Source organism: Arthrobacter sp. 10L424, from assembly GCF_056395325.1.
In genome coordinates this window covers 735,385-791,250 of record NZ_JBFTJH010000003.1, presented here as the reverse complement: position 1 = coordinate 791,250, position 55,866 = coordinate 735,385, and the positions used below count along the sequence as shown (strand labels likewise).

Sequence of the window (55,866 nt, the reverse complement as noted above, 5' to 3'; positions counted from 1 at the left end):
ATCGGTCACGTCCACCTGCAGGTCGGCGATGTGCAGTCCGCGCACGACTTCTACGTCGGCACGCTCGGCTTCGAAAAAACCGCCGGCTGGCACGGCCAGGCGCTTTTCGTCTCCGCCGGCGGATACCACCACCACATGGCCATGAACGTCTGGAACAGCCGAGGCGCCGGCCCCCGCCGCGACACCCTGGGCCTCGGCGAGGTGCTGATCGAAGTACCGGCCGGCGACGACGTCGGCGCCCTCGCCGACCGCCTCAAGACCGCGGGGGTCCAGTCCCACCACACCGGAGCCGAGCTGCGTTTCGAGGACCCGTGGCGCAACCGGATCCGCGTCGCCGTCCGCTAAGGAACCGCGCTGCCACGGCGTCGCGGCCGGCCCTCCTGGACCTTGCGTCCGCTGAACCCGGGGCCCGGCCTTAGGGACCTGTCCACTTTTCGCTGGCAGGGACCGCGGGCATGTCCACTGGTCACGGCCAAGGGCGGACATAGTCGCCTTATGTCCAGTGGTCACGGTCAGGGGAGGGCATGTCCAGTCCGGGCACCAGCCCCGGCGGAAACAGCTAGGCTGAAGCGACGCCAAAAACAGCGGACCAGCGCCGCCAACAGCTAAGGACGAGTTCCATGGGATTCACCGAAGTCTTTGTCTCCACCCACGACGAAGCCCTCAAGCGTGCCACCGCCCTCGACGGCGGCGCGGCCGCGGCCCCCGGGGCCGTCCGCATTGCCGACATCAGCGACTTCGAAGTCGAGCGCCTGGGCGACCTGGCCGGCACCGCGGTCCACGCCTCAGGCGCCGACTACGAGCTCGCCATGGTCGACGTCGCCAGCGACTCCCTGCTTGGCGTCCCGGCGGCGATGGTCCGTGCCCTGGCCGAGCTGCTCACTTATGAGACCGAGGGCGAGGAAGTCGTCCTGGACGACGTCGCAGAGAGCTGGGCCGCCGAGGAGGACATGCCCTTCGGTGCGGAGCAGGCCGCCCGCTACGTCCGCCAGCTCGCCGAACTGGCCGCCGCCGTCGATCCCGCCAGCAAATCCGGTCTCTACGTCTGGACTTCCTGACGCGTCCGAGGCAACCGTCAGGGCGCTAAATGGGCCGGTTGCGGGTGTCAAGTCGAAATCCCGCCGCTGATCTGGCACAATAAACAGGTACTCGATCTGCGTGGCCCCTCTCTCCGCGTCCGGATCTTGTCCTTTTAGAACCCCCTAGTATGGCCCGCCCCACGGGTGCAGAACGCCGGGCTCGACCCCGTTTCAGAAACAGGAGTGACCACAAAAGTGGCCGTAAAGATTCGCCTTAAGCGCTTCGGCAAGATGCGCGCACCGTACTACCGTATCGTCGTCATGGATGCACGCTCCAAGCGTGATGGCCGTGCCATCGAAGAGATCGGCAAGTACCACCCGACCGAAGAGCCCTCGTACATCGAGGTCGACACGGACCGTGCCCAGTACTGGCTCGGCGTCGGCGCACAGCCGTCCGAGCAGGTCGCCGCGATCCTCAAGATCACCGGTGACTGGCAGAAGTTCAAGGGTCTCCCCGGCCAGGAGGGCACCTTGAAGACCAAGGCCCCCAAGGCTGCCTTCGTTACCCCGGAAAAGGGTTCCGTGATCATCCCGGAAGCCATCACCAAGAAGGCCAAGAAGGACGACGCAGCCGAGGCTCCCGCCGACGCCGAAGCAGAGACCACCGAGGCCGAGTAAATTGCTGGCCGAAGCGCTCGAACACCTCGTCCGCGGGATCGTTGACAGTCCTGAAGATGTCAAGGTCAGTGCGAAGAACAACCGCCGCGGGGACACCCTCGAAGTGCGCGTTCACCAGGACGACCTCGGACGGGTAATCGGCCGCCAGGGCCGCACCGCACGCGCTTTGCGCACTGTGGTGGCAGCACTGGCGGACGGCGAGCCGGTCAGGGTCGACGTCGTCGACACCGACCGCCGCCGGTAACGCTTTCAGCAACACTTGTCTTGAGTCCGGCCCCTTCACCAGATAATGGTGGAGGGGCCGGACTGTTTTTACCGGAAATCCCGGTCTTTACCCCTAGACCCACAGACTCACCAACCCCGAACAGAGGAACAGATGCAGCTTCAGGTGGCACGAATCGGCAAGCCCCACGGCATCCGCGGCGAAGTAACCGTCCAGGTGCTCACCGATGCTCCGGGCGACCGCTTCGTCCCCGGCACCCAGTTCGTCGTGGAGCCGGCCTCGGCCGGCCCGCTGACCGTGGAGAGCGCCCGCTGGAACAAGGACATCCTGCTGCTCGCCTTCGAGGAGATTGAGACCCGCAACGACGCGGAGACCCTCCGGGGCGCCAAGCTGTTCATCGAAACCGAAGAGCTCGACGACGATGACGACGACGAGGGCTGGTACGAGCACGAGCTCGAGGGACTGGAAGTCCGCGTCGGTGGCCAGGCCGTGGGCAAGGTTTCCGGCCTCCACACCCTCCCGGTCCAGGACCTGCTGGTGGTTACCGCGACGGACGGCAAGGAAATCCTGATCCCCTTCGTGGAGCAGATCGTCCCCGAGGTCAACATCGGCGAAGGCTACGTCGTGGTCACCCCGCCGCCGGGACTCTTTGAGGTCAACGCCGAGGACGAGGCCAAGTCGGAGGACGTGCAGGAGCCCGCGGGCGCCTCGGGAGAACGTGCCGATGCCGGAGACAACGCCTAAATGAGGATCGACGTCGTCAGCATCTTCCCCGAATACCTGGCACCACTGGAACTTTCGCTGATCGGCAAGGCACGTCAGGACGGCCTGCTGGAGCTGAGCGTCCACGACCTCCGGGACTTCACCACGGACCGTCACCGGACTGTGGATGACACCCCCTACGGCGGCGGCGCCGGCATGGTCATGAAGCCCGAGCCGTGGGCCCAGGCGCTGGCCGCCGTCGCCGGGGCACAGCCGGACCCGGCCGGGGCGGCAGACGCCGTCGGGCCGGCAACTGCCGGGACTGAAGCGTCAAAACCGGTCCTGATCGTGCCGTCACCGGCAGGGGAGCGGTTCACCCAGGCCACCGCCCACGAACTGGCCGGGGAAGACCGGCTGGTGTTCGCCTGCGGACGCTACGAGGGCATCGACGAGCGCGTGATGGAATGGGCCGCCGAGCATTTCACGGTGCGGCCCATGAGCCTCGGCGACTACGTCCTCAACGGCGGCGAAGTGGCCGTGCTGGCCATGGTGGAGGCCATCGGCCGCCTGCTGCCCGGCGTCGTCGGCAATCCCGAGTCCCTCGTGGAGGAATCGCACTCGGACGGGCTGCTGGAGTACCCCGTGTACACCAAACCCTCCACCTGGCGGGACCGCGGCGTCCCGGCGGTGCTACTCAGCGGCAACCACGGCAAGATCGCCCAGTGGAGGCGGCACGAGCAGTACCGGCGCACCGCCGAACGGCGCCCGGACCTGCTCGAGGAGTTCGACGCCGCCAGGCTGCCCCGCGCGGACCGCGCCGCTTTCGCGGATCTCGGGTACGACGTCGTCGACGGCCGCCTCGAGCGCCGCGCAGACGCCGGCGGGGATTCCGTCTGAGCGGATTGGCTGGAAAGCCCCGGGTGTGGCAAAATTAGTCCTTGTGCCTGCTGGGTGCGAACCTGCCACAGGGGGAGCGTCACCAACAGCGCGGCACCCCGGCCGCCGCCAAGTCCTGGCGGAGCCGGATTCACAATTTTTCGGCGGGAATTTCCGGGCCGCATCCGCGCCCGGGCTTGGCCGCCGTGACCCAACGTGAAGGACCTGTGGCGTTCACCAGGAGTGGATCAATGCATATCCTCGATTCCGTAGACGCAGCCTCGCTGCGCACCGATGTTCCCGTCTTCCGCGCGGGTGACACCCTCAAGGTTCACGTGAACATCATCGAAGGCAAGAACTCCCGCGTCCAGGTGTTCCAGGGCTTCGTCCTGGGCCGCCACGGCGACGGCCTGCGCGAAACCTTCACCGTCCGCAAGGTCTCCTTCGGCGTCGGCGTGGAGCGTACCTTCCCGGTGCACTCCCCGATCATCGACAAGATTGAGCTCGTCTCCAAGGGTGACGTGCGCCGCGCCAAGCTTTACTACATGCGCAACCTGCGTGGTAAGGCCGCGAAGATCAAGGAAAAGCGCGACTTCCAGCCCGCCAAGTAAGACTCTTCCGGCTTCCGCCGGAGTCTTCCACCGCGGGTCCACGGACCGTGTCCGGCCAGCGCCGGAGCATCCGCAACAGCGCTGTTCACTTCAGAAAAGCGTTAGAGGATACGGATCATGGAACACACAAAACGCCAGCCCAGGAAACTCGGCTGGCGTTTTGTGTTGCTGGCCGTCGTGCTGGCCGTACTCATCAGCGGACTGGTCCGCTCACTGTGGCTCGATGTGTACTACATCCCCTCCGCCTCGATGGAGCCACTCTTCCAGGAGGGGGACAGGATCCTCGTCTCGCGGACGGATTTCCAGTCCGAACCGGTGGGCCGTGGCGACATTGTCGTCTTCGACGGCCGAGGCTCCTTCTCCGCGCTGAACAGCGGCAACGGCCCCGTTCTGGACTTTCTTGGCGGCGTCGGGCACTGGATCGGCCTTTCAGGCGGCGACAACACCTATATCAAACGGGTCATCGGGATCCCGGGGGACCATGTGATTTGCTGTGATGCCAGCGGCAAACTCACAGTCAACGGCCAGCAAGTCGCGGAACCCTATATCTACGGGGGCGATGCCCCAAGCCAGCTGAAGTTCAGCGTGATCGTTCCCCCCGGAAGGCTCTGGCTGATGGGGGACCACCGGTCACAGTCGGCCGATTCCCGCAGTCTCCTGGGCGCCCCCGGCGGAGGCATGGTGCCGCTGGACAGGGTGATCGGCAGGCCCGTACAGATCCTTTGGCCGCTTGATAGATTTACAGCAGTAGCACGGCCCCCCGAGGCCGCCACGACGACAGCGAAGAACGGACAGTAAATGCCCGAGACCGGACCCCGGACTCCCGATCCGCGGGGGCAGGACCAGCCCCGGGTAACCTCCTCAGCGATCCCCGCCGAGGAGAACCCGTACGCAGCTGCGAATCCTTCGCCGGCCACCGACCCGCAGGAGTCTTCCGACCCCTCGGGCCAGGCCGCCACGGGTCAGACCGCCCCGGCCAGGGATGTTCCGCCCCTGGATGCTCCGGCGGCGGGCGGGCCATCCCATGCGGGAGGCTCATCGCGGCGTGCGCGCCGGGCCAAAGCCCGGGAGGGCCACAGCCCGATGTTCCTCTGGGCCAAAGAAATTGCGACGGTTGTGCTCGTCGCTATCGTTCTGTCCTTCCTGATCAAGACGTTCCTCTTCCGGGCCTTCTACATCCCGTCTGAATCCATGGTCAACACCCTTGACGTGAACGACAGGATCTTCGTAAACCTCCTGGTTCCGGAACCGTTCGCGCTGGAGCGCGGCGACGTCGTCGTGTTTAGGGACTCCCAGGGCTGGCTGGTTCCTGCCGCGCAGAAGGAATCCGGCCCCTTCACCTGGGTGCAGGATGGGCTGACGTTCATTGGCCTGCTGCCGGACAACTCGGAGCAGCACCTGGTCAAACGCGTGGTCGGACTGCCGGGCGATCATGTGGCCTGCTGCGACGCGGGCGGCCGGCTGATGGTCAACGGCACGCCGCTGGACGAGCCCTATATCAACCCCGCCGAAGTGCCCCAGGTCCGCGAATTCGACGTCGTGGTCCCCGAAGGCAAGGTCTGGGTGATGGGCGACAACCGGAACCACTCTGCCGACTCGCGCGCCCACACGGACAGCAACGGCGGCTTCGTGAACATCTCCGACATCGAAGGCAGGGCCGCAGTCATTGCCTGGCCGCTGAACCGCATCACCGCCCTGGACAACTATCCTGACGTCTTCCGCGACGTGCCGGCCCCGGCCGGAAAGTAGCGGCTGGTCGTTATGTCTGAAGCCCCCACCCTCGACTACGAGCGCCGCTTCCGCGGTTCCGGCGCCCGGTTCCTCGCCGGCATCGACGAGGTGGGCCGCGGCGCCCTCGCCGGACCCGTCAGTGTGGGAATCGCGGTCGTGGACCTGCACGAGCAGAAGCTGCTTGCCGATGTGCGGGACTCCAAGCTCCTAAAGGTGGAGGACCGCGAACGGCTGGTGCCGCTGGTCCGGGGCTGGAGCGTGGCCTCCGCCGTCGGGCATGCCTCGGCGAATGAGATCGACGCCCTCGGCATTGTCGCCGCTCTCCGGCTCGCCGGCACCCGAGCCTGGTTCGCGGTCCTGGCCGCCGGAGTGACCCCGGACGTGGTGCTCCTGGATGGCAGCCACAACTGGCTCTCGCCCGAGACTCAGCCCTCCCTGTTCGACGACGGCCCTGCGGAGCCCGGTTGCGACGCGCCGGTGCACACGTTGGTCAAGGCGGACATGCAGTGCCTGAGCGTCGCCGCGGCGTCCATCCTGGCCAAGGTGGAACGTGATGGCATGATGCGCGGGCTCCACACGGAGTACCCTGCCTACGGCTGGGACGTGAACAAGGGCTACGGCACCGCACTCCACAAGGATGCGCTCCGCGCCGCCGGACCCACGCCGTACCACCGCGTGAGCTGGCGGCTGCTCGCCGACTGAGCGACAGCCGGGCAACGCGGGCGCCGCGGGACGGCCGTGGCGCGCGGGCGGCGCCCAATGGTGCAAGATGGAACCATGAGTGCCGAGGACCTTGAAAACTATGAAACCGACATGGAGCTGCAGCTCTACCGCGAATACCGCGACGTCGTCGGACTGTTCAGCTACGTGGTCGAGACCGAACGGCGTTTCTATCTTGCCAACCATGTTGACCTCCAGGCGCGCAGCGCCGACGGCGAGGTCTACTTCGACCTGACACTGCAGGACGCCTGGGTCTGGGACGTCTACCGTTCCGCACGCTTCGTCAAGAGCGTCCGGGTCATCACGTTCAAGGACGTCAACGTCGAGGAGCTCCCGCGCAGCGAGGAGCTCGCCCTGCCCAAGGTGGAGGATCTGGGGAACTGATCCGTCCCGGCAGCCGGGCAACGGCTGCCCACTGTTCCCCCACATCACCATCCTTGGGCCTGCTTTCCACATAGCGTCCTGACGCGCTGGGCCTTCCTGCTGCCGCGGCGCAGGCTGGTTTCCATGAGAGCTAAGGACGTGCTGGGACGGCGCGGTGAGGAACTCGCCGCCGGTTTCCTCGAAGCCCAGGGGATGCGGATCGTGGACCGCAACTGGCGGTGTTCCGAGGGCGAAATCGACATTGTCGCGCTCGACGGCGACGCGCTGGTCATCGCTGAGGTGAAGACGCGCAAGTCCCTCGCGTACGGGCATCCCTTCGAGGCCGTGGGAGTGGACAAACTTGCCCGGCTGCACCGGCTGGCGTCGGCTTGGTGCCGCGACCATGAACTACGTATGCCGCTGCGCCGCGTAGATGTCATCGCCGTGCTCGACGACGGCATCGGCGAGCCCGCCGTGGAACACCTCAAGGGGGTGGGGTAGGTGTCGCTGGGCCGGACCTACTCGGTGGCCCTCGTGGGGCTGAACGGCTACATCGTGGAGGTCGAGGCGCACATCGGCCAGACGCTTCCGGCGTTCATCATCCTGGGCCTGCCGGATGCCTCGCTCAACGAAGCCAAAGAACGGATCCGTTCGGCCGCCCAGAACTCCGGCATTCCCCTGAGCCGCCGGAAGATCACGGCCAACCTCATTCCCGCGTCGTTGCCCAAGCGCGGCTCCGGCTTTGATCTGGCCATCGCCATGGCTGCCCTGCTGGCCTCCAACGACGTCCGGTCCACTGCCCGGACCGTGTTCATCGCCGAACTGGGACTGGATGGCAGGCTGCGGCCGGTCCGTGGAATCCTTCCGGCAGTTATGGCCGCGGTGCGTGCCGGCTACGCCGACATCGTCGTGGCGCAGGCGAACGCCGCCGAGGCCGAGCTGGTGCCCGGCGCGCGTGTGCGCGGTTATGTCACCCTGGCCCGGCTGGCGTTCGATTTCGGCGCGGACCCGCAGGACCTGGCCCTCGACTTCGAACCCGAGTCTGAAGTAGGTGCACCGGGAGCCGGCGCCGGGGCCCTTTCGGTCGTGCCGCCGGACATGCGCGACGTCTCCGGACAGGGGGAGGCACGGATGGCCCTGGAAGTGGCCGCAGCCGGCGCCCACCACCTGCTGCTGACGGGGCCACCGGGCGCGGGAAAGACGATGCTGGCTGAACGCCTTCCGGGGCTCCTCCCGGATCTGGGCGACGCCGAGGCCATGGAAGTGACGGCCATCCATTCGCTCTGCTCGCTGACCTCGGCCTCCCTTGAACTCGTGCGGAGGCCACCCTATGAGAACCCGCATCACACGGCCACGCCGGCGGCCATCATCGGAGGAGGCTCGGGGCTGCCCAGACCCGGTGCGGCGTCCCGGGCCCACCGCGGTGTGCTGTTCCTCGATGAGGCACCGGAATACGAACGCCGGGTCCTGGATGCGCTCCGGCAGCCGCTGGAGAGCGGGGAGCTGGTGCTTCACCGTTCGGCAGGGACAGCGGCGTACCCTGCCCGCTTCCAGCTGGTTCTAGCGGCCAACCCCTGCCCCTGCGGCAAGGCCGCGGGCAAGGGGGTGGACTGCATCTGCACCCCAACGATGCGCCGGCGCTATCTGGCACGGATGTCCGGGCCGTTGCTGGACAGGGTGGACATCCAGCTGCAGGTCGAGCGGGTGACGCTCGCCGACTTTGGCCAGCCCGCGGATGAGGAGGATACCGCCACCATCGCTGCCCGTGTCCAGGCCGCGCGGGAACGCCAGCTTGAGCGGCTGCTGCCGTTTGGTATGGAGACCAACGCCCAGGTGCCCGGGCGGGTGCTCCGGGGTGCACTGCGGCTCGGCGCCCCCACCACGCGGATACTGGACCACGCCCTGGAGCGCGGAGTGCTGACGGCGCGCGGCTACGACCGCGTGCTGCGTCTGTCGTGGACCCTGGCGGATCTTTCCCGTCGGGACGTGCCGGAGGCCGACGATATCGGCCTCGCACTCAATCTTCGGCAGGCCGCCGTCGCGGCCTGACCCCCATCCACGCCAACCAGGGCATGTCGCCCTGGCGCTGCCGCCAACGCTGCAGCGCCACCACCCATCGCCGGCCCGTGAAAGGACGACACCATGACAGAGAGCGAACGGACTGCCAGGGCGGCGCTGTCCCGGCTGTTCGAGCCGCAGGACGCCGCAGGCCTCGCACTCGTGCGCATCGCCGGAGCAGAGGACGCGCTGAGGATCGCCACCGGCCAGGTGGCCTTCGGCGCGGAACTGGAACAGGAGCTGTTCGGGCTTCTGGACGAGAACGGTTCGGGCGGCGGCTGGACGGGCCTGGGGACTGCCCGGAAGCGCTGGGCGCCGAGAATCCCGGATCTGGCGCCGGGCCGGGACCTCGCGACAATGCAGCGGCTCGGCGGTCGCATGATCATTCCTTCGGACGAACTCTGGCCCCGGCAGCTGGCCGACCTCGGACTGCAGGAACCGATCTGCCTGTGGTGGCGCGGCATCGAGCAGGAGCTGCCTCCGGCCGACACGTCCATTGCGCTGGTTGGTTCCAGGGACAGTACCTCGTATGGCTCGTCAGTGACTGGCGACCTGGCGTACTCGCTGGCGCAGCGCGGGTTCACGATCATCTCGGGCGGCGCCTACGGGATCGATGCGCATGCCCACCGCGCTGCCCTCGCCGCAGGGTCCTCCGGGAGCATGCCCACCATTGCCGTGATGGCAGGCGGAGTGGACCGTTTCTACCCCTCCGGCAACGAAGACCTGCTCCGGGCAGTCGCCAACCAGGGAGCGGTCCTGGCCGAAGTGCCGCCGGGGTCCGCGCCGACGCGGTACCGGTTTCTGCAGCGGAACAGGCTGATCGCCGCGCTTGCCTCGGTCACCGTGGTCGTGGAAGCCCGGTGGAGATCCGGTGCCCTGAACACGGCGCACCATGCGGAAACGCTGGGCCGGGCCGTAGGTGCGGTGCCGGGCTCAGTGCACAGCGCCAACTCCGCGGGTTGCCACCGGCTGCTCCGCGAGGGCGGGGCTGTCTGCGTCACCGATGCGGGGGAGATCGCGGAACTCGCCGCACCCAGCGGTGAGTCACTGCCCGACGCCAGGACCGGCCCGGCGGCGGTCCATGACGGACTGACCCTGGAGGACCTCATCCTGCTCGACGCCCTGCCGTTGCGGACCACCAGCTCCGTCGAAAAGCTCACGTCAGTGGCGGGACTGAGCGCCGACTCGGTCAGGGCGGGGCTCGGCCGGCTCGGGCTGCTGGGCCTGGCCGAGTCTCACGCCGGCGGCTGGAAACGGGCCGGCAAGGCAGGCTGAGCGGCGGAAGGCTTCCAGTGCATGGCACCGGCGCGACGGACGACACCGGCGCCCCAGCTGCACCGGCACCGGCCATACGTGCGGCTCGCCGTCGGGCTCCTTGATCGCCGGGTGAATCCTGCGAGAGTAGGGGAGTGTCCACTCAGCAGATCCCGGCCCCACTGGCCACCGCAGCCCAGGCCTTCGGCCGGTATCTCGAAATGGAACGGGGCCGGTCGGCCCACACCGTGCGCGCCTACCTCTCCGACGTCGGAAGCCTCCTGGAGTTCGCAGCCTCCGAGGGGGTGCAGGATTTCGCCGGGCTCGAACTTGGCACCCTGAGGCGCTGGCTCGGCGCGCAAAGCGAGTCGGGGATGTCCCGCGCCACACTGGCCCGCCGCTCCGCCACCGCCCGGGCCTTCACCGCATGGGCCGTCCGCGAGGAACTGATCGCAGCGGACCCGGCATTGAGGCTCAAGGCACCGAAGCGGGAAAAATCCCTGCCCGGCGTGCTACACCAGCAGCAGGTCCTTCGGCTCGTCGAAGGCACCGAAACCGCGGCCGCCGCGGGCGGCCCCATGCCCCTGCGGAACCGGGCCATGGTCGAGCTGCTGTACGCCACCGGCATCCGGGTCGGCGAGCTGGCCGGCCTCGACGTTGATGATCTCGATCCCGACCGCAGGACCCTGCGGGTGCTTGGCAAGGGCAACAAGGAACGCACCGTGCCGTATGGCCTGCCCGCTGCGCTCGCCGTCGACGACTGGCTGCGCCGGGGCCGGCCCGCCCTCGCCACGGACACCTCGGGGGCGGCATTGTTCCTCGGGGCCCGCGGCAAGCGGGTCGACCAGCGGCAGGTCCGCAGCGTCGTCCACGATCTGCTCGAGGCCTTGGGGGACACCGCAGCCACCGGGCCGCACGCACTCCGGCACACCGCCGCCACGCACCTGCTCGACGGCGGGGCCGACCTCCGCGCGGTGCAGGAGATCCTGGGCCACAGCAGCCTGGCCACCACGCAGATCTACACCCATGTATCGGTCGAGCGGCTCCGGCAGAGCTACCAGCAGGCCCACCCGAGGGCCTGATCCCAACGCCTCGGCCCGATCCGCCGGAGCGGAAAGGCCCCCTTGGAGACGCCCCAAGGGCGCGCCGGGAAAGACGCGCCGAATTGCACTGGCGTAATTAGGTGGGGTACGGCAGAATAAGACTCACGCCCGGCAACTTTCAAGTGTTGCTTGAAGCTCATGAGCATCAAGCCACACCGAGAATCCGGGCAGTAACTTAATAGTCTGGCAAGGACCACCCGCATCACTACGGACCCGCGCAACAGACAGACATCCAGGCAGAGGTCGTTGGGGAAGACGTACCTACAGCTATGGAGGATGGAATGTCTGTTGCACTGACCCGCGGTGTGTTGTTCGTTCACTCGGCCCCAACTGCCCTGTGCCCCCACGTTGAGTGGGCCATAGGTTCCGTTGTGGACAAGCGGACGGACCTTGAGTGGACTGCTCAGCCAGCAGCGCCCGGAATGTTCCGGGCGGAGCTGTCGTGGACCGGAAATCCGGGCACGGGGGCTCAATTGGCGTCTGCTCTCCGGGGCTGGGCGCACCTGCGCTACGAAGTCACCGAGGAACCCAGCCAGGGCGTTGATGGCGGCCGGTGGTCGCACACGCCGGAGCTTGGCATCTTCCATGCCGTCACGGACGTGCACGGCAACATCATGGTCTCCGAGGACCGCATCCGCTATGCCTACGAATCGGGCGCCGGCGACCCGTCCGCGGTCTACCATGAGCTCTCCCTGGCCCTCGGCGAAGCCTGGGATGAAGAACTGGAGCCCTTCCGGCACGCCGCCGAAGGTGCTCCCGTGCGCTGGCTCCACCAGGTGGGCTAAGCAGCCCGGAAGGACCCGCCACATAACACTCCATAGCTGCGCCAAACGACAGATGGCGGCAATGTTCACAAAGAACATTGCCGCCATCCGTCATTTGGCAGGCTTCACAACATCAGTGAGACCGCTTCCACCAGCGTCGAAAAAGCAGTTGGCGGCAATGTTCACGAGGAACATTGCCGCCAACTGGAGACTCGGTGTGCTGCGGGCAGCCGGAACTAGATGCTGCGGACCGCGATCACGGCGTTGTGGCCGCCGAAGCCGAAGGAGTTGCTCAGCGCCGCGATGCTGCCCGACGGCAGGTCGCGGGCGGTCGTGACGACGTCGAGCGGGATCTCCGGATCCTGGTTCTCAAGGTTGATGGTCACCGGCGCCTTGCGGTCGTAAATTGCCATGACGGTCAGCACGGCTTCCACCGCACCGGAGGCGCCCAGCAGGTGCCCCATCTGCGACTTGGTGGCTGACACCGCGACGCTGTCCAGTTGCTTGCCCAGGGCGGCCTTGAGGGCCGCGTACTCGGGCTTGTCGCCGACAGGGGTGGAGGTGGCGTGCGCGTTGACGTGCACCACGTCCTCCGGCTGGATCCGGCCGTCGAACATGGCGGCCTTCAGCGCGCGGGTGGCGCCGAGGCCCTCGGGGTCCGGGGCCGTGATGTGGTACGCGTCGGCGGTGACCGAGGTGCCGGCCAGTTCGGCGTAGATCCGGGCGCCGCGGGCCAGGGCGTGTTCCTCGGCTTCGAGCACCAGGGCCCCGGCGCCTTCGCCCATGACGAAGCCGTCGCGGTCACGGTCGTAGGGGCGGGAGGCGTGCTCGGGATCGTCGTTGCGGCGTGAGAGTGCCTGCATGGAGGCGAACGCGGCGATCGGCATCGGGTGGATGGCGGCTTCGGCGCCGCCGCAGACCACGACGTCGGCCTTGCCGGAACGGATCAGGTCCAGGCCCATGTGAACGGCTTCGGTGCCGGACGCGCAGGCGGAGACGGGGGTGTGGGCGCCGGCGCGGGCGCCGAGGTCGAGGCTTACCGCCGCGGCGGGGCCGTTGGGCATCAGCATGGGCACGGTCATCGGCAGGACACGGCGCGGGCCCTTTTCGCGCAGGGTGTCCCACGCGTCCAGGAGCGTCCAGACGCCGCCGATGCCGGTGGCGAAGGCCACAGCCAGCCGGTCGTGGTCGATTTCGGTGATGCCGGCGTCGGCCCAGGCCTCGCGGGAGGCGACTACGGCGAACTGCGTGGAGGGGTCCATGCGCTTGGCTTCGACCCGGCTCAGGACCTCGGTCGCTGCGGTGGTGGCGCGTGCGGCGAAGTGGACCGGCAGTTCGTACTTGGCCACCCAGTCGTCCTCGAGCGTGTGCGCGCCGGAGACGCCCTTCAGCGCGTTCTTCCACATCGTGGGGACATCGCCGCCGATGGGTGTGGTGGCACCCAGACCGGTAATGACTACTTTGCGTGCCATGGGATCACTCTCTGTCGGTGCGCCTGCCGTGTCCGGGACCTGGGGAAGGCTGCCGGGGCCTGCGTTTGAAAATCTCTGGGGTGGTGCAGTGGAGGGTGCTGCAAATGGCGCGGTCCGGGGGTGCAGTTGCGCCCCCGGACCGGCCGGGGCCGAAATTAGGCCTGTGCGTTCGCGATGAAGCTGACGGCGTCGCCGACGGTCTTGAGGTTCTTGACCTCTTCGTCCGGGATGCGCACGCCGAACTTCTCTTCAGCGTTGACGACGATCGTCATCATCGAGATGGAGTCGATGTCCAGGTCCTCGGTGAAGGACTTGTCCATTTCGACAGCCTCGGTGGCCAGGCCGGTCTCTTCGTTGACGATTTCAGCCAGGCCGGCCAGGATCTCTTCGTTGCTAGCCATTGATGGCTCCTTTTCTTGTTGGTGCCGTGGGCTGCCGGTGTGCCGGCATCTTCGGGCGGTAATGATTCAAACCGAGGCTTCGGCTTGCTGTGTGATTTGAAGACGGGGAAAACGAAAAGCGGGAACGCCTACGGAAGCACGATCACTTGGGCACCGAAGACCAGTCCGGCACCGAAGCCGATCTGCAGTGCAAGCCCGCCGCTGAGCTGCGGGTTTTCCAGCAGCAGGCGGTGGGTGGCCAGGGGGATGGAGGCAGCGGAGGTGTTGCCGGCGTCGGCGATGTCCCGCGCGATGGTGACGTTCTCCGGGAGTTTGAGCTTTTTGGCCATCTCGTCGATGATGCGCATGTTCGCCTGGTGCGGGATGAAGGCCGCGAGGTCGTCGGCGGTGATGCCGGCGGCGTCGAGGGCCTGCTGGGCCACCTTGGCCATCTCCCAGACCGCCCAGCGGAAGACCGTCTGGCCGTCTTGGCGGAGCGTCGGCCAGGAGGCCGCGTCGGTGACGGCGGCTTCCTCGGCGCTCAGCGCGCCGCCCTGCTTGCCGGCCGTGGCGAGCTCGCGGAGGTCCAGCATGGAGTGGGTCATGCCGATCGCGTCCCACTTGCTGCCGTCCGAGCCCCACACCGACGGGCCGATGCCCGGGGTGTCGGAGGGGCCGATCACCACGGCGCCGGCGCCGTCACCCAGCAGGAAGGAGATGGTGCGCTCGGTGTTGTCGATGACGTCGGAGAGCTTTTCCGCCCCGACCACCAGGACGTAGTCGGCCGTGCCGGAGCGGACCAGCGCGTCGGCCTGGGCGATGCCGTAGCAGTAGCCGGCGCACGCGGCGGAGATGTCGAAGGCCGGGGCCGGCGTCGCGCCCAGGCGGTCGGCGAGGCTAGCCGCGGCGGACGGCGTCGCGTACGGGTGGGTCACGGTGGAGACGATCACGGCGCCGAGCTGGGAAGCCTCGATGCCTGCCTTCTGCAGAGCCTCGCGGGCGGCGCCCTCGGCCATGTCGATCACGCTGACGTCGGCGGGGGCGCGGTGCCGGGTGATGATGCCGGTGCGCTGGCGGATCCACTCGTCGGAGGAATCAATCCACTGGCAGACGTCATCGTTGGTGACGATTACGTCGGGCCGGTACGCGCCGACGCCCATGATGCGGGTGTTCTCCTGCAGGGGCGCCTGCTTCAAGGTGGGAACGCTCATGCCTGTCCTTCCAGTTCTGCGAATAGGGCCAGGGCAGCGGACAGATCGTCCGGGGTCTTGACGGTGACGGTCTTTACGCCCGGCATGCCGCGCTTGGCGAGTCCGGCAAGCGTCCCGGCGGGGGCCAGTTCAATCACGCCGGTCACGCCGCGCTTCACGAGGGTTTCCATGCAGAGGTCCCAGCGGACCGGGCGGGACACCTGGGCGATCAGGCTTTCGACGGCGGCGGCACCGTCGGTGACTTCGGCGCCGTCGAAGTTGGAGAGCAGGGGGACCTGCGGGTTCCGCGGGTGCAGCGTGGGCCGGAGGGCCTGCAGCGCGGCGACCGCGGGGGACATGTGCGAGGTGTGGAATGCGCCGGCGACCTTCAGCGGGATGACCCGGGCCTTGGCCGGCGGGTTCTCGGCGAGGGCCTTGAGCTGGTCCAGCGTTCCGGCGGCGACGGTCTGGCCGGCGCCGTTGACGTTGGCGGCCGTGGCGCCGCAGGCCTCGATCGCGGCCAGGACCTCGGCCGGGTCGCCGCCCACCACGGCGCTCATGCCGGTGGGAGTTGCGGCAGCGGCGGCTGCCATGCCGTTGGCGCGTTCGCGGACGAACGTCATGGCTTCGGTTTCAGTCAGCACGCTGGCCAGGGCGGACGCCGTGATTTCGCCGACGGAGTGGCCGGCGAGGATCACCGGCAGGGTGCCGAGTTCGACGTCGAACAGGGACTTCGCGGCCACCAGCCCGGCGGCGACGATCAGGGGCTGCGCAACGGCGGTGTCCTTGATGGTCTCTTCGTCTGAGGTGGTGCCGTGGGCGGTGAGATCGATACCTGCGATTTCGCTGAGGGAGGCCAGTTGGCCTGCGACGGGCGGCAGTTCCAGCCAGGGGGCCAGAAAACCAGGGGTCTGGGAGCCCTGTCCAGGGCAGACGATTGCAAGCACGTATCCAGCTTTCCAAACTACGGCGTGATTATCGGTGCATTCATGCACCAAGCTCATCGGGTCACTTTGTAGGAAGTCTACAACTGATCAGGGGTTGTTACGCGACGGCTGCCGTTCGGTCGCGGGCTTCGGAGGGGCCGCAAGCCGGCCCACGACGAGGGCCGTCTGGAGCACAAAGGCCTCCCGCGGCAGCAGCGGATCCCAGCCCGTGACGTCACAGACGCGTTTGAGCCGGTACCGCACGGTGTTGGCGTGTACGAAGAGTTCACGGGCCGTGGCCTCCAGCGAATGGCCCAGTTCGAGGTAGGTGCCAAGGGTCTCCACCAGGCCGTTGGACGCAGCCAGCAGAGGTCGGTAGATGTTCTTGACCAGGGAGCGCCGGGCGGCGTCGTCCCCGGAGATCACGCGCTCCGGCAGGAGGTCGTCCGCCGCCACGGGGCGCGGCGCGGCGGGCCACGCGCGGGCAGCGGTCAGCCCCGCGAACGCGGACTGGGCCGAGCCGCTGGCCTCCAGCAGGGAACCCGCTTCGGCGCCGTAGACCACCGGCCCCGGCGCGAAGAGTTCGGCGAGCTTCAGGTAGGCGGTCTCGCGGTCGTGGACCCCGCCGAGGATGAGGATGAGCCGGTCGCCCTGGATTCCAACGAGGGCGTCTTCGGCGAAACGCCCGGCGGTGCGGCGCAGTTCGCTGACGTAGCTGGCGCTCGGTTCGGACGGGGAATTGCCCACCATCACGGTGAACCGCTCCTGTGCCTTCCAGCCCAGCGCGGCGATCCGGGACCGCAGGGCATCGGTGTTTTCGCCGCGCAGGATGGCGTCCACGATGAGGGCTTCCAGCCGGGTATCCCACGATCCGCGGGATTCGGCGGCGCGGGCGTAGACATCGGCGGCGGCGAAAGCAACCTCGCGGGAGTACCGCAGCACCGCTTCCCGCAGTGCGCCCTGGTCCGCCTCCGGGGCGATTACGGGCACTTGGTCCTCGACCACTTCCACGACGATCCGGATCAGCTGGAGGGCTTTCTGCAGGCTGATGGAGCGGGTGAGTTCGGTGGGCGCGGTGCCGAAAACGTCGGACAGGATCCACGAGGGGGAGCTGGGGCGCTCGTACCAGGTGACGAAGGCGGCGATTCCGTTCTGGGCCACCATGCCCAGGGCGGAGCGTTCATCGGAGTTCAGCCGGCTGTACCACGGCAGGGATTTTTCCAGCTGGCGCAGTGTCGTTGTGGAGAGCTGGCCGACGCTCGCCCGAAGCTTTTTGAGGGTCTCGACCTTCTCCGGGGGCATCGCCCGTGAGGAGGGCTTGCTTTTTGCGGGAGTGGTGATCGGCTCGGACATGCATCGAGCATACGGTGCCTGCCGTCCAAGCTCCATTTGTGCAAAGGCTACAACGCGCCTTGTGCTGGGTCACAGTGCTGGATCACAGGGCCGGATGCCACCGCAGGATCCGAACGCCGCCGGCCGGACCGGTATGCGTACCGGCGCTGCAGCCGGGACTAAAATGACGACGGCGGCCCCCGCCTTCCGGTGGGGACCGCCGTCGTACGGGCTGGACTGGACTTAGGAGTCGCCGCCCGCGTTGCCGGTGGTGCCGGCGTTGACGTTGTGCAGGCGGTACTTCTCGATTGCCTGGGCCGGAGCCTGGGCATCCACCTCGCCACGGCGGGCGAGCATCTGCAGGGAACGGACAACCACGGAGTGGATGTCGTTCTTGAAGAAGCGGCGCGCAGCGGCACGGGTGTCCGAGAAGCCGAAGCCGTCGGCCCCGAGCGAGGCGAACTCGTTCGGGAGGAACTGCCGGATCTGGTCCGGCACGGCCTTCATGTAGTCGGTGACCGCCACGATCGGACCGGTCGCGCCGGCGAGCTGCTCGGTCACGAACGGCACGCGGGCGGGCTGGCCCGGGTTCAGGAAGGCTTCTTCCTCGGCGGCCATGGCGTCGCGGCGCAGTTCGCTCCAGGACGTCACGGACCAGACATCGGCGGACACTCCCCAGTCCTCGGCGAGCACCCGCTGGGCTTCGAGGGCCCAGGGGACGGACACGCCGGAGGCGAGGATCTGCGTGCGCGGGCCGTCAATCTTGGCCGGCGCCAGCAGGTAGATGCCCTTGATGATGCCCTCGACGTCGATTTCCGCCGGTGCTGCGGGCTGCGAAATCGGCTCGTTGTAGACGGTGATGTAGTACATCACGTTCCGCGACGGGTCGTTGTCCGCCGGGCCCGGACCATACATGCGGTTGAGGCCGTCACGCATGATGACGCCGATCTCGTAGCCGTAGGCGGGGTCGTAGGTGACCACTGCCGGGTTGGTCGCGGCCAGGATCGGGGAGTGGCCGTCGGCGTGCTGCAGGCCCTCACCGGTCAGGGTGGTGCGGCCGGCGGTGGCGCCGATGATGAACCCGCGGGTCATCTGGTCCGCTGCAGCCCAGAAGGAGTCACCCGTGCGCTGGAAACCGAACATCGAGTAGAAGACGTAAATCGGGATCAGCGGTTCGCCGTGCGTGGCGTAGGACGTGCCAGCGGCCGTGAAGGCCGCCACCGAACCGGCCTCGTTGATGCCGGCGTGCACGATCTGGCCGGAGATGGACTCCTTGTACGCCAGGACGAGCTCGCGGTCCACAGACAGGTAGTTCTGGCCGTTCGGGTTGTAGATCTTCGCCGTCGGGAAGAACGCATCCATGCCGAACGTGCGTGCCTCGTCCGGGATGATCGGGACGATCCTGTTGCCGAACTCCTTGTCCCGCATGAGGTCCTTGAGGAGCCGCACGAAGGCCATGGTGGTGGCGGCCAGCTGCTTGCCGGAGCCGCGGTTGGCGACTTCGTAGACCTTGTCCTCCGGGAGGGTGACGTCGGTGTGCTTGGAGCGGCGTTCGGGGACGAAGCCGCCCAGGGCGCGGCGGCGTTCCATGAGGTACTTGATCTCAGGGGCATCCGGGCCGGGGTGGTAGTACGGGGGCCGGTAGAGGTCCGCTTCGAGCTGGTCGTCCGTGATTGGGATGCGCAGGTGGTCGCGGAAGGCCTTCAGGTCCGCGAGCGTGAGCTTCTTCATCTGGTGGGTCGCGTTGCGGCCCTCGAAGTGGGTGCCCAGGCCGTAGCCCTTGACCGTGTGCGCCAGGATGACCGTGGGCTTGCCCTTGAACTCGGTCGCGGCCTTGTACGCGGCGTAGACCTTGTTGTAGTCATGGCCGCCGCGCTTGAGGTTCCAGATCTGGTCGTCGGTGAGGTCCTGGACCATTTCCTTGGTCTGCGGGGTCTGCCCGAAGAAGTGCTCGCGGACGAACGCGCCGGACTCGGCCTTGTACGTCTGGTAGTCGCCGTCGACGGTCTCGTTCATGATCTTCACGAGCGAGCCGTCCTCGTCCTTGGCCAGGAGGTCATCCCACTCCCGGCCCCAGACGACCTTGATGACGTTCCAGCCCGCGCCGCGGAAGAACGCCTCGAGTTCCTGCATGATCTTGCCGTTGCCCCGGACCGGCCCGTCGAGGCGCTGGAGGTTGCAGTTGATCACGAAGTTCAGGTTGTCGAGCTTGTCGTTCGCGGCGAGCTGGAGCAGGCCGCGGGACTCGGGCTCGTCCATTTCGCCGTCGCCCAGGAACGCCCACACCTGCTGGTCTGTGGTGTCCTTGATGCCGCGGTTGGCGAGGTACCGGTTGGACTGGGCCTGGTAGATCGCGTTCATGGGGCCGATGCCCATCGAGACCGTGGGGAACTCCCAGAACTCCGGCATGAGGCGCGGGTGCGGGTAGGAAGAGAGGGCGTGGCCTTCCTTGGACTTTTCCTGCCGGAACCCGTCCATGTCCTCCTCGGTCAGGCGGCCTTCCATGAAGGCGCGGGCGTACATGCCGGGGGAGGCGTGGCCCTGGAAGAAGACCTGGTCTCCGCCGCCGGGGTGGTCCTTGCCGCGGAAGAAGTGGTTGAACCCGACCTCATAGAGGGTCGCCGCTCCGGCGTAGGTGGAGATGTGCCCGCCGACGCCGATGTCCGCCCGCTGCGCCCGGTGCACCATGACGGCGGCGTTCCACCGCAGCCATGCCCGGTACTTACGCTCGATTTCCTCGTCGCCCGGGAACTCCGCTTCCTGGTCCACGGGGATCGTGTTGACGTAGTCCGTGGTGGTGACCATCGGCACACCAACGCTCTGCGCGCCGGCCCGCTGGAGCAGGCTGCGCATTATGTACTGGGCACGCTCGGTGCCCTGTTCCTGAATCAGGGTATCCAGGGACTCCAGCCATTCGGCGGTCTCTTCCGGATCACGATCAGGCAGCTGGTTAGTCAACCCGCTGAGGATATGGGAGGTCTCTTCTCCTGCAGCCACGTCCAACCTCTCTTTGAGCGCATTCATCGGCACCCTCAGCTCCGGCAGGGTAACTGCCTGGCGTGAACGCGACGTGTGCGACATATCGGTTACAACTGCCCGGTCATGTGCGCCGGGCAAGGTCCAATCACAACTATTCCCGCCTGCGTCGGCGGGGCATTCGCCCTCGCGGGCGTAGTCGTCATCAGCCACTCTAGCTCTGACAGCTCGGGGATGCGTAGCTGTCGTGTGGGGGCACCGTCGTATTTGACCGGCATACTGGTTGTGTGACGAAGCACCGCCGGGCGGTGCTTGGATCGCCGTGTGTGACGCAGAATATGGCGGATCGCGGGGTCAACAGCTTGAAGCGCAGGCGCAAAGGGTGTTGGCTTGGAGTAATGGAAATCACTAGAGCTGTTGAAAACACCAAGCATAGGAGCAACACGTGAGCGAGGCCGACGCCGCCACTTCGGTAAATGTGGCGGAAAAACTGGGTTTCAAAACCGGAGACCTGATCCAGGAATTCGGTTATGACGATGACGTCGACTTCGACTTGCGCGACGACATCGAAGATCTCACCGGCTCGGAACTCTTCGATGAGGACGACCACGAAGTCGTTGACGCCGTGATTCTTTGGTGGCGGTCCGACGACGGCGACCTCGTTGACACCCTGGTCGGCTCGCGCACCACCCTGACCGAGGGCGGCGTTGTGTGGGTGCTGACCCCCAAGTCCGGCCGGGTTGGCTACGTTTCGCCGGCTGACATCCAGGACGCTGCGCCTACGGCCGGCCTGCACTACACCACCTCCGCGGGCGTCTCCAAGGACTGGAGCGCCACCCGTCTGGTCACGCGGAAGAACAAGTGACCCAAACGGGCGCCGGCGTCATCGGGGATCCGCTGCTTGAGGCGCCGGCTGTGCCCGCCGTCGGCGAGGCCGCTCCCGACTTCGAATTGGTGAACCAGTTCGGCGAACCCGTGACGCTCTCGGAACTCCGGGGCCGGAACGTCGTACTGGTGTTCTTCCCGTTCGCTTTTTCCGGCATCTGCACGGGGGAGTTGTGCGAAATCCGGGACAACCTGGCGCTGCTCGAGGATGCCGACGCCGCCGTGCTGGGGATCTCGGTGGACAGCAAATTCGCCCAGAGGGCCTACGCGGAGAAGGAAGGCTACTCCTTCGACCTGCTGGCGGACTTCTGGCCGCATGGCGCCGTCGCCCGGCAATACGGCGTGTTCGACGCCGAAAGCGGGATGGCGAAGCGGGGAACGTTCATCATCGACGCCGGCGGAACCGTGCGTTACGTCGTGGTGAATCCCCGCGGCCAGGCCCGGGACTTCACCGAGTACCGCGCCGCCCTGGCGGGACTCGGCGGGAATTGACGCGGTGAGGACGAGGCGGCCCGGGATCGGAATGACGGGGTTCGCCAGCCTGCCCCCGGTCGCCGCCGGCGAGCCCGCCCGTGGCGAACTTGAGGTCCTGCAGGATATCCACGGCATTCTCGCGGGAGAACGCTTTGCGCTGCTGACCGGTGCCGGGCTGAGCACTGATTCCGGCATTCCGGACTACCGCGGACCGGGTGCCGCGCCCCGGGCGCCGATGACCTACCAGGAATTCATCGGCGCCGCGGACAACCGGCGCCGCTACTGGGCCCGCAACCACATCGGCTGGTCCCACCTTCGCCGGGCCGACCCCAATGAGGGCCACGCCGCCGTCGCCCGGCTGGAGAACCGCGGGCTGCTCACCGGCCTCATCACCCAGAACGTGGACCGGCTCCACGAGGACGCCGGGAGCGTCAACGTGGTGGACCTCCACGGCCGGTTCGACCAGGTGGTCTGCCTCTCCTGCCACCGCCGCTACAGCCGGAAGCTGCTGGCGGGCGTGCTGGAGGAACTCAATCCGGGTTTCCTGGAACGTGCCCTCGCCGCCGGGGTGGTTGAAATGGCCCCCGACGCCGACGCCACGGTCGAGGACGCCGCCCTGATTGAGAGTTTTGTCGTGGCCCAGTGCCCGGCCTGCGGCGGAACGCTGAAGCCAGATTTCGTCTACTTCGGAGAAAACGTCCCCAAGGACCGGGTGGAGCGCTCCTACGCCATGGTGGATGAGGCAGGTGCCCTCCTGGTGGCAGGCTCCTCGCTGACGGTCATGAGCGGCCTGCGGTTTGCCCGGCACGCCGCCAAACACGGAAAGCCCGTGGTCATCATCAACCGTGGCCAGACCCGCGGGGACGGGCTTGCCACCGTCAAGCTCGACGCCGGCGTCAGCGAGGCGCTCACGTGGCTCGCCGCCGAACTGCCCCCGCTGTGAACGGGGCGGGGGAGCCTTGGCCCGATTGGCGTTCCGCCGGGTTCATCCGGTACAGTAACTGTTCGTTGGTTGAAGCGCGGAAGCGTGAAAACAGCGGTTTGGGTCTTTAGCTCAGCTGGTAGAGCGCCACGTTTACACCGTGGATGTCATCGGTTCGATCCCGGTAGGACCCACCAAGTTACGCAGCCCCGTTGTTCTGGAAATCCCCGGAACAGCGGGGCTTTTGCGTGGTCTCGGGCGTGTCGGGTTCCGCAGAGTTCGTCCGCACTATTTCGGTGTCATCCGTAAAGTTACAGCCGCCACACATGGCCTGCAGGAACCAAACCGCCCTGAAACCGCCTCGGGCTTTGAAGACCGGAGCATTATTACTAGCCCATGACGGAAATCATTAAGTTCTAAAACCAGGCAGGGACCAGGACGGCTTCAAGGCGTCAGCGGTCGTATCCCGGCTGCGACCGCCGACGCCTCTCAACTATGCCAACTCGGGCAGATCCGCATCTTGTTGGTCGCGCATCATGTCAGAGTCAGTGGCATTGGAAGCGGCCCAGACACTCTGCGGATCGGCGCCGCCATCCAGGGCCTCGGTCATTGCATCGTGTAGGTCCATTCGCGCTTGATCCGCTGCAAAGTCCGCGGACTCACTGTCTGCGGAAGCAACCCAAACACGCGCCAAACTCTCGTCCACATCAGCCTCCAAAGTATTGAATCCACAGCGCCCCCAGCGGGAGGCAGATCGATTATAACCATCGGAGTGGCGCGAAACCGATCGGTGAAGAAAGTCGTTCGCGTGGCAGTGACGTAAGGCACAAACGGCTGTTAATCACGGCGGCGAGCGGCGCCTCTTCTGCCCCCTTCGTTTCAGGCCGGCAGGAACGACGCCATATCTCCAAGGAATAGTAAAGGTCCCGCCCATACCTTTACCTCGGACGTGGCAATGTCATTCGCTGACAGTCCCACACGGTGCATCCCAGCGATGTGCCGATTCCCCGAGGCTGGCTCCTGTGTCCCCCCATGAACTGGAGCCAGCCTGCCGGGAGGTGCCAGCCGCTTACCCTTCGGCCCGTGCCCCCAAAGAGTTTTGCCATGGAACCCCGTCAGTGCATGCCTGAAGGCCGCACGGCGGGGCTATTTGTGCGCGGCGGACTGCGCCGCGGATATTGTCGGTGCCCCGGCCTACCGTGGCTGGCATGGAACACGTCATGGTGAAATCGGGCCCGGATGGCAGGCCCCAGGCGGTGGTCCGCGGCGGCCGCGAATGGATTGTCGGCGCGGAGCCGGTCCGCTGGTTCGAGCGGGTCAGTTGGTGGGAGGCGGAGCGGCGGATGCCCAAGGGGCTGAGCCGCGTCGACGTCGAGGTCTGGCAGGTCCAGGCGAGGCTGGGCCGCAACTCGGGTTCCGCCCTCACCACGATGGAAATCATCCGTGACGGACTGGGTGGCGGCTGGCGGCTCCGGGAGGCCATAGCGGACGCGGCGTAGCAGGGGGACGGCGGGTCTGAAACGCCGGGCATTTACGCAGGCATTGGAAAAGCCTTCCACCGCGACTATTGGGGGATGCCGCGGTGGAAGGCTTGATATGAATATACCGTGAACACTGGGAAATGTGAAACAGGCGGGGCTGATTCCGACGCGCCGAAATGACCATTCGATGGCGTAATTGACGGACATTCGACGGCCCGGCCCGGGCCTGGGGCCGGGGCGGACGGCGCCCGCACCGACACATTCCGTGCCGGTCCGTGGCCGCCACCTAGGATGTTTTCATGAACGACACGAGTGCCCGCCGAATCGCCCGGGTCCGCCCCCTTGCCCCCGTCTCTGACGCCGAGCACTTCTTCGTCGCCAACGATGCCCCGGCCTTCGACAGTGAAGCAGGCCGGGTGTGGACAGTTGTGGACTCGCCGTTCCCCGGTTCCTTGGCGAACGCCGGTAGTTCCCCCCGCACGGGGTGGGAAAACGGCGACACGGCCGACGAAAGCACGTTCACCTTCCTGGCGCCAAGCGCCCCGGCCAATGTCCTGGGCATGGCCCACAACACCGGGCCTGCGGGCCGGGCTTTGCCTCCCCAGGCCTTCCACAAGGCAGCAACCAGTGTGGTGGGGCCGGGAGACGCCATAGAACTGGGTCCAGACGTGGGCCATGTTGACCCGGAGGCTGAACTCACGGTAGTCGTCGGGAGCAGGGCCCGCGGACTGACGCTGGACAACGCACTGACGGCGGTCCTGGGGTTCACGATCGGAAACGACGTCTCGGCCAGGGACCTGCAGAAGACGGACGATCTCTGGATCAGCGCCAAGAGCCAGGACACGTTCACTCCGGCAGGGCCGTGGATCGTTACGGGGCTTGACGGCGCCAACCTGGCCATCGGGATCACCCACAACGGCACGGAGCTCAAGGCGGCGAGCTCGGCCGATCTGGGCTGGGGCGTGGCGGAAATCCTGGTTTACCTGACGTCGTTCATGACGCTTCACCCCGGCGATTTGGTGCTCACGGGCTTCCCTGCCGAGTGTGCACGCATCCACCCCGGCGACACTGTCACCTGCCGCGTCGAAGGAATCGGGGAGCTCACGAACCCCGTTGTGGCCGTCGGCTGACTCCGGGCCGGCAACAACCTGCGCTCGGGGCAGGCCGCTGTGGGAGATTGGCGACTCCAGACATTATGATGGTTACTGTTCAGCTGAATGAACAGCCGTTCGAACGGCGCCTGCGACACACGCGCGATACCTGAAGGAGAATCATGGCCGATTCCCGAGCTCCCCGAACCTCTGATGGACTGGGAAGTGCCTCGCCGGCGCCGGCGGTCACCCGCGCCGCCGCCGTGTTGGAGGCCCTGGCTGCGTCTGCGACCGGACGGCTCACGCTGAGTGACCTTGCGCGGGAGTTGGGAATTCCGAAATCCTCCACATCGAACCTCCTGCTTGCCCTTGAAGAGGCCCGGCTCATCAACCGCCAGGGTGCGGAGTTCACCCTGGGGCGCAAATTGGTCGAGCTCGGCGCGGCCTACCTCAGCCGCCTTGACGAGGTCCAGGAGTTCTATCGTTTCTGTGAGCAGGCTCCGACGCTTTCCGGCGAAACAGTCCGCATCGCCATGCTGGACGGAACCAACGTCATCTACCTGGCCCGCTATGAGGGCCATCCCGCCGTGCGCCTGACGTCCAACATCGGCGACAAGATGCCGGTTTCCCTCTGCGCCGTCGGCAAGGCGCTGCTGGCACGGCTGCATGACCACGATATTGCCGAGATGTTCCCGGACGACGCCGAACTTCCGGTGCTGACCCCCAAGTCGCTGCGGACCGGCGCCGAACTCAAGGCCCAGCTCGAGGTCATTCGGGAACAGGGCTATGCCTTCGAGGACGAGGAGTCCACCACGGGTGTCGTCTGCCTGGCCGTTTCCGTCCCGACCCGCGGTGCGCACGGGCCCAGCCTGGGCCTGTCAGTCACAGCGCTGAAGGCCACATACTCGGACGAACAGGGCGCCCTGATGGTCAAAGAACTCAAGGAACTGGCCCGGTCCCTGGGCAACCCCATGGGCTAACGCCGGCGCCATCCCCGCGCGGTGGCGTCCCTGAAAAATATATCGGATTACACATTGGCTAGGTGATCACCATGTTGTACGCTGTTCAACATGGTGATCATCCCCTTCGAGGGTTGTTCATATCCCACCAGGCCAACGGGGGTCTGGAGTGTTCTTGAGGGAGTGCTTGTGACAACCAGTACCAATACACCGCTTGCTGAAGCCGACGGCGCCGTCGTCGATCCAGATCAGCTGCGACGGGCGACTCTTGCCAGCTCCGTGGGCTCGGCCCTGGAGTACTACGACTTCTACATCTACGGCCTGGCCTCGGCCCTGATCTTCGGGCCGCTCTTCTTCAAGCCGCTGGGCGACGACGGCGCACTGATCGCGTCGTTCGCCACGTATGGCGTCGGTTTCGCGGCCCGGCCCTTTGGCGGAATGATCTTCGGCTACATCGGCGACAGGTTCGGCCGCAAGATGGTCCTCATCCTCACTATCGGCCTGATGGGGACGGCCAGCTTCGCCATTGGCCTGCTGCCGACCTTTGAACAGGCGGGAATGGTGGGGGCCGTGCTCCTGGTCACCCTGCGCATCTTCCAGGGCCTGGGCGCCGGCGCAGAGCAGGCGGGGGCCACCACGCTGATCTCCGAAGTCGCACCCCGCCGCCGTCGGGGCTTCTTCGCTGCGCTCCCGTTCGTCGGCATCCAGCTGGGCACACTGCTCGGCGCCGGTACCTTTGCCCTGATCGCCATGGCGGACAAGGCCACCCTGGAAGGCTGGCTCTGGCGAGTGCCGTTCCTGTCCAGCGTGCTCCTGATTGCGGTAGCCATCTTCATCCGGCTGCGGCTGAAGGAAACACCCGTCTTCCAGGAACTTGAGAAGCACAAGAACGTGGCCAAGAACCCCATCGGACAGCTGTGGAAGCACTCCAAGAAGAACACCCTGATCGGGATCGGCCTGCGGATGGGCGAGAACGGGAACTCCTCCATCTACTCCGCCCTGCTTATCGCCTTCCTGGCGTCCAAAGACGGAATCTTCCCCGGCGACAAGTTCATCGGACCCGTCGGCCTGCTCATTGCCGCCGGCTTCGCCGCCGTGATGGTCGTGACCTTCGGTGCGCTGTCGGATAGGTTCGGCCGGGTTCCGGTCTACCGCTACGGCGCGCTGTTCCAGGCCATCATCGCGCTGCCGGCGTTCTACCTGGTGACCCTGGGCAACGTCACGCTCGTGTGGATCGTTATGGTGGTGGGCATTGCCCTGGGTGTCCAGTCCATGCTCGGCCCGCAGTGCCCGCTCCTGCCCGAACTCTTCGGTTCGCGGTACCGGTTCACCGGCGTGGCCATGAGTCGCGAACTCTCTGCCGTGATGGCCGGCGGGCTGGTGCCATTGGTTGGCGCGGCCCTCCTGGCTGTCACCGATCACTCCTGGCTGGTGCTGGCCATCTACTCCCTGGTACTTGCCCTCATCTCGTTCGTCACCACCTTCTTCACCCCCGAGACCGTGGGGCGCGACCTCCTCCTCACGGAGGACGCCAGCTAAGCCCTCGCGTTTGCTGCCCGGTCAGCCGGGCCGGCCGCGCCCCCTTCCGCTCAGGAAGGGGGCGCGGCTTCGCGTTTTGCGTCGCAGGGCTCGACACAGCGCGCATCGACCCAACACGAACCGACACAAAAGGGGCGGCCCTCCGTTGTTGGGAGGGCCGCCCCTGGGCGTGCAACCAGGACCGCAGAAACCCGGCCGAGGTCTGGATCTAGTAAAAGTGAACCGTGTCCACCACGTGGGGGAGTTCGCCGCCGTCGAGGTAGGTCCGCAGATTGCTGCAGAACCGTTCGGCGATCAGCCGGTTCTCGGCGGCGCTGAGGGCCGAGGTGTGCGGGGACACCATCACCTGGGGGTGGTTCCACAGCGGGCTGTCCTGCGGAAGCGGCTCCACGGCAAACACGTCCAGGCACGCGTAGGACACCTGGCCGTTCCCAAGCGCCTCCAGCAGCGCCTCCTCGTCCACAACGGTGCCGCGCCCCACGTTCACGAAGACCGTGCCGGGCTTCATGGCCGCAAAGACTTCGCGGCTGAAGAGCTTTTCGGTGGACGGCGTGCCGGGAAGGGTGTTGACTACGGCGTCCGCGGCGCCCAGCAGGCCGGCGAGGCCGTCGTTGTCCGTGACGTCCTGGATGCCTTCGAGGGGCTCGACCGTCCGCTTGGTGCCGCTGACGGTCATGCCGAGTGCGCGGGCGATCCGGGCAGTCTCCAGGCCGATCTCCCCGAGCCCGGTGACCACGAGGTGGGAGCCGTTGACCAGCCGCGTGGGGGTGCGCAGCTCGGGCCAGTTCCTTGCCGCCTGGTCCAGAGCCAGTTCCGCGCTGCGCTTGAAGCCGTTGAGGATGCCGAGGGCGGCGAACTCGGCAAGCGGCAGGGCGTGCACGCCGGCGGAGGTGGTCACCTTGAACTTCTGCAGCGTCCCGGCGTCGAGCCCCGATGCCTTCACGGCACCGCCGGCTCCTGCCGCCATGGCGTGGATCCACTCCAGGTGGGCATTGCTGCCGGCGATCCTTGCGAGACCCGCGGGGCTCTCGTTGGGGAAGCCGTACAGCACCTGGGCCTGGTTGAGCATGTCCCAGTAGCGCTCCTCCTGCTCAGGTGTCCGGCGGAAGTCCGGATCGCCCGAGTGGTCTGCGGGAAAGCGCTCCGGAGGCAACAGTTCCGGTTCGTAGAGGACGGTAACGGAGGGATCTACTGCGCGGATGCGCTCCACCAGCTCAGCTTCGAGCGGGACGGCGATCGCGACGGTGGTTTTAGTCGTCATGGTGTTCATCATACTGAATGGAGGCTAGGATATTGAACAGATTTCAGAGAGTGGCCACTACAGACTAACCACGACGAAGTGAGGCAGCATGGATAGGGACCGGAAGGAAGCCGGCTTTGTGGGTCTGGGCCTGATGGGGGCGCCGATGGCGGCAAACCTCCTCAAAGCGGGTTGGGCTGTCAGCGCCTGGAACCGTTCGCCGGCGGCGCTGGAAGGGATCGAAACCCTCGGCGGCGCCCGCGTGGCAGAGGTGGAAGAGCTCCGCGACGCCCCGGTCATCATCTTTATGCTCCCGGATCTGCCCTACATCGAAGACGCCGCCGCGGGGCTCCTGGCCAGCTGGTCCGTAAACCCGCCCGCAGCCGGAACCGCCGTGGTGGTCATGAGCAGTGTCTCGCCGGCCGCGGTGAAGGAATTCGGCGCGCGGGTGGCCCGGGCAAGCGGCGGAAACGCCGTCGTCGTCGACGCTCCCGTCAGCGGTGGCACCCAAGGGGCACTGGAGGGGACCCTGGCCATCATGGCGGGCGCCAGCGAAAGCAACTTCCAGCGGCTCCTGCCGCTCTTCAGCGCCATGGGCAGCACCGTGCGGCGGCTAGGGCCGCTCGGGTCCGGATCGCTTGCCAAGGCGTGCAACCAGCTCATCGTGGGGACCACGACGGCGGCGCTCGCCGAGGCAGCGGAACTCGCCGAACGCTCGGGCATGGACGTCACTGCCCTCTACGACGTGCTCGCGGGCGGCCTGGCCGGCAGCAGGGTCCTGGACATCGTGGGCCCCCGGCTCGCCGCGAAGGACTACGAGCCCACCGGACCGGCAAAATTCATGCACAAGGACCTGTCCTTCGTGATCGAGAGCGCCGGTGCCGCCGGTGCCGCCGTGCCGATGGCGGAGGCCGGCGTCGAACTCTACGCGGAACTGAAACGCCAGGGGCTGGGGGACCGGGACCTTGCCGTCGTCCGGCAGGCCGTCGCGAATCTCAGCGACGCCGCCAGAAGCGGCACGACAGTCACCACAACCGTCAACACCAAGTGAGGATCAGCGAACCATGAGCGGACTTTTTGACCTGACAGGCCGGACCGCACTGGTCACCGGCTCCAGCCGGGGGATCGGCAACGCGCTGGCCCGGGCGCTGGCCGACGCCGGCGCCACGGTGGTGCTCAACGGGATCAACCCCGAACGGCTGAAAGCCGCGGAAACCGCCATGGCCGCGGACTACCCGCCGGGGCGGATCTCCAGCTGCGCCTTCGACGTCACCAGCGACACCGAGGCTGCCCGGGGCGTCGCGTGGGTGGAAGAGAACGTCGGACCGCTCGAAATCCTGGTCAACAACGCAGGCATCCAGCACCGGGTCCCCATGCTGGAGCTGGATGTCGCCGACTGGGAGCGGGTGATCTCCACCGACCTGACCAGCGCCTTCCTCGTTGGCCGGGAGGCGGCGCGGCACATGATTCCGCGCGGCCGGGGAAAAATCATCAACATCTGCTCCGTCCAGACGGACCTCGCCCGGCCCACCATCGCCCCCTACATCGCGGCCAAGGGCGGACTGCGCAACCTGACCCGGGCCATGACGGCCGAGTGGGCGGGGTCCGGCCTGCAGATCAACGGCATCGCACCCGGCTACATCCACACCGAAATGACCCAGAACCTCGTGGACGACGAGCAGTTCAATACCTGGATCCTGGGCCGCACTCCGGCGCATCGCTGGGGGACCGTGCAGGACCTCGCCGGCCCGGCGGTCTGGCTCGCGTCCGACGGCTCGAATTTCGTCAACGGCCAGACCATCTTCATCGACGGCGGAATGACAGTGGTGGTCTGATGGGCGGCGTAGCGGAACTTCCGGCCATGGCGGCCGCAGTGGTGGCCCACGCGGCGGGTGATCTCCGGATTGAGGACGTTCCCGTCCCCGCGCCGGCGCCCGATGAGGCAGTCGTCGAAGTCGCCTTCGGCGGTATCTGCGGCTCGGACCTGCACTACTGGCTGCACGGAGCCGCGGGGGAATCGGTCCTCAAGTCGCCGATGATCCTGGGCCACGAGATCGTGGGAACGGTCCTCGTGGCAGCCGGAGACGGCTCGGGGCCCGCGGCCGGCACGCGTGTCGCCGTGCATCCCGCCACACCGGGTCCGGGGTCCGCCCCGTATCCGCAAGACCGTCCGAACCTTTCACCGGGCTGCACCTACCTCGGCAGTGCGGCGCGGTTCCCGCATACCGACGGCGCCTTCAGCCGGTACACTGCCCTGCCCGCCCGGATGCTCCGCCCCCTGCCGTCAGGGCTGGACCTGAGGACAGCCGCGCTGGCGGAGCCTGCGGCCGTGGCCTGGCACGCTGTCTCCCGTGCGGGAGACGTGGCGGGAAAGACGGCCCTCGTGATCGGCAGCGGGCCCATCGGCGCGCTGGCCGTGGCTGTCCTCAAGCGTGCCGGGGCGCGGCGGATCGTGGCCGTGGACATGCACGAACGCCCGCTGGAAATTGCCCGCGCCGTGGGCGCGGACGAGGTCCTCAAGGGCGACGATGCGGAGGCTATCGCGGCCGTCGGGGCCGACGTTGTCATTGAATCCTCGGGCAGCCATCACGGCCTGGCCTCCGCGATCAAGGGTGCCGTCCGCGGCGGCAAAGTGGTGATGGTGGGGCTCCTGCCCTCAGGGCCGCAGCCCGTCCTGATCTCGCTGGCCATCACCCGCGAGCTGGAGCTGCTGGGGTCCTTCCGCTTCAACGACGAAATTGACGACGTCATCATTGCGCTCGCCGACGGATCGCTGCTGGTGGATCCGGTGGTCACCCACACCTTCCCGCTCGGCAGCGGACTGGAAGCCTTCGAGGTGGCCAGGAACGCGGCGGCATCGGGAAAGGTGCTGCTGGACTTCAGCCCGGATGCAGGGGAGTGAGCATGGCAGGGGCGCCACGGCGGCGGGGCAGGACAGCTAGGGCCGCGGGACCGGGACGAACACCCTCGGCTGGTCCTTCCACTCAGGTTCCATGTCCGAGATGGTCTCCCGCATGATCCGCTCCGAGGCCTCGCGGGCGGCCGCCGGGTTCCCGGCGGCAATCGCTTCCGCCACGTCCACGTGCCACTGCAGCGCCGTGTCGCGCGGGTGGTCCGGCATCAGGCCGTGCACGGTTCGCCCGGTCAGTGTCTCGGCCACCTGGCCCACCAGGTTGGCGAACATTTCGTTCCCGGAGCCGGTCAGCAGCAGGGAGTGGAAGTGGATGTCCAGCTCCAGGAACTTCGGCACATCCCCGGCGCGGCCGGCGTCGCGCATCGCGTGCGAGACGTCCACCAGCTCGCGGCGGATCTCCTCCGGGGCGTTGGCGGCGGCCAGCTCGGCGGCCACAGGCTCGACGGCGGTGCGCAGCTCGGCGAGAGAGCGCAGCTGCGCGCCGCGGCCCTCGCCGGCGAGGCGCCACCGGATGACCTGGGGATCGAAGGGATTCCACCGGCTGGCCGGCAACACCCGGATGCCCACACGCTTGGTCGTTTCGACCAGGCCGAGCGACTGCAGGACACGCACCGCCTCCCGGACCACCGAACGGGAAACCTGGAGTTCGGCTTCGAGGTGCTCGGCCAGCATGATGTGGCCGGCCGGGAGATCGCCCGCCACAATGCGGGTGCCGAGGTGCTCAATCGCACGGTGGTGGAGGCTGGTTGACATAGTGGTAAGCATAGTGGTGCGGGTGCCTATCCGGCCGCCGTTTCGCCACAGACCGGCGCGCAGGGCGCCGGAAATCATAGACTGTTTGTGACGCTCCATATTCCGCCACGTGGGCACTGCTTTCCAGCGGCCCGCGGAAATACATATGGTTTATCGACAGCCACTGATCCCAAGAAGAAAAGTTCCGCCCCACGCGCGGGACGAACTGCACTCGTTGCACAGAATGAATTGGAGTTTTGATGTCAGCACACATCGGTGTCACCGGCCTTGCGGTGATGGGGGCCAACCTCGCCCGCAACCTGGCCCGGAACGGCTTCACCGTTGCCCTGCACAACCGGTCCGTCGAGAAGACCGACGCCCTGCTGGCGAAGCACGGCCAGGACGGCGACTTTGTCCGCGCAGAAACCCTGCAGGAGCTCGTCGACTCGCTGGAAAAGCCGCGCCGCGTACTCATCATGGTCAAGGCCGGCAAGCCGGTCGACTCCGTGATCGAGCAGCTCGAGCCGCTGCTGGAACCGGGCGACATCATCATCGACGCCGGCAACTCCCACTATGAGGACACCCGCCGCCGCGAAGCCGCGCTCGCCAAGAAGGACCTGCACTTCGTCGGCATCGGCGTCTCAGGCGGTGAGGAAGGCGCCCTCAACGGCCCCTCGATCATGCCCGGCGGCTCCAAGGAGTCCTACGACGCCCTCGGACCGCTGCTGGAAAAGATCGCCGCACACGTCGACGGCAAGCCCTGCTGCGCCTGGATCGGCACCGACGGCGCCGGCCACTTCGTCAAGATGGTCCACAACGGCATCGAATACGCCGACATGCAGGTCATCGGTGAAGCCTTCGACCTGCTGCGCTCCGGCGCGGGCATCGAACCGGCGGAACAGGCAAAGATCTTCGAAGAGTGGAACAAGGGCGAGCTCGCCTCCTTCCTCATCGAAATCTCCGCCGAGGTCCTCGGTCACGTGGACGCCAAGACCGGCAAGCCGTTCGTCGACGTCGTCGTGGACGCCGCCGGCCAGAAGGGCACCGGCCGCTGGACGGTCATCTCCGCCCTCGAGCTGGGCTCCCCGACGTCGGGCATCGCCGAATCGGTCTTCGCACGCGCCCTGTCCTCCCAGGCGGAGCAGCGCAAGCAGGCCCAGGACCTGCTGGCCGGCGGCGAGGCCGCCGTCGAGGTCCCCGAGACCTTTGTCGAGGACGTCCGCCAGGCGCTCTACGCCTCCAAGCTGGTCTCCTACGCCCAGGGACTGGACATGCTCACGTCCGCGGCCAAGGAATACGGCTGGGACCTGAAGCTGGACGAGATCGCCTCGCTGTGGCGCGGCGGCTGCATCATCCGCGCCGAGCTGCTCAAGGAAATCACCAAGGCCTACGCCGCGGAGGAGAAGCCGGCCAACCTGCTCTTCGCCCCTGCGTTCACCAAGGCCATCGCGGACGTCCTCCCGGCCTGGCGCCGCGTGGTCTCGACCGCCGTGCAGCTCGGCATCCCGGTGCCGGTGTTCTCCTCGTCCCTGGCCTACTACGACGGCCTGCGCCGCAAGCGCCTCCCCGCCGCCGTGATCCAGGGCCAGCGCGACCTCTTCGGCGCGCACACCTACGGCCGCGTCGACGCCGAAGGAACTTTCCACACCCTCTGGGGCGAGGACAAGTCTGAAATCGAGGCAGTGGACACCCACTAGTCCCTCGACCGACACCGACGGCCGGTGCTCCCGTTACTCTGGGAGCACCGGCCGTTCGCGTTTCCCCAGGAAACCCGTCTACACAGCCGTCCACGTCGCCGACCCAGGAGTGCAGCAGATGACCCAGCCCGTAGCATTTGTCACCGGTGCCTCCACCGGAATCGGCTTTGAGACCGCGTGGAAACTCGCGGGCCGGGGTTTCACCGTCTATGCCGGGGCGCGCCGCGTCGAGAAGATGGAGCCCCTCAAGGCCCACGGGGTGACGGTCCTGGCGCTGGACGTCACGGACGAGGAGTCCATGGCCGCCGCCGTCGGGCAGGTGATTGCCGACCACGGCCGGGTCGACGTCCTGGTGAACAATGCCGGTTACGGTTCCTATGGCTCGCTGGAGGAGGTGGAGCTGGCCGAGGGGCGGCGGCAGTTCGACGTCAACCTCTTCGGGCTGGCGCGCATGACCCAGTTGGTGCTCCCCGGGATGCGGGCGGCGGGGCGGGGGAGGATCATCAACGTGTCCTCGATCGGCGGAAAGATGTATGAGCCGCTGGGTGCCTGGTACCACGCCACGAAGTTCGCGGTCGAGGGACTCAGTGATTCGCTGCGGATCGAACTCAAACCCCACGGCATAGACGTGTGCATCATCGAGCCGTCGGGAACAGAATCGGAGTGGGCGCCATCTCCGGCGACAGCCTGCTGGCCACGTCCGGCCAAGGGCCCTACATGGACCAGGCGAAAGTCGTCGCGGCGGCACTGGCTTCCACCGTGGGATCCTCGATGTCCACGCCCCCGGACGTCATCGCCGATGCGATCGTCCACGCCGCGACGTCGCCGCGGCCCAAGACCCGCTATCCGGTGGGCAAGGGGGCGCGGGCCATCCTGCTGCTGCGGCGGCTGCTGCCGGACCGGGCATTCGACGTCGTCATCTGGCGAATCTACAAGCGTTTTCCCGCGTAGCCACTGCGGCTTCCGACCGGGAAGCTCCGGTCAGATCCGGTATTCGATCAGGTATTCGGCCGGGTCGACGGCGGGCTTGGTTTCGCGCTGTGCGTCCCGGTGCCGCCATGTGGCTGGCACGCCCGTGAGGATCGATTCGGCCGGGGCATCCTTGACCACGACGGCGTTGGCGCCCACGGCGCTGTCCCGGCCGATGGTGATGGGGCCCAGGATCTTGGCTCCGGCGCCGATCACGACGCGGTCCTCAATGGTGGGGTGGCGCTTGACCTTGGCCAGGGAGCGGCCGCCGAGGGTCACTCCGTGGTAGATCATGACGTCCTCGCCGATCTCGGCGGTTTCGCCGATGACGACCCCCATGCCGTGGTCGATGAAGAAGCGGCGGCCGATCGTTGCGCCGGGGTGGATCTCGATCCCGGTCAGGAACCGGGCCAGCTGCGAAATCAGCCGTGCCGGGAAGCGCAGCGCCGGGTTCTGCCACATCCGGTGCGTCACGCGGTGGAACCAGATCGCGTGCAGGCCGGAGTAGGCAAAGAAGTTCTCAAAAGAACCTCGAGCCGCCGGGTCGTGCGACCGGGCGGCGTCGAGGTCTTCCTTCAGTCTTGCGAAGAAGCTCACAAAGACCTTTCTACGAAATCTTGGGACAGGGCCGGGCTCAGCCGCGGATGTCGTCGTACAACACGGTGGAGATGTAACGCTCACCGAAGTCGCAGACCACAGCAACAATAAGCTTACCGGCGTTCTCCGGGCGCTTGGCCAGTTCCAGGGCCGCCCAGACGATCGCGCCGGAGGAGATGCCGCCGAGGATGCCTTCCTTGACGCCGAGTTCCCGGGCCACGCGGACCGAGTCCTCCAGGGTGGCATCGAGGACCTCGTCGTAGACGTTGGTGTCCAGGATTTCCGGAATGAAGTTGGCGCCGATGCCCTGGATCTTGTGCGGGCCCGGGGCGCCGCCATTGAGGATGGCGGAGTCCTTCGGCTCGACGGCGATGATCTGCACGTCGGGCTTGCGCTCCTTCAGCACCTGTCCGACGCCGGTGATGGTGCCGCCGGTGCCGATGCCGGCGACGAAGATGTCCACCTTGCCGTCGGTGTCGGACCAGATTTCCTCGGCTGTGGTCTTCCGGTGGACCTCGGGGTTGGCCTCGTTGGCGAACTGCTGGGCCCAGATGGAGTTCTCCGTGTTGGCGACGATCTCCTGGGCCTTCTCCACGGCGCCACGCATGCCCTCGGAGCCGGGAGTAAGCACAATCTCGGCACCGTAGGCGCGGAGCATGACGCGGCGTTCGGTGGACATGGTTTCCGGCATGGTCAGGATGACCCGGTACCCGCGTGCGGCGCCGACCATGGCCAGGGCAATGCCGGTGTTGCCGGACGTGCCTTCAACGATGGTGCCGCGGGGCTTCAGGGCCCCGGCCTTCTCCGCGGCGTCGACGATGGCGACACCGATCCGGTCTTTGACGCTGTTTGCCGGGTTGTAGAACTCCAGCTTGACGGCAACGGTAGCGTCAAGGCCTTCGGTCAGCCGGTTGAGCCGAACCAGCGGGGTGCCGCCTATCAGCTGGGTAACATCGTCATAGATCCGTGCCATGGGTGTCTGCGCCTGTCTGTGGGAGGGGAATGCTGAGGTCAGCCTAGCGAGGGCCCGCAGGCCCTAGCTAAGCATTAAGCCATGCAGAGTAATATTTCCGAGCCTTGGCCAGCTTCGGATTGATGATCACCTGACAGTAGCCCTGCTCCGGAAACTTGGCGTAGTAGTCCTGGTGGATCTCCTCTGCCCTGTGGAACACGGGAAGCCGGCTGACTTCCGTGACGATCGGATGCGCCCACAGCGACTGGTTCCGGCCGATCGCGTCCTCAAAGAGGATCTTCTCCTCGGTGGTCTCATAGAACATCGAGGAACGGTACTGCGTGCCGACGTCGTAACCCTGGCGGTTCAGCGTGGTGGGGTCATGGAGGGCGAAGAACATGTCCAGGACAACCTCCGCCGGGATGATCTCCTCATCAAACGTGACGGCAACGACTTCGGCGTGGCCGGTGGTCCCGGAGCAGACGGCGTAATAGTCGGGGTTACGGTCGTGGCCTCCGGTGTAGCCCGAAACGACCGCGCTGACACCCTTGGTTTTCTGGTAGACGGCGTCGAGGCACCAGAAGCAGCCTCCGCCGAGGACAAAAGTTCTCATGCACTGTTCAATGGTCGAAGGGCCCCGATGATTCCCGGAGTCTGCGGGGCCGGCCGTTCCATAGGGTAAAAATGTGGGTATGGAACCTGTAAACACCGACGTTTCAGCCAGCCCTTCCGATGGAAGCGACGCTGCCGGCAACGGATCCGCGGAAACGCCCGGGGCCCCCACCCTGGGCATGATCCTGCTGGCCGTCGAGGAACTCTGGCCGGAATCCCTCGCCGAGGACTGGGACGAGGTGGGCCTCGTGGCGGGCCACCCTTCCGCCGGGGTGAGCAGGATCCTCTTCGCCGTCGATCCCACCCTCGAAGTGATCGAGGAAGCCATCGAGTTTGGCGCCGAACTGCTCATCACCCACCATCCCCTGCTGCTGAAGGGCGTCACCTCGGTCGCGGCCACCACCGCCAAGGGCCGGGCCGTGCACCGCCTGATCGAATCAGGGACGGGGCTGCTGACTGTGCACACCAACGGTGATTCCGCCGTCGGCGGCGTCTCGGATGTCCTGGCCGACGCGCTGGGACTGCAGAACGTCGCCCCGCTGAGCCCTGCGGCGAACGGCCTGCCGGAGGAAGGCATCGGGCGGGTCGGGGACCTCGAGGACGTCCTGACCCTGGGCGACTTCGCCGCCCGCGTCTTCGGCATCCTGCCCGCGGTCGCCGGCGGAGTGCGCGTATCCGGGGACCGGGACGGGCTGGTCCGCCGAGTGGCAGTCTGCGGGGGCGCCGGGGATTCGCTCCTCGGCGAGGTCCGGGCCAGCAACGCCGACGTCTTCCTGACCGCGGATCTCCGGCACCACCCGGCGTCGGAAGCCCGTGAGGCGGCGGTCAACGACCGGCCGTACCTGATCGACGTTTCCCACTTCGCCAGCGAGTGGCTGTGGCTGCCGGCTGCGGCCGAGGCGCTGGGCAACGTGCTGAGCGACCAGGGCCACGACGTCGAGATCCGGGTCAGCACCACCAACAGCGATCCGTGGGACTTCATTCTGACTCCGGGCTAACACTGGCGTGCGAGGTCCGTCGCCGGGCCCACACCGGCGAGGGACCCACACCGAGCGCAGCGAGGTTTGGGAGCCGGTGGGGACGTAGCGAGGCCGGGGAGCACGCTAGGCGCTAGAGTCTAGGGAGCGCCGACTAGGTGCCCGGCTCCGGCCGGCAGGGAACAAGCGGAGGTAAATAGTGGCCAAGGCAGCACCGGCGGAACAGTTGAAGTTGCTCGAATTGCAGGGACTTGATGCGAAGCTCAAATCCCTGTTCAACCGCCGCCGAAGCCTTGAAAGCGACTCCCGGATCACCGATCTGGAAGCTGCCCTCAGCGTGGCCAACGGCGAACTCGGTGCCGCGAAAGTGGCCGTCCACGACGCCGAACTCGAGCTCAAGCGTTCCGAGGCGGACGTGGAGCAGGTGGCCTCCCGGATTGAACGGGACGAGGCGAAGCTCAACAGCGGCACCGGCCTGTCCAAGGACCTCGTGGCCCTGCAGCGCGACCTTGTGTCCCTGAACAAGCGCCGCTCCGACCTCGAAGATGTTGAGCTCGAAGTCCTTGAGCGTCTGGATTCCCTGCGCCTGCGCCAGGCCACGCAGCAGCAGATCGTGGACGACATCCAGGGCTCCTTCGGCTCTATCCGTGCCGAGCTGGACGAGAAGCTCGCGGAGATCGGCGCCGAAGCCACAGTGGTGCGCGGCCAGCGTGCCGAATTCGCCGACGGCCTGGATGCCGGGCTGCTGGCGGTCTACGAGAAGACCCTGGCCAAGCGCGGTGTCGGCGCGGCCCGCCTCTTCCACGGAACATCCGAGGGCTCGGGCATGCAGCTCAGCCCCGGCGACCTCGCCGAAATCAAGGCCGCTGCCGAGGACGACATCGTGTTCTGCCCCGACTCCGGCTGCATCCTGGTCCGCTCCGCCGAGTGGAGTGGACCCAACCTCCCGACTGACTAGCAGTCAAGGCCGTTTAGGGGCTCAAAACGGCCCCTGCTGCGAGCTAGTTGGGCAGGATGATGTTCAGGGTGTGCGGCTTCCGGGCCGTGCCCTCCACCAGTTCGACGGTCCACTTTTCGGCCGCCGCCTTCCGCAGCTGGGCGGGCGTCTGCGGCGCCTTGCCCCGGCGGGTCAGCAGGTGCCGTGCGAGTTCGCCCCGGGTGTGCTTGGCGAAGTGGCTGACCACCTTCCGCACGCCGCCGACCTCAGTGAACACGTTCACCGCAACGGTCTGCGGCGGCGGGGGAGCCCACGCGGCGGCGTAAGTGCTGGAGCGGCAGTCCACCAGGAGTTCGCCTGCCGTGGCGGCCGCGAGGGCCTCCGTGAGCTGCGGCTTCCAGAACGACGCCAGCCGCCCGGCGCCGGGCAGCGCGGTGGCCATTGACAGCCGGTAGGCAGGAACGCTGTCGCCAAAGCGGATGGCACCCCAGAGCGCGGAAATGACCAGCACGGATTCATCGGCCTTGCGCTTCTGCGCCGCCGTCAGTGAGTCATAGCCCAGCGCGTCGTACAGCACCCCGGAGTACACCTGGTGGGCGGGCGCAGCCGGCTCGGCGTGCAGCCGCGTGTTGCGTTCGACATCGGCCCGCAGCGATGCGCCGACGCCCAGGAGCGCCAGGGCATCCTCGTGGGCGCTGACCGTTCCGAGCCCCTCCAGCACCTTGGCCCGGTAGGCGTTCAGTCCGGGGAAACTCAGGGACGCCCAGTCGACGGCGTCGCCGGCCGTCGCGGGGGTCTTGCCTTCAGAGGGCGGCAGCAGAATCAGCACCGCACAATCTTAGCGGTCCGATTCCGGCGTGGGATCAGGTGAGGTTGCTGCCGAGGAAGGACAACACCTCGGGGAGGATGGAGCGCCAGTAGCCGTCGTCGTGACCGCCGGGCTGGAAGCCGCCTTCGACGTCGCCCGTGAGCCCTGTGCGGTAGGCACGGACGGTGGTGGCAAGGTCGTCCCCGGTGCCGCAATCGATCCTCTTGGGCAGCGCCGCGAGCCGGGGCCGGAGCGCGAACACGTCGTTGGCCGCGAAGTCGGCCGGCCCGTCGAAGGCGCCCTCGATGCGCGAGTCGTAGTTGTCCCACACCGCCGGACTCATGGCCGCGACGGCCCGGAGCCCGGGCAGCCGGCCCTGGGAGGCGAGCAGCAGGGAGCCGAAGCCGCCCATGGAGAGACCGAAGAGCCCGACCCGGCCGAGGTCGAATCCGTGGCCGCCCAGAAAGGGAACAAATTCCTTCACCAGCATCGACTGGGTGTCACTGCCGTCCGCGCGGGCATGCCACCAGGTGTTCCCGCCGTCCACGGCCGCCACACCAAACGGCGTCCCGCCGGCATCAAGGTGCCGTTGGAGGGCCTCGTGGGCTGCCAATCCGTCCAGTAGTACATTGTGGCTTCCGCCGAGACCATGCAGGAACACTGCCACGGGCAGTTGCGGCTGCGCGCCGCCGCGCGGCATGTCCGGTGCGGCCACGGCCCAGTGGCTGGTGACCCCCGGGCGGTAGGCGGAGACGAACGAGCCGCTGCTGGTCCGGACCGTCAGAGGCTCGGCGCGGGCCGGCGTCGCGTTCGTCGTCGGGCCGGCGGGTGCCGCGGGGGACGTGACATCAGGCGCGGCGTCTGCAGTGCAGGCCGCCAGCGCGGAGGCGCCAAGGCCGATTCCGGCCAGCTCAAGCAGCCGGCGCCGGGTCAGGTCGGACTGGTCCATTCCCCGATCATAGGCCCGGCCGCCGGACGTGTCCCCGGACGCGTCCCCGCTGACCGTAGAATGGACAGCGGATGGGTTGACCAGGCGGCCGCGCGTCACGCAAGTGGCTCGAGGAACGTCCGGGCTCCGCAGGGCAGGGTGGTGGGTAACGCCCACTCGGGGTAACCCGCAGGCCAGTGCCACAGAGAACAGACCGCCTGCATGCCGCGCGTGCTTGCACGGGCTGCAGGGCAGGTAAGGGTGAAACGGTGGTGTAAGAGACCACCAGCTTCCCGGGTGACCGGAAAGGCTAGGTAAACCCCACCCGGAGCAAGGCCAGACAGGGCACGTTTGAGGGCTGCCCGCCCGAGTGCCCGGGTAGGCTGCTGGAGGGCGTCGGCAACGGCGTTCGTAGATGGATGGCCGCTACTCCCACGCCGGTAACGGCGCGGGAACACAGAACCCGGCGTATCGGTCAACCCATCCATTCACCCCCCAAGAAGCCCGGTCCTCCCTGCCGTGTGCCGCCCACCTGCCGCGTTGCAGGTAAATCCAGATGCTTGACAACATCACCGCGAAACTACAGACTTCACTCAACGCTTGGGGGCGGCGTTTCGGCGATGGTTGAGGAGTCAGAGTGCCGGATGACGCAGCATACGACTATGTGATTGCCGGGGGCGGGAGCGGCGGCAGTGTTCTGGCGGGCCGGCTCAGCGAAGACCCCTCAGTCCGCGTCCTGCTGCTCGAGGCCGGCAGATCCGACCGCCATCCCCTCATCCATATCCCCGCGGGCTTCCCGAGGCTGAAGAACGGGCCGTACCAGTGGGACTATGCGAGCATTCCGCAGGCGCACAGCAATGGCCGCCGCATCCCGCTGGCCCAGGGCCGCGTCCTGGGCGGCGGCGGGTCGATCAACTCCCAGGTCTTCACCCGTGGTGTGGCTGAGGACTACGACGGCTGGGTCAAGGATTTTGGTTGCGTCGGCTGGTCCGCCGACGAGGTGAAGAGGTACTTTGTGCGCTCGGAGTCGAACAGCCGGCTCTCGGCACCGCACCACGGGACCCAGGGCCCGCTTGGAGTCTCCGACCTCCTGCGTCCCCACAAGCTCTCGGCGGCCTTTGTGCAGGCGGGCCAGGAGTACGGACTGCCCTACAACAGCGATTTCAACGGGGCCGAGCAGTACGGCGTCGGTTTCTACCAGACCACCACCAAGAACGGCCGCCGGTGCAGCGCGGCCGTTGCCTACCTCAAGCCCGCCCGCAATCGGCCCAACCTCACCATCCGCGCCAATGTGACCGTATCCAAGGTGATCATCAAGAACGGCCGGGCAGTCGGGATCCACGCCATCGAAGGCGGCAGCCCGCAAACGTACAGCGCCAACCTCGAGGTGATTATCTCGGCCGGCGCCTTCGGTTCACCCAAGCTGCTGCAGCTGTCCGGCATCGGCGACCCGGAAGACCTCGCCGCCGTCGGCATCGATACCGTCCATGCCCTGCCCGGCGTCGGCAAGAACCTGCACGATCACTGCGACGTGGACATCGTCTACGAGCTCAAGGATTACCACAGCCTGGACCGGTTCAACCAGGTACGGCCGGCCACGGTCATGGCCGGCGTCGAGTACCTTGCCTTCCGTTCAGGACCCTTCGCTTCAACCCTCGTCGAGGCCGGCGGCTTCAGCTACGCCAACCAGGAGGAGAAGACCCCAGACCTGCAGTTCCACTTCCTGCCGGCCGCCCGGGCGGGAACGGGCGGTGCTGCCTTGAAGCCCGGGTTTGGTGCCACGCTGAACTCGTACTTCCTGCGGCCCCGGAGCCGGGGAACGGTTCGTCTCATATCTTCCGACCCGGGCGCAGCGCCCCTTATCGATCCGAACTACCTCGCGGACGACTACGACCTCGAGATGGCCATCGCGGGGGTGCAGCAGAGCCGCCAGATCATGGAGCAGTCCTCGATGACGGCGCTCACCAAGGCCGAACACATCGGCGACGGCGGCCGGGTGAAAACCCGCGACGAGTACGTGAAATTCGTGCGCTCCTACGGCCGGACCTCGTACCACCCCGTGGGCACCTGCGCCATGGGAACCACTGATGACGCCGTAGTCTCGCCGCGGCTCAAGGTCCATGGCCTCGAGGGATTGCGGGTCGTTGACTCCTCGATCATGCCCCGGCTGGTGAGTGCCAACACGCAGGCGCCGACCATCATGATCGCCGAAAAGGCCTTTGACATGATCCTCGAGGACGCCCGCTAGGCGAGCCGAACTGCCGGCCGGGGCGGGGACCGGATCCCGGGCTCACAGCCTTCACGGGGCACCTGCGTCATGGGGCCTCGGGGCCGGTGTGAGTCATTTCACGCACTCCCCGGGCCGCACCCCGCCGGGCCGCCCGTAGAATGGATGGTGAACGTAGAAGTTCTGCCGCCGGGTCTGCGTTCGCAGCCGGTGGTTTTTCTTTGCTCGAACAGGCGCCCGGGGTGGACCGAATCCCCGGCGCCGAGGTACCGGACAACCTCCGGCCGCCACTTCCGCATACGAGGTCGTATGTGGTGGATTCTAGGAAGGTATTTCTGTGAGCCAGACGTCAGATTCTTGTCTTGATACGTGGATGGGCCGGGAGGCGCTCGCCGAGGCCATGATTCCGGTGATCGGCCGGCTGTACCGCGAGAACAACGTGGTCACGTCCATCCATGGCCGCAGCCTGATCAACAAGTCCACCATGAACATCCTCAAGGCACACCGTTTCGCACGCCGGATGAGCAAGGAAGAACTGCGCCTCGAGGAAACCGCCCCGCTGCTGGACGCCCTGACCAAGCTGGAGCTCGGCGCCGCAGCCATCGACATTGCCCGCCTCACCGAGAAGTACCGCGTCGAAGGCAACGGCGCCACCCTGGACGAGTTCCTTCGTAAAGAACTCGCCGACGTTGTGGGCAAGCGCGGCGGCGACGACCGCACCAGCACCGACGTCGTTCTCTACGGCTTTGGCCGCATCGGCCGGCTCCTGGCCCGCCTCCTGATCGAAAAGGCCGGCGGCGGGCACGGCCTGCGCCTGCGCGCCATCGTGGTCCGCCGCGGTTCGGACAACGACCTCGCCAAGCGCGCCAGCCTGCTGCGCCGCGACTCGGTCCACGGCTCCTTCGAAGGCACCATCAAGGTGGACCTCGAGAACGACACCATCACCGCCAACGGCGTCCAGATCCAGGTCATCTACTCGGACAACCCCTCGACGGTTGACTACACGGCCTACGGCATCCACGACGCCCTGGTCGTCGACAACACGGGACGCTGGCGCGACGCTGAGGGCCTGTCGCAGCACCTCCAGAGCAAGGGCGTTTCCCGGGTGCTGCTCACCGCTCCGGGCAAGGGCGAGCTGAAGAACATCGTGCATGGCATCAACCACACCGCGATCACCGACTCGGACAAGATCGTCTCGGCTGCCTCCTGCACCACCAACGCCATCACCCCCGTCCTGAAGGCGATCAATGACCGCTACGGCGTGGTGCACGGCCACGTGGAGACGGTCCACTCCTTCACCAACGACCAGAACCTGATCGACAACTTCCACAAGGGCGACCGCCGCGGACGCTCTGCCGCGCTGAACATGGTCATCACCGAGACGGGCGCCGCCACGGCGGTGGCCAAGGCCCTGCCGGAGCTCCTTGGCAAACTGTCGGGAAGCTCCATCCGCGTCCCCACCCCGGACGTGTCCCTGGCCATCCTGAACCTGAGCCTGGAAAACGGCACCACCAAGGACGAGGTCAACGACTACCTGCGGGAGATGTCGCTGCACTCGGACCTCCGGAAGCAGATCGACTACATCGATTCGCCTGAGGTGGTCTCCACCGACTTCGTCGGCTCACGCCGCGCCGGTATCGTCGACGGTCTTGCCACCATCTCCAACGACAAGAACGTCATCCTCTACGTCTGGTACGACAACGAGTTCGGCTACAGCTGCCAGGTGGTCCGCGTTATGGAGGAAATGGCCGGCGTGAACCCGCCGTCGTTCCCCGCCAAGGACGCAGCCGCAACCCTGGAAGCTGCCGGCCTGCCGGTCGAGGTCACGGCCTGACGCTCCGGCCCTGAATTCTGTCCTGTTCTGTCTTTCCCGGCCGATCCTCTGGAATCGGCCGGGAAAGGGCACCACAATAGTGCAATGGAACAGAACTCGGCAGTGGAGCACGAAACCACCCTGGAACACGCCCTGGACGTTGCGCGGCAGAACTCCAAGGAAGCCAAACGGCTTCTCGACGATGCCCGTGCCAAGCATGCGGCCGGTGAGGTCGACGAGTCGCGGGTCCAGCAGCTCGAATCGCTGATGGCCCTCGCCAACGAAGACCTCGTGCGGGTGACGAAAGAGAACTGAGAAGGCACTCGTCCTCCACACTGTGGACAACCCGCACGGCACCGGGGGACAGGCCTAGGCTTCGGGTGTGGAGAGACTTCGCCCCGCCCCGGAGCCCGCGTGACGCTCACGTGGGCGGCATACCGGAAAGAGCGACGGCGGTCCCGCCTGGCGTGGACCCTGCTGGCCGCCGCTGCCCTCGCCGCCGTCGCGGGGCTCGGCTGGTTCTTCACCGCCGGACAGTTTGCCGCCGTCGAGCCGCCCGCCGACGGACCCAGCGAGGCGCCCGTGCTGGCGGCCGGCTGGATGGAAGCCGTTCCCTCCGTGCGGCCGGTCCCCCCGGGCACCGCCGCGGAACTGCTGGACACGCTCCCGGTCAAGGGCCGGGCGGGCCGGGACAACTACGACCGCAGCGCCTTCGGCCAGGCGTGGCTCGACGTGGACCGCAACGGCTGCGATACGCGCAACGACATCCTCCGCAGGGACCTTGCCGGCGCCGAATTCAGCAAGGAATCCAGCTGTCGGGTGGCCAGCGGAACCTTCCGGGAACCCTACACCGGCCGGCAGGTCACGTTTCGCAGGGGAGCCGAAAGCAGCAAAGCGGTGCAGATCGACCACGTCGTGGCGCTGGGGGATGCCTGGCAAAAGGGCGCCCAGCAGCTGACGCCTGCGCAGCGCGAGCACCTGGCGAACGATCCGCTGAACCTCATCGCCGTCGACGGCCCCGCCAACCAGGACAAAAGCGCGTCCGACGCCGCCACCTGGCTGCCGCCGAACAAGGCCTTCCGCTGCCACTACGTCGCCCGGCAGGTCTCGGTGAAGGCGGCCTACCGGTTGTGGGTCACTCCGGCGGAGAAGGACGCCATGAAGCGTATCCTCGGCTCCTGCCCGCAACAGCAAACCATTATTCCGGAACCGGCCGCTAGACTGCAGCGATGACTGAAACCATGACAATCGTCGAGTTCCTTGCACCCTATTTCGGCAGCTGGAACGGCACCAACGACTTACGGATCATGCCGACGGACGACTACCGGCGATCACCCGGGGGTGCCACGGCAGGCGTGACCGCACACGACTTCGCCACGATCTCCTACACCTGGGCGGAGGACGGCAAGCCGCAGGACGGCGTGCTGCTGCTCGGCGGTACGGCAGCTGCGGCCAAAGCGGTCTGGGCGGATTCGTGGCACACGGCCAAGACCTGGCTGAACCTGGCCGGGGAGGTAGGACCCGACGGCGTGCTCCGCCTGACCGGCTCGTACCCCGCACCGGAGGGCCCGGACTGGGGCTGGCAGATCCACATCACGCCGGCGGAAGCGAAGATCACCATGCATAACGTCGTCCCCGGGCATGATCCCTACCAGGTCGTCGAGCTGCTGACCGGCACTCCGCGCTAAGCGGCAGGGGCAGGCTTCCGTGGCCCCAGCATAGGAGCCGGAGTTCCCGCTGTCCCGGTCCGGCGCCCCCTTGTGGGCTGTCAGCCGCTCGGCGAGAATGGGCGCGGCAGGGAAGTCCGCGACACAGCAGGGACAGGTAGAGCCCGCCACGCCGCACGGAACGGGACGGGAACCATGGCACATCCAAAGCGCGGCTCGGGCAAGGCCGGCTCCGGCAAAGCACATGCGGGCCAAAAGGGTGCCAAGGGACACGCGCCGGAACGCCCCGGGCGGCTGGCCCTCGGTCTCTACGAGGCCGAGCTGTACCGTCTCCAGGCCGAGCTCGTCGCGCTGCAGGAGTGGGTCCGCAGCACGGGCGCACGCGTGCTGGTGATCTTCGAAGGTCGGGACGCCGCCGGAAAAGGCAGCGCGATCAAGCGGGTCACCGAATACCTGAATCCGCGTGTAGCCAGGACCGTGGCGTTGCCGGCCCCGACGGACCGGCAGCGGGGTGAATGGTACTTCCAGCGCTATGTGGCGCATCTTCCCGCGGCGGGCGAGATCGTCCTGATGGACCGCTCCTGGTACAACCGGGCCGGCGTCGAACATGTGATGGGATTCTGCACTCCCGCTGAACACAAGCGCTTTATGGCCCAATGCCCGGTCTTCGAGCGGCTGTTGATCCAGGACGGCATCCTGCTCTTCAAATACTGGTTCTCGATCAGCCACACGGAGCAGGAACGGCGCTTCAAATCCCGGCTGAATGATCCGATGCGGCAATGGAAACTCTCCCCGATGGACCGTGACGCGATCCTCCGCTGGGAAGACTATTCGCGGGCCAAGGATGAGATGTTTGTGCAGACGGACACGGCCGAGTCGCCCTGGTATGTGGTCGAGGCGGAGGACAAACGGCGGGCCCGGATCAACATGATCGCCCACCTGCTCTCCAGCATCGACTACACCGAAGTGCGCACGGAGCCGGTGACGCTGCCCGAACGGCCCAAGGCCGTGAACTACACGCGCCCGCCCCGGGAGCTGTTCCGGTACGTTCCGGATCACGCGTCGAAGCTCGAGCGCCCGGACGAGGGGTAGCCCGGGGTTCCAGGAAATCATCCGCCCGTCCCGGGCCATTAAGTCCGCCCGGGCAGGTAGGGTACCGGCATGGACATCATCCTCGTACCCGGATTCTGGTTGGACGCCTCATCGTGGGAGGAGGTGACTCCGCCGCTGGTGGCGGCCGGACATCAGGTTCACCCGCTCACGCTGCCCGGTCTGGAATCGGCAGATGCGCCGCGGGCCGGGATCGGCCTGCGCACCCACATCGACGCGGTCGTGGCGACAATTGACACCTTTGATGACCCCGTCGTGCTGGTGGGCCATTCGGGTGGCGGCGCCATCATTCACGGCGCCGTCGATGCCCGCCCGGGACAGGTGGTGCGGGCAATCTACGTAGACAGCGGGCCGCTCGGCGACGGCGGCGTCATCAATGACGAACTGCCGGACGACGGCGACGCGGTCCCGCTTCCGCCGTGGGAGCTGTTCGAGGATGAAGACCTCACCGACCTCGACGACGACTTGCGCGCCATGTTCCGGGCCCGTGCCATCCCGCAGCCCAAAGGCGTGGCCCAGGACCAGCAGCGGCTGAACGACGAACGCCGCTACGACGTCCCGGCGACCGTCATCGCCTGCGAGTTCCCGTCGTCCATGCTCACCGAAATGATCGCCGGCGGCCACCCGTACGTCGCGGAGCTCGGACGCGTCCGCGACGTCGATTACGTGGACCTTCCCACCGGCCACTGGCCGCAGTTCACCAAGCCCGCTGAACTGGGCGCGGCAATCCTTGCCGCCGTCGACCGGACGCCGGGGAGCTAGCCGGCCGGTCACTTCGGAACCGGTTACTTGGGTGGGGAATCTCCGCGGAAATTCCCCACCTTTGCGGCGCGACCTTGGGCGCGTCCCGCCAAAACGCCGGCGGTTTCCTGCGCATCGGCGTCAAAGGGGGGAAGTCCGCGCACCCGTGCCGCCTGGCCGAGTGTCAGTGCCCGAAGGGGTCCGGATCCACGCCTGGCATCCAGGTCAGCCCGGGGACGCCCCAGCCGCTCTTCTTGGCCAGCTTCATGGCCTTGCGGGCATACCGGTCCATTAGCCGGTTGACGTAGAGCTTGCCGTCGAGGTGGTCGTATTCGTGCTGGATGACCCGGGCGAACCAGCCCGTGGCCTCGAATTCGACCGGGGTGCCGTTCCCGTCGAAGCCCTGCACCCGGGCCCACTCCGCACGCTTGAGCGGGTACTGCCCGCCCGGGAAGGACAGGCAGCCCTCCTCTTCCTCATCCGGGTCCGGCAGCGCGCCGGAAACCTTGGACAGGGTCAGCACCGGGTTGACAACGACGCCGGACGGCGGGGCGCCGTCGTCGTTGTCGAACTTGTAGACAAACAGCCGCTTGCCCACCCCCACCTGCGGCGCGGCGAGACCGACGCCGTTGGCGGCGTCGTTGGTTTCGAACATGTCGGCGATCAGGGTCCGGAGTTCGTCGTCGAAGACTTCAACCTCGGCGGCCCGGCGGTGGAGTACGGGCTCACCCCAGATCGTGATGGGCAGGACGGTCATGTCAGAAGGTTCCTCTGGTGCAGTGCTGTGTATACGGGGGGCGGGTCAGTCGGCGATGGTGCGGCCGATGACGTCGCGCATGATTTCGTTGGTGCCGCCGAAGATCGTCAGCAGCCGGGCGGCCAGGTAGGCCTGCGCCACAGGGTATTCCAGGATGTAGCCGTACCCGCCGTGCAGCTGGAGGCAGCGGTCGGTGACGGATTTGGCGCGCTCGGACGCCCACAGCTTCGCACGGGCGGCGGACGCGGCGTCCAGCTCGCCGGCGTTGAAGGCCAGGATCGCATGGTCCACGTAGCTTTCGGTGACCTCGACCTCGGTGAGGATGTCGGCCAGTTCGAAGCGGCTGTTCTGGAAGTCGATGATTCGCTCACCGAAGGCGTTGCGGTCCTTCGTGTAGCGCACTGTCGCCTCGTAGGTGGCGCGTACGACGGCGGAGCTCGCCACCGCGATCGCGAGCCGGCCCTGGGGGAGCTGCCCGGCAGCGTACTGCAGGCCCTTGCCCACTTCGCCGACGAGGTCCGTGTGCGGAACCCGGACGTTGTCGAAGAACAGTTCGGCGGTGTCCGAAGCCTTGAGGCCCATCTTGTCCAGCTGTTTGCCGGTGTTGTAGCCCTCGCCCTTGCTGACCATAAACAGGGAGAAGGAATCGTGGTTTCCGCGGCCGGTGCCGCCGTCGGTGCGAGCCAGGACCAGGGAGGCGTCGCCGGAGATCCCGTTGCCGATGAAGGTCTTCTGGCCGCTGATCAGCCAGTCGTCGCCGTCGCGGACGGCCTTGGTGCGGATGCCGCGGAGGTCCGAACCAGCGCCCGGCTCGGTCCAGGCGATCGATGTGACCTTCTCGCCGGAGACCATGCCGGGCAGCCACCGGCTCTTGAGCTCGTCGGAGCCGTAGGCCAGCAGGTGGGGGAGGACCAGGTCATCGTGGAGATGGAAGGCCAGTCCCACGGCCAGGTGGTTGCTCTTGGCGAATTCCTCGTCGATCACGGCGCGGAAGCGGTAATCGTCCATGCCCATGCCGCCGAACTCCTCCGGGACGGCCAGGCCCAGGAGGCCCTGCTCCCCGGCCGCCGTCCACAGTTCCCGGGACATCATGTGGTCTTCGTCCCACTGGGCGTAGTGCGGTGCCACGGCACGCGTGTCGAACTCGGCAGCCATCTCACGGAACATCTCGTGGTCTTCTTCAAAAAGCTTGCGCTTCATTGCGTTTCCTTCCGTTCGCGTTCCTGGCACGGACAACTGCACAGACAACAAAGGCCGCACCGGATATCCGGTACGGCCTTCGTCTAAGGTCGGACAATCACTGCCGTCCTTTATGAGGGTGAGCGACGGGGGTTGAACCCGCGACCTCCTGGACCACAACCAGGCGCTCTGCCAACTGAGCTACGCCCACCATGTGCCCCGCCATGCCCTCCGGTGATCCGGCTGGCTGAAAAGGCAACGACAAATAGCTTACCTGCTCTTCGGGGCTGCTTTTGCCACTTTCTTAGGTTTTCATCAAAAATTTCCGCAAACGTGGCGCAGATTACTAACCGAAGATCAGTCCGGGGCTAGGTCGCCGGCGTCCCGGACGGAGCCTCGGCGGGTGCCGCTTCCTCCACTGTGCCCATGACCCGCCTGGCGATCCGCTGGGCGGTGGCGCTGTCCGGTCCGGGCGCCGGGACGAAAACGGCCTCGCGGTAGTAACGCAGTTCGTCGATCGAATCCTGGATGTCGCCGAGGGCCCGGTGGCCGCCGAGCTTGGCGGGGGACTGGAAATAGGCCCGCGCGTACCAGCGCCGCGAGAGCTCCTTGATGGTGCTCACATCGATGACCCGGTAGTGCAGGTGCTCCACGAGTTCCGGCATGTCACGGACCAGGAAGACCCGGTCCGTGCCCACCGAATTGCCGCCCAGCGGGGCCTTCTTGGGATCCGGCACCCACTTCTTGATGTAGTCCAGGACAATGGCCTGGGCCTCCGCCATCGTCTTGCCGTGCGGGAGCTCCTCGAGCAGCCCCGAGCGGGTGTGCATGTCGCGGACAAAGTCGTTCATCTGCGCCAGGGCGGCGTCATCGGGCTTGATGACGACGTCGACGCCGTCACCGAGGATATTGAGCTCCGAATCCGTCACCAGCGCGGCAACCTCGATGAGGGCGTCGTTCTCGGTATCCAGGCCGGTCATTTCGCAGTCGATCCAGACGATGCGTTCATTAGAAATAGGCACGCGCTCAGCCTACCGTTTCGTCGCCGCCGGGCGGTCCGATGCTAGGATTTCGGGTACGCGGCCGGCGAAACTTTTCGTCATCGCGGCCAGCCCCTGGCCGGTTCCCACGGCCGGCTGAGGCTGCAGTAGAGCCCCACAACAGATTGGACGATCCTGAGATGACGGCGCCTGTGCCTGCGGCGGGGAAAACGGTTGCCGGCACGTCCCCGGCGGCAGCCGTTGCTGACGTGGACAATGCACGTTCACCGCTTCTGGCGGGATTCGTCGGCTCGCTCTTCATGGCGATCGGTTCTCTCGGCGTCGGCTGGCTCGCGCCGGCCTCGGAGCTCCGCCGCGTTCCATTGTTTATCTGGATGCGCACCGAAGCCCTCGGCGTCGGCCTGTGCATTGTGCTCCTGGCCGTCGGCGGGATGCTGCTCGTCCGCGCCTGGCTCAGGCTAGGCCAGCGCGTCCGGGTCTGGGGAGCCGAGGCCCGCAAGGCAACCCTGCAGGCGGTTGTCCTGTGGGGGCTGCCCCTGATGTTCTCGGTGCCGCTGTTCAGCCGCGATGTCTACGCCTATATCGGGCAGGGCCGGCTGATGGTGGAGGGTTTCAACCCGTACGAAAACGGCATTTCCGCGCTGTCGAACTACTTCCAGCTCGGGGCCGACAAGATGTGGACCGAGGCCCCCGTCCCGTACGGCCAGCTGTTCCTCTGGATCGAGCAGTTCGTGGTCTGGTCCACCAACGTGCACCCGGAAGCCAGCATCATGCTGTTCCGGCTCGCCGCCCTGGTGGGAATCGTGCTGTGCATTATCTACGTGCCGAAGCTCGCCGAACTACACGGCGTAAACCCGCACCGCGCCCTGTGGCTGACGGCAGCCAACCCGCTCTTCCTCACCAACTTCATCGCCAGTGTCCACAACGACGCGCTCATGATCGGCTTGGCCCTTGCGGGAATTTACTACTGCGCCACCCGGCGTGTGATCCTCGGCCTGGTCCTGGTAACCCTGTCCATCTCGGTCAAGCCCATCACGATCGTCTTCCTGCCCTTCATCGGCCTGCTCTGGGCAGGAAAAGGCGCCAGCTGGCCGCGGAAGTTCGTGTTCTGGGGGCTCACCGCCGGCATCAGCGTGGCCCTGCTGTACGCCATGAGCCTGGTGAACGGCTTCGGTTTCGGCTGGATCAGCGGGCTGTCGGCCCCGGGCAGCATCTGGATCTGGTACGCCCCGGTCGGGCTGCTGGGTCTGGTGGTCGCGTCCATTTTCAACGCCTTCGGACTCGACGGCTGGGGGCTCGCCAAGTGGGTGTACGACGCCGGAAAGCTGCTGGCGCTCGGCATCATCGCCTGGCAGATCTTCCGCGGTGATTACGACCGCCTGATCCGCCGGCTCACGCTGGCGTTCGCCGCCGTCGTCGTCCTGGCCCCGATGATCCAGTCCTGGTACGTCGTCTGGCTCATCCCGCTTTTCGCCGTCACTGGCATCCGCGACGACTGGCAGGTTAAGGCCCTGTACTTCATCGTGTCGTTCTTTATGGTGTACGCGATCTCGGACCAGCTGGAGGTCTTCCCCTACCTGCAGACCGCGGATCTCGGCCTGGCACTGGCGCTGGCCCGCAACGCCGCCGCGATTATTGCCCTGCTCTTCGCCCTGTACCTGATCTTCCTCGACCCCAAGACCAAGCTGCTCTTCAGCAAGTCTGAGGAGCCGGTCACCACCCGCCCGGTGATCTGAGATTCCGCAGGTCAGCTGATTTTCCGCAGGGCCTCCCGGCGGGAGAGCGGGCTAAGCGCTTCGCTGTGACGCGCCGCGAAGCCCCGGACCCAGCCAGGGTCCGTGGCGGCGTAGTCCCGCAGGGCCCAGCCGATCGCCTTCCGGATAAAAAACTCCGGGTCAGCTAGATTGGGTTCGATGACCGCGGCGAGCAGGACGGGATCCGTCGCCGATTTTGCGCCCAGCTGTGCAGTGATGGCCGCCCGCCGGATCCAGAAGTCCGCGTCCGTGCTCCAGCGGATGAGTGTGGGGGACATGTCCTCCCGGTGGGTTTGCAGCAGCCCGCAGAGACGGTGCGAGACTCCGTCCACCAGATCCCACCACGCGCCGGAACGGATGATTTCCTCGTAGAGCGGCAGCATGCCCAGCTCACCGGCGGCCAGCCGCAGGCCCGTGAGGTCGATGGCCGCGTAGCGTTCCTCCCGGCAGCCTGCGCCCCGCCACAGCTCGAGCACGGCGGACTGCAGTTCCTGCAGGGACCCCGGAGGCAGTTCCTTGGCAGCGGCCTTGACGATGCGCCGGACCTCCGGAACCCGGACGCCCAGCGAGGGCATCTCCGACTTGAGGTAGGCCTGCGCCCCTGCCGCACGGGCCGGATCGGCGGCCTGCCGCAGCCGTGATCGGATCGCGGACAGCAGTTCAGGGTTGGCCATGGGGCAACTTTAGCCATGCTTTCGCTGGCCCTAGAGTTGGAGGCATGTCGATGATCAAGACCCCAGCCGAAATTGCCCTGATGCGCGAAGCCGGCCGGGTGGTGGCCAACACGCTGGAACGCGTGCGCGAGGCCGCCGCCGTCGGCGTGTCCCTGAAGGAACTGGACGAGGTGGCGGCCGCGACAATTGCGGCTGCCGGGGCCACGCCCGCCTTCCTCGGCTACAAGCCGCGGTGGGCTTCGGTACCGTTCCCCGGAGTGATCTGCACGTCCGTCAACGATGCCGTGGTGCACGGCATCCCCAACGGCTACCGGCTCCAGGACGGCGACCTGCTCAGCGTGGACTGCGGGGCGTTCCTCGAGGGCTGGTGCGGGGACGCCGCGATCAGCTTCATCGTGGGCACGCCCGACCCCGTGGACCAGGCCCTGGTCGACGCCACCGACGCTGCCCTGGCCCGCGGCATCGAGGCCGCCCGGATCGGCAACAAGATGGGTGACCTCGGCTACGCCATCGGCGGGGCATCACGCCGCGCCGGTTACGGCCTCCTCGAGGACCACGGCGGCCACGGGATCGGCAAGACCATGCACGCCGAGCCGGACGTTCCCAACGACGGCCGGCCGGGCCGCGGCATCAAGCTGACCGAGGGCCTGGTCATCGCGATCGAGCCCATGCTGATCCTGGGCCGCAAGGACGACTACTTCCACGACGACGACGAATGGACCCTCCGCTCGTCCAACGGCCGCCGCGCCGCCCACAGTGAGCACACTGTGGCCATCACCAAGGACGGGCCGGTCATCCTGACCCTGCCTTAGGGGTTGCCGGCCGCTGGTCGGGGCGCCGCCAGGCGGACGACGGCGCGTCCCGGCACCGCCGCGCTGACGGCCTCGAAGCCGGCCGCCAGGAAGAGGTTCAGGGTGCCGTGATAGAGGTCTGCCGGGCCGGCTTTGGGACGTTGCGCGGGATCGACGGGATACCCCTCCACGACTTCGGCGCCGTGGGCGATGGCGTGCCCGACGGCGGCGGCGAGCAGCGACCGCGCCACACCGGCCCGGCGCTGGCCGGGGGAAACCACGAAACAAGTAACGGACCACACCTTGTTCCGCCCGGGATCCTGGGCCACCTCCGGGCCCGCCGCCGTCAGGACTTTCGAGCGCAGGATCCTGGGATAGCAGCCGCGGGGCTCCACCGCGCACCAGCCCACCGGACTACCGTCGCGGAAGGCCAGCACCCCCGGTGCCGGGGCGCCGCCGTCGAACTTGTCCCGCAACTGGCCTTTCCGCTGCTCCGGGGTCGATACGGACCACTCCGGTCCGGTGAAGGCGAAGAACCTGCACCAGCAGCGCGAAGGCTCGCCCCGGACGCCGAAGAGGCGCTCGACGTCGGGCCAGCCGGCAGCGGCGGTGGTAATCGCGGTTTGCCCCAGCGGTTCTGCGTCCATGGGAAGAGGCTAGCGTCCTGGTGCGTCAGCGCGTGCGTGTGCCCTGGCCGGCCTGCCGGCTGACGCGCGCGCGGTGCGCCGCGAGCCGGAGCTGGATGATGCGGGCGGCTCCTGCGATGGCGACAAGGACGCCGCCACCGACCGCGGCGATGAACAGCGCAATACCGAGCGGGACCGATCCTTGGAGGCCGAAGAACTTCACCTGGACATATTCCTGGTTCTGCAGGATGAAGGCGATGAGCAGGATCAGCACTACCAGTGCGCTGGCGACCGCGGCCCAGACCATGCCCGCGCGGGTGACCTGGCGTGTCTCCGGGGCGGGGGAGGGTGCCTCTTCCAAGGGAGTCTCGGCGCGGCGCGCCGGCGTTGCAGCAGCCGGATCCCCCGATACCAGGTCTGTGGCGCCGGAAGGC

At 67.0% G+C, this 55,866-nt stretch carries 57 protein-coding genes, 2 tRNA genes, 1 other RNA gene and 1 pseudogene (2 of these 61 cut by a window edge); 41 read left to right on the top strand and 20 right to left on the bottom strand.

Annotation, left to right across the window (positions count from 1 at the left end):
• The 16 genes from AC1DC5_RS09295 to AC1DC5_RS09220 form a co-directional block, all read left to right on the top strand.
• On the top strand, nt 1–345 hold the final stretch of the coding sequence (locus tag AC1DC5_RS09295) for a VOC family protein (protein WP_476864915.1). 531 nt of this gene lie to the left of the window's left edge; only the last 345 of its 876 coding nucleotides appear in the window; its start codon lies off the left edge, out of view; it ends in the stop codon at nt 343–345.
• Between the two features lie 275 nt (nt 346–620).
• Nucleotides 621–1,058, top strand: a complete 438-nt coding sequence (locus AC1DC5_RS09290; protein WP_476864914.1) for a hypothetical protein — start codon at nt 621–623, stop codon at nt 1,056–1,058.
• 216 nt (nt 1,059–1,274) lie between these two features.
• Complete coding sequence (gene rpsP, locus AC1DC5_RS09285; protein ID WP_024366590.1) at nt 1,275–1,697, top strand: 30S ribosomal protein S16; 423 nt, start codon at nt 1,275–1,277, stop codon at nt 1,695–1,697.
• A gap of 1 nt (nt 1,698) precedes the next feature.
• Nucleotides 1,699–1,941 carry an RNA-binding protein gene (locus AC1DC5_RS09280; RefSeq protein WP_056426755.1) on the top strand — a complete coding sequence of 81 codons (243 nt, stop codon included), beginning with the start codon at nt 1,699–1,701 and terminating at the stop codon, nt 1,939–1,941.
• 132 nt (nt 1,942–2,073) lie between these two features.
• Nucleotides 2,074–2,664, top strand: coding sequence for a ribosome maturation factor RimM (rimM, locus tag AC1DC5_RS09275; protein ID WP_476864913.1), 591 nt, complete (start codon nt 2,074–2,076; stop codon nt 2,662–2,664).
• Nucleotides 2,665–3,519, top strand: a complete 855-nt coding sequence (trmD, locus tag AC1DC5_RS09270; protein ID WP_476864912.1) for a tRNA (guanosine(37)-N1)-methyltransferase TrmD — start codon at nt 2,665–2,667, stop codon at nt 3,517–3,519. It abuts the gene before it with no gap.
• Between the two features lie 230 nt (nt 3,520–3,749).
• Nucleotides 3,750–4,109, top strand: coding sequence for a 50S ribosomal protein L19 (gene rplS / locus AC1DC5_RS09265; protein ID WP_441406489.1), 360 nt, complete (start codon nt 3,750–3,752; stop codon nt 4,107–4,109).
• Nucleotides 4,110–4,226: 117 nt separating this feature from the next.
• Nucleotides 4,227–4,907 carry a signal peptidase I gene (gene lepB, locus AC1DC5_RS09260; RefSeq protein ID WP_476864911.1) on the top strand — a complete coding sequence of 227 codons (681 nt, stop codon included), beginning with the start codon at nt 4,227–4,229 and terminating at the stop codon, nt 4,905–4,907.
• Entirely contained in the window at nt 4,908–5,858 is a 951-nt protein-coding gene (gene lepB, locus AC1DC5_RS09255; RefSeq protein WP_476864910.1) for a signal peptidase I, read from the top strand.
• Between the two features lie 12 nt (nt 5,859–5,870).
• Nucleotides 5,871–6,542 (top strand): ribonuclease HII, encoded by a 672-nt coding sequence (locus AC1DC5_RS09250; protein WP_441406486.1) that lies wholly within the window; start codon nt 5,871–5,873, stop codon nt 6,540–6,542.
• A 75-nt stretch (nt 6,543–6,617) separates the two neighbouring features.
• Entirely contained in the window at nt 6,618–6,944 is a 327-nt protein-coding gene (locus AC1DC5_RS09245; protein ID WP_018773443.1) for a DUF2469 domain-containing protein, read from the top strand.
• A gap of 114 nt (nt 6,945–7,058) precedes the next feature.
• Entirely contained in the window at nt 7,059–7,424 is a 366-nt protein-coding gene (locus AC1DC5_RS09240; protein ID WP_476864999.1) for a YraN family protein, read from the top strand.
• A complete protein-coding gene (locus AC1DC5_RS09235) occupies nt 7,425–8,972 on the top strand; it encodes a YifB family Mg chelatase-like AAA ATPase (protein WP_476864909.1) in 1,548 nt (515 codons plus the stop codon).
• A 93-nt stretch (nt 8,973–9,065) separates the two neighbouring features.
• The gene (dprA, locus tag AC1DC5_RS09230; protein ID WP_476864908.1) at nt 9,066–10,256 is read left to right on the top strand and encodes a DNA-processing protein DprA; all 1,191 of its coding nucleotides are present in this window, start codon (nt 9,066–9,068) and stop codon (nt 10,254–10,256) included.
• Between the two features lie 134 nt (nt 10,257–10,390).
• Nucleotides 10,391–11,317, top strand: coding sequence for a tyrosine recombinase XerC (locus AC1DC5_RS09225; protein WP_476864907.1), 927 nt, complete (start codon nt 10,391–10,393; stop codon nt 11,315–11,317).
• A 302-nt stretch (nt 11,318–11,619) separates the two neighbouring features.
• Nucleotides 11,620–12,123, top strand: a complete 504-nt coding sequence (locus tag AC1DC5_RS09220) for a DUF3145 domain-containing protein (protein WP_056426723.1) — start codon at nt 11,620–11,622, stop codon at nt 12,121–12,123.
• Nucleotides 12,124–12,338: 215 nt separating this feature from the next.
• Here AC1DC5_RS09220 and fabF read toward each other — a convergent pair whose 3' ends face one another.
• The 6 genes from fabF to aceE form a co-directional block, all read right to left on the bottom strand.
• Nucleotides 12,339–13,574: a beta-ketoacyl-ACP synthase II gene (fabF, locus tag AC1DC5_RS09215; RefSeq protein WP_441406672.1), complete on the bottom strand. Its 1,236-nt coding sequence runs from the start codon at nt 13,572–13,574 to the stop codon at nt 12,339–12,341.
• 155 nt (nt 13,575–13,729) lie between these two features.
• Nucleotides 13,730–13,975, bottom strand: coding sequence for an acyl carrier protein (locus AC1DC5_RS09210; protein ID WP_018773434.1), 246 nt, complete (start codon nt 13,973–13,975; stop codon nt 13,730–13,732).
• A 128-nt stretch (nt 13,976–14,103) separates the two neighbouring features.
• Entirely contained in the window at nt 14,104–15,165 is a 1,062-nt protein-coding gene (locus tag AC1DC5_RS09205; RefSeq protein ID WP_476864906.1) for a beta-ketoacyl-ACP synthase III, read from the bottom strand.
• A complete protein-coding gene (locus AC1DC5_RS09200; RefSeq protein ID WP_476864905.1) occupies nt 15,162–16,091 on the bottom strand; it encodes an ACP S-malonyltransferase in 930 nt (309 codons plus the stop codon). The genes AC1DC5_RS09205 and AC1DC5_RS09200 overlap by 4 nt, the downstream gene beginning before the upstream one ends.
• A gap of 87 nt (nt 16,092–16,178) precedes the next feature.
• On the bottom strand, nt 16,179–17,423 hold the full coding sequence (locus AC1DC5_RS09195; protein WP_441406669.1) for a PucR family transcriptional regulator: 1,245 nt from the start codon (nt 17,421–17,423) through the stop codon (nt 16,179–16,181).
• Nucleotides 17,424–17,645: 222 nt separating this feature from the next.
• The gene (aceE, locus tag AC1DC5_RS09190; RefSeq protein WP_441406668.1) at nt 17,646–20,426 is read right to left on the bottom strand and encodes a pyruvate dehydrogenase (acetyl-transferring), homodimeric type; all 2,781 of its coding nucleotides are present in this window, start codon (nt 20,424–20,426) and stop codon (nt 17,646–17,648) included.
• 397 nt (nt 20,427–20,823) lie between these two features.
• Between aceE and AC1DC5_RS09185 the strand changes: the two genes are divergently transcribed.
• From AC1DC5_RS09185 to AC1DC5_RS09150, 8 genes are all read left to right on the top strand, one after another.
• Nucleotides 20,824–21,243, top strand: coding sequence for a DUF3052 domain-containing protein (locus AC1DC5_RS09185; protein WP_224046791.1), 420 nt, complete (start codon nt 20,824–20,826; stop codon nt 21,241–21,243).
• Nucleotides 21,240–21,755: a peroxiredoxin gene (locus tag AC1DC5_RS09180; RefSeq protein WP_441406667.1), complete on the top strand. Its 516-nt coding sequence runs from the start codon at nt 21,240–21,242 to the stop codon at nt 21,753–21,755. Before AC1DC5_RS09185 ends, AC1DC5_RS09180 begins: the two co-directional genes overlap by 4 nt.
• Nucleotides 21,756–21,786: 31 nt before the next feature.
• Nucleotides 21,787–22,680 carry an NAD-dependent protein deacetylase gene (locus AC1DC5_RS09175; protein WP_441406666.1) on the top strand — a complete coding sequence of 298 codons (894 nt, stop codon included), beginning with the start codon at nt 21,787–21,789 and terminating at the stop codon, nt 22,678–22,680.
• A gap of 100 nt (nt 22,681–22,780) precedes the next feature.
• A tRNA-Val gene (locus AC1DC5_RS09170) sits at nt 22,781–22,856 on the top strand.
• A gap of 1,011 nt (nt 22,857–23,867) precedes the next feature.
• Nucleotides 23,868–24,158: a hypothetical protein gene (locus AC1DC5_RS09165; protein ID WP_441406665.1), complete on the top strand. Its 291-nt coding sequence runs from the start codon at nt 23,868–23,870 to the stop codon at nt 24,156–24,158.
• A gap of 281 nt (nt 24,159–24,439) precedes the next feature.
• Nucleotides 24,440–25,270, top strand: coding sequence for a fumarylacetoacetate hydrolase family protein (locus AC1DC5_RS09160; RefSeq protein WP_476864904.1), 831 nt, complete (start codon nt 24,440–24,442; stop codon nt 25,268–25,270).
• A gap of 143 nt (nt 25,271–25,413) precedes the next feature.
• Nucleotides 25,414–26,211 carry an IclR family transcriptional regulator gene (locus AC1DC5_RS09155; RefSeq protein WP_441406663.1) on the top strand — a complete coding sequence of 266 codons (798 nt, stop codon included), beginning with the start codon at nt 25,414–25,416 and terminating at the stop codon, nt 26,209–26,211.
• A 168-nt stretch (nt 26,212–26,379) separates the two neighbouring features.
• Nucleotides 26,380–27,729: an MFS transporter gene (locus AC1DC5_RS09150; RefSeq protein WP_441406662.1), complete on the top strand. Its 1,350-nt coding sequence runs from the start codon at nt 26,380–26,382 to the stop codon at nt 27,727–27,729.
• Between the two features lie 208 nt (nt 27,730–27,937).
• Here AC1DC5_RS09150 and AC1DC5_RS09145 read toward each other — a convergent pair whose 3' ends face one another.
• Nucleotides 27,938–29,002, bottom strand: coding sequence for a D-2-hydroxyacid dehydrogenase (locus AC1DC5_RS09145; protein WP_441406661.1), 1,065 nt, complete (start codon nt 29,000–29,002; stop codon nt 27,938–27,940).
• 76 nt (nt 29,003–29,078) lie between these two features.
• Between AC1DC5_RS09145 and AC1DC5_RS09140 the strand changes: the two genes are divergently transcribed.
• The 3 genes from AC1DC5_RS09140 to AC1DC5_RS09130 are packed head-to-tail and all read left to right on the top strand — an operon-like array spanning nt 29,079 to nt 31,871.
• Nucleotides 29,079–30,020, top strand: a complete 942-nt coding sequence (locus AC1DC5_RS09140) for an NAD(P)-dependent oxidoreductase (RefSeq protein WP_476864903.1) — start codon at nt 29,079–29,081, stop codon at nt 30,018–30,020.
• Nucleotides 30,021–30,033: 13 nt separating this feature from the next.
• Nucleotides 30,034–30,804, top strand: a complete 771-nt coding sequence (locus AC1DC5_RS09135) for an SDR family oxidoreductase (protein ID WP_441406659.1) — start codon at nt 30,034–30,036, stop codon at nt 30,802–30,804.
• Entirely contained in the window at nt 30,804–31,871 is a 1,068-nt protein-coding gene (locus tag AC1DC5_RS09130; protein ID WP_476864902.1) for an L-idonate 5-dehydrogenase, read from the top strand. The genes AC1DC5_RS09135 and AC1DC5_RS09130 overlap by 1 nt, the downstream gene beginning before the upstream one ends.
• A gap of 36 nt (nt 31,872–31,907) precedes the next feature.
• Here AC1DC5_RS09130 and AC1DC5_RS09125 read toward each other — a convergent pair whose 3' ends face one another.
• Complete coding sequence (locus AC1DC5_RS09125) at nt 31,908–32,636, bottom strand: FadR/GntR family transcriptional regulator (protein WP_476864901.1); 729 nt, start codon at nt 32,634–32,636, stop codon at nt 31,908–31,910.
• A gap of 239 nt (nt 32,637–32,875) precedes the next feature.
• Between AC1DC5_RS09125 and gndA the strand changes: the two genes are divergently transcribed.
• Together gndA and AC1DC5_RS09115 are read left to right on the top strand one after the other, a co-directional pair.
• Nucleotides 32,876–34,312 carry an NADP-dependent phosphogluconate dehydrogenase gene (gene gndA, locus AC1DC5_RS09120; protein WP_476864900.1) on the top strand — a complete coding sequence of 479 codons (1,437 nt, stop codon included), beginning with the start codon at nt 32,876–32,878 and terminating at the stop codon, nt 34,310–34,312.
• Nucleotides 34,313–34,430: 118 nt separating this feature from the next.
• Nucleotides 34,431–35,263, top strand: a pseudogene (locus AC1DC5_RS09115) (oxidoreductase).
• A gap of 30 nt (nt 35,264–35,293) precedes the next feature.
• Here AC1DC5_RS09115 and epsC read toward each other — a convergent pair.
• From epsC to msrA, 3 genes are all read right to left on the bottom strand, one after another.
• Nucleotides 35,294–35,878, bottom strand: coding sequence for a serine O-acetyltransferase EpsC (epsC, locus tag AC1DC5_RS09110; protein WP_441406654.1), 585 nt, complete (start codon nt 35,876–35,878; stop codon nt 35,294–35,296).
• Between the two features lie 37 nt (nt 35,879–35,915).
• Entirely contained in the window at nt 35,916–36,851 is a 936-nt protein-coding gene (gene cysK, locus AC1DC5_RS09105) for a cysteine synthase A (protein ID WP_476864899.1), read from the bottom strand.
• Nucleotides 36,852–36,918: 67 nt separating this feature from the next.
• Complete coding sequence (msrA, locus tag AC1DC5_RS09100; protein WP_476864898.1) at nt 36,919–37,443, bottom strand: peptide-methionine (S)-S-oxide reductase MsrA; 525 nt, start codon at nt 37,441–37,443, stop codon at nt 36,919–36,921.
• A gap of 79 nt (nt 37,444–37,522) precedes the next feature.
• On the opposite strand from msrA, the gene AC1DC5_RS09095 reads away from it, so the two are divergent.
• On the top strand, nt 37,523–38,440 hold the full coding sequence (locus AC1DC5_RS09095) for a Nif3-like dinuclear metal center hexameric protein (RefSeq protein ID WP_441406651.1): 918 nt from the start codon (nt 37,523–37,525) through the stop codon (nt 38,438–38,440).
• Between the two features lie 178 nt (nt 38,441–38,618).
• A complete protein-coding gene (locus AC1DC5_RS09090; RefSeq protein WP_476864897.1) occupies nt 38,619–39,377 on the top strand; it encodes a zinc ribbon domain-containing protein in 759 nt (252 codons plus the stop codon).
• A gap of 43 nt (nt 39,378–39,420) precedes the next feature.
• Here AC1DC5_RS09090 and AC1DC5_RS09085 read toward each other — a convergent pair whose 3' ends face one another.
• Nucleotides 39,421–40,185, bottom strand: a complete 765-nt coding sequence (locus tag AC1DC5_RS09085) for a YaaA family protein (RefSeq protein WP_476864896.1) — start codon at nt 40,183–40,185, stop codon at nt 39,421–39,423.
• 34 nt (nt 40,186–40,219) lie between these two features.
• Entirely contained in the window at nt 40,220–41,113 is an 894-nt protein-coding gene (locus AC1DC5_RS09080) for an alpha/beta hydrolase (protein WP_476864895.1), read from the bottom strand.
• 72 nt (nt 41,114–41,185) lie between these two features.
• Between AC1DC5_RS09080 and rnpB the strand changes: the two genes are divergently transcribed.
• The 8 genes from rnpB to AC1DC5_RS09040 all read left to right on the top strand — a co-directional run bounded on the left by rnpB (nt 41,186) and on the right by AC1DC5_RS09040 (nt 48,671).
• An RNA gene (rnpB, locus tag AC1DC5_RS09075) (RNase P RNA component class A) lies at nt 41,186–41,579 on the top strand.
• Between the two features lie 150 nt (nt 41,580–41,729).
• The gene (locus AC1DC5_RS09070) at nt 41,730–43,340 is read left to right on the top strand and encodes a GMC family oxidoreductase (RefSeq protein ID WP_476864894.1); all 1,611 of its coding nucleotides are present in this window, start codon (nt 41,730–41,732) and stop codon (nt 43,338–43,340) included.
• A gap of 316 nt (nt 43,341–43,656) precedes the next feature.
• Complete coding sequence (locus tag AC1DC5_RS09065; protein WP_441406646.1) at nt 43,657–45,153, top strand: glyceraldehyde-3-phosphate dehydrogenase; 1,497 nt, start codon at nt 43,657–43,659, stop codon at nt 45,151–45,153.
• Between the two features lie 84 nt (nt 45,154–45,237).
• Nucleotides 45,238–45,447, top strand: a complete 210-nt coding sequence (locus AC1DC5_RS09060; protein ID WP_441406645.1) for a hypothetical protein — start codon at nt 45,238–45,240, stop codon at nt 45,445–45,447.
• A gap of 99 nt (nt 45,448–45,546) precedes the next feature.
• The gene (locus tag AC1DC5_RS09055; RefSeq protein ID WP_441406644.1) at nt 45,547–46,365 is read left to right on the top strand and encodes an HNH endonuclease family protein; all 819 of its coding nucleotides are present in this window, start codon (nt 45,547–45,549) and stop codon (nt 46,363–46,365) included.
• On the top strand, nt 46,362–46,820 hold the full coding sequence (locus AC1DC5_RS09050) for a DUF1579 family protein (RefSeq protein WP_441406643.1): 459 nt from the start codon (nt 46,362–46,364) through the stop codon (nt 46,818–46,820). Before AC1DC5_RS09055 ends, AC1DC5_RS09050 begins: the two co-directional genes overlap by 4 nt.
• Before the next feature lie 174 nt (nt 46,821–46,994).
• Nucleotides 46,995–47,891 carry a polyphosphate kinase 2 gene (ppk2, locus tag AC1DC5_RS09045; protein ID WP_441406642.1) on the top strand — a complete coding sequence of 299 codons (897 nt, stop codon included), beginning with the start codon at nt 46,995–46,997 and terminating at the stop codon, nt 47,889–47,891.
• Nucleotides 47,892–47,960: 69 nt separating this feature from the next.
• On the top strand, nt 47,961–48,671 hold the full coding sequence (locus AC1DC5_RS09040) for an alpha/beta fold hydrolase (RefSeq protein ID WP_441406641.1): 711 nt from the start codon (nt 47,961–47,963) through the stop codon (nt 48,669–48,671).
• A 163-nt stretch (nt 48,672–48,834) separates the two neighbouring features.
• Here the strand turns inward: AC1DC5_RS09040 and def are convergent, their stop codons facing one another.
• The 4 genes from def to orn all read right to left on the bottom strand — a co-directional run bounded on the left by def (nt 48,835) and on the right by orn (nt 51,608).
• Nucleotides 48,835–49,407 (bottom strand): peptide deformylase, encoded by a 573-nt coding sequence (gene def / locus AC1DC5_RS09035; protein ID WP_441406640.1) that lies wholly within the window; start codon nt 49,405–49,407, stop codon nt 48,835–48,837.
• Between the two features lie 45 nt (nt 49,408–49,452).
• Complete coding sequence (locus tag AC1DC5_RS09030; RefSeq protein ID WP_441406639.1) at nt 49,453–50,607, bottom strand: acyl-CoA dehydrogenase family protein; 1,155 nt, start codon at nt 50,605–50,607, stop codon at nt 49,453–49,455.
• 117 nt (nt 50,608–50,724) lie between these two features.
• Nucleotides 50,725–50,797: transfer RNA gene (locus tag AC1DC5_RS09025), tRNA-His, on the bottom strand.
• A gap of 157 nt (nt 50,798–50,954) precedes the next feature.
• Nucleotides 50,955–51,608 carry an oligoribonuclease gene (gene orn, locus AC1DC5_RS09020; RefSeq protein WP_441406638.1) on the bottom strand — a complete coding sequence of 218 codons (654 nt, stop codon included), beginning with the start codon at nt 51,606–51,608 and terminating at the stop codon, nt 50,955–50,957.
• A 158-nt stretch (nt 51,609–51,766) separates the two neighbouring features.
• On the opposite strand from orn, the gene mptB reads away from it, so the two are divergent.
• Nucleotides 51,767–53,323 (top strand): polyprenol phosphomannose-dependent alpha 1,6 mannosyltransferase MptB, encoded by a 1,557-nt coding sequence (mptB, locus tag AC1DC5_RS09015; RefSeq protein WP_441406637.1) that lies wholly within the window; start codon nt 51,767–51,769, stop codon nt 53,321–53,323.
• An 11-nt stretch (nt 53,324–53,334) separates the two neighbouring features.
• On the opposite strand, the gene AC1DC5_RS09010 is transcribed toward mptB, so the two are convergent.
• Nucleotides 53,335–54,015 (bottom strand): DNA alkylation repair protein, encoded by a 681-nt coding sequence (locus AC1DC5_RS09010; RefSeq protein WP_441406636.1) that lies wholly within the window; start codon nt 54,013–54,015, stop codon nt 53,335–53,337.
• A gap of 44 nt (nt 54,016–54,059) precedes the next feature.
• Here AC1DC5_RS09010 and map point away from each other — a divergent pair, with 44 nt between their 5' ends.
• On the top strand, nt 54,060–54,827 hold the full coding sequence (gene map / locus AC1DC5_RS09005) for a type I methionyl aminopeptidase (protein ID WP_441406635.1): 768 nt from the start codon (nt 54,060–54,062) through the stop codon (nt 54,825–54,827).
• Here the strand turns inward: map and AC1DC5_RS09000 are convergent.
• The gene (locus AC1DC5_RS09000) at nt 54,824–55,453 is read right to left on the bottom strand and encodes a GNAT family N-acetyltransferase (RefSeq protein WP_441406634.1); all 630 of its coding nucleotides are present in this window, start codon (nt 55,451–55,453) and stop codon (nt 54,824–54,826) included. The two genes, map and AC1DC5_RS09000, sit on opposite strands and share 4 nt — an antisense overlap.
• Before the next feature lie 25 nt (nt 55,454–55,478).
• On the bottom strand, nt 55,479–55,866 hold the 3' portion of the coding sequence (locus AC1DC5_RS08995; protein ID WP_441406633.1) for a LapA family protein. Its footprint extends 107 nt past the window's final position; the window shows 388 of its 495 coding nt (coding positions 108–495); its start codon lies off the right edge, out of view; it ends in the stop codon at nt 55,479–55,481.

Excerpts from the sequence above, each read along its gene's own strand:
- AC1DC5_RS09010 (WP_441406636.1), bottom strand. The coding sequence starts at position 54,015 with ATGGCCAACCCTGAACTGCTGTCCGCGATCCGATCACGGCTGCGGCAG.
- AC1DC5_RS09160 (WP_476864904.1), top strand. The coding sequence starts at position 24,440 with ATGAACGACACGAGTGCCCGCCGAATCGCCCGGGTCCGCCCCCTTGCC.
- AC1DC5_RS09165 (WP_441406665.1), top strand. The coding sequence starts at position 23,868 with ATGGAACACGTCATGGTGAAATCGGGCCCGGATGGCAGGCCCCAGGCG.
- def (WP_441406640.1), bottom strand. The coding sequence starts at position 49,407 with ATGACCGTCCTGCCCATCACGATCTGGGGTGAGCCCGTACTCCACCGC.
- AC1DC5_RS09210 (WP_018773434.1), bottom strand. The coding sequence starts at position 13,975 with ATGGCTAGCAACGAAGAGATCCTGGCCGGCCTGGCTGAAATCGTCAAC.
- rplS (WP_441406489.1), top strand. The coding sequence starts at position 3,750 with ATGCATATCCTCGATTCCGTAGACGCAGCCTCGCTGCGCACCGATGTT.
- AC1DC5_RS09155 (WP_441406663.1), top strand. The coding sequence starts at position 25,414 with ATGGCCGATTCCCGAGCTCCCCGAACCTCTGATGGACTGGGAAGTGCC.
- AC1DC5_RS09030 (WP_441406639.1), bottom strand. The coding sequence starts at position 50,607 with ATGAAGCGCAAGCTTTTTGAAGAAGACCACGAGATGTTCCGTGAGATG.
- ppk2 (WP_441406642.1), top strand. The coding sequence starts at position 46,995 with ATGGCACATCCAAAGCGCGGCTCGGGCAAGGCCGGCTCCGGCAAAGCA.
- aceE (WP_441406668.1), bottom strand. The coding sequence starts at position 20,426 with ATGAATGCGCTCAAAGAGAGGTTGGACGTGGCTGCAGGAGAAGAGACC.
- AC1DC5_RS09050 (WP_441406643.1), top strand. The coding sequence starts at position 46,362 with ATGACTGAAACCATGACAATCGTCGAGTTCCTTGCACCCTATTTCGGC.
- AC1DC5_RS09250 (WP_441406486.1), top strand. The coding sequence starts at position 5,871 with ATGTCTGAAGCCCCCACCCTCGACTACGAGCGCCGCTTCCGCGGTTCC.
- msrA (WP_476864898.1), bottom strand. The coding sequence starts at position 37,443 with ATGAGAACTTTTGTCCTCGGCGGAGGCTGCTTCTGGTGCCTCGACGCC.
- AC1DC5_RS09080 (WP_476864895.1), bottom strand. The coding sequence starts at position 41,113 with ATGGACCAGTCCGACCTGACCCGGCGCCGGCTGCTTGAGCTGGCCGGA.
- AC1DC5_RS09125 (WP_476864901.1), bottom strand. The coding sequence starts at position 32,636 with ATGTCAACCAGCCTCCACCACCGTGCGATTGAGCACCTCGGCACCCGC.
- map (WP_441406635.1), top strand. The coding sequence starts at position 54,060 with ATGTCGATGATCAAGACCCCAGCCGAAATTGCCCTGATGCGCGAAGCC.
- AC1DC5_RS09060 (WP_441406645.1), top strand. The coding sequence starts at position 45,238 with ATGGAACAGAACTCGGCAGTGGAGCACGAAACCACCCTGGAACACGCC.
- AC1DC5_RS09000 (WP_441406634.1), bottom strand. The coding sequence starts at position 55,453 with ATGGACGCAGAACCGCTGGGGCAAACCGCGATTACCACCGCCGCTGCC.
- AC1DC5_RS09095 (WP_441406651.1), top strand. The coding sequence starts at position 37,523 with ATGGAACCTGTAAACACCGACGTTTCAGCCAGCCCTTCCGATGGAAGC.
- AC1DC5_RS09040 (WP_441406641.1), top strand. The coding sequence starts at position 47,961 with ATGGACATCATCCTCGTACCCGGATTCTGGTTGGACGCCTCATCGTGG.
- gndA (WP_476864900.1), top strand. The coding sequence starts at position 32,876 with ATGTCAGCACACATCGGTGTCACCGGCCTTGCGGTGATGGGGGCCAAC.
- dprA (WP_476864908.1), top strand. The coding sequence starts at position 9,066 with ATGACAGAGAGCGAACGGACTGCCAGGGCGGCGCTGTCCCGGCTGTTC.
- AC1DC5_RS09175 (WP_441406666.1), top strand. The coding sequence starts at position 21,787 with ATGACGGGGTTCGCCAGCCTGCCCCCGGTCGCCGCCGGCGAGCCCGCC.
- AC1DC5_RS09145 (WP_441406661.1), bottom strand. The coding sequence starts at position 29,002 with ATGATGAACACCATGACGACTAAAACCACCGTCGCGATCGCCGTCCCG.
- mptB (WP_441406637.1), top strand. The coding sequence starts at position 51,767 with ATGACGGCGCCTGTGCCTGCGGCGGGGAAAACGGTTGCCGGCACGTCC.
- AC1DC5_RS09205 (WP_476864906.1), bottom strand. The coding sequence starts at position 15,165 with ATGAGCGTTCCCACCTTGAAGCAGGCGCCCCTGCAGGAGAACACCCGC.
- AC1DC5_RS09130 (WP_476864902.1), top strand. The coding sequence starts at position 30,804 with ATGGGCGGCGTAGCGGAACTTCCGGCCATGGCGGCCGCAGTGGTGGCC.
- AC1DC5_RS09290 (WP_476864914.1), top strand. The coding sequence starts at position 621 with ATGGGATTCACCGAAGTCTTTGTCTCCACCCACGACGAAGCCCTCAAG.
- lepB (WP_476864910.1), top strand. The coding sequence starts at position 4,908 with ATGCCCGAGACCGGACCCCGGACTCCCGATCCGCGGGGGCAGGACCAG.
- lepB (WP_476864911.1), top strand. The coding sequence starts at position 4,227 with ATGGAACACACAAAACGCCAGCCCAGGAAACTCGGCTGGCGTTTTGTG.
- fabF (WP_441406672.1), bottom strand. The coding sequence starts at position 13,574 with ATGGCACGCAAAGTAGTCATTACCGGTCTGGGTGCCACCACACCCATC.
- AC1DC5_RS09245 (WP_018773443.1), top strand. The coding sequence starts at position 6,618 with ATGAGTGCCGAGGACCTTGAAAACTATGAAACCGACATGGAGCTGCAG.
- trmD (WP_476864912.1), top strand. The coding sequence starts at position 2,665 with ATGAGGATCGACGTCGTCAGCATCTTCCCCGAATACCTGGCACCACTG.
- AC1DC5_RS09220 (WP_056426723.1), top strand. The coding sequence starts at position 11,620 with ATGTCTGTTGCACTGACCCGCGGTGTGTTGTTCGTTCACTCGGCCCCA.
- AC1DC5_RS09195 (WP_441406669.1), bottom strand. The coding sequence starts at position 17,423 with ATGTCCGAGCCGATCACCACTCCCGCAAAAAGCAAGCCCTCCTCACGG.
- AC1DC5_RS09140 (WP_476864903.1), top strand. The coding sequence starts at position 29,079 with ATGGATAGGGACCGGAAGGAAGCCGGCTTTGTGGGTCTGGGCCTGATG.
- AC1DC5_RS09135 (WP_441406659.1), top strand. The coding sequence starts at position 30,034 with ATGAGCGGACTTTTTGACCTGACAGGCCGGACCGCACTGGTCACCGGC.
- rimM (WP_476864913.1), top strand. The coding sequence starts at position 2,074 with ATGCAGCTTCAGGTGGCACGAATCGGCAAGCCCCACGGCATCCGCGGC.
- cysK (WP_476864899.1), bottom strand. The coding sequence starts at position 36,851 with ATGGCACGGATCTATGACGATGTTACCCAGCTGATAGGCGGCACCCCG.